This is a genomic window from Nonomuraea sp. NPDC049607, from assembly GCF_040675375.1.
Classification (GTDB): domain Bacteria; phylum Actinomycetota; class Actinomycetes; order Streptosporangiales; family Streptosporangiaceae; genus Nonomuraea.
Genome location: NZ_JBFAOV010000055.1, coordinates 1 through 40,941, shown reverse-complemented (window position 1 = coordinate 40,941; position 40,941 = coordinate 1). Strand labels below are relative to the sequence as shown.

40 protein-coding genes and 1 pseudogene are annotated in these 40,941 nt (G+C 72.3%); 17 read left to right on the top strand and 24 right to left on the bottom strand.

Annotated elements, in window-relative coordinates; genetic code table 11:
• The 4 genes from AB0J97_RS48135 to AB0J97_RS48120 form a co-directional block, all read left to right on the top strand.
• Window positions 1-1,051 (top strand): AI-2E family transporter (locus AB0J97_RS48135; protein ID WP_364103092.1); only part of this gene is annotated, 1,051 nt, incomplete at its 5' end.
• 101 nt (window positions 1,052-1,152) lie between these two features.
• The gene (locus AB0J97_RS48130; RefSeq protein WP_357707881.1) at window positions 1,153-1,626 is read left to right on the top strand and encodes a hemerythrin domain-containing protein; all 474 of its coding nucleotides are present in this window, start codon (window positions 1,153-1,155) and stop codon (window positions 1,624-1,626) included.
• Window positions 1,627-1,698: 72 nt separating this feature from the next.
• Window positions 1,699-1,986, top strand: coding sequence for a hypothetical protein (locus tag AB0J97_RS48125; RefSeq protein ID WP_357707882.1), 288 nt, complete (start codon window positions 1,699-1,701; stop codon window positions 1,984-1,986).
• Window positions 1,987-2,110: 124 nt separating this feature from the next.
• Window positions 2,111-4,306 (top strand): SulP family inorganic anion transporter, encoded by a 2,196-nt coding sequence (locus tag AB0J97_RS48120; protein ID WP_364103088.1) that lies wholly within the window; start codon window positions 2,111-2,113, stop codon window positions 4,304-4,306.
• A gap of 39 nt (window positions 4,307-4,345) precedes the next feature.
• On the opposite strand, the gene AB0J97_RS48115 is transcribed toward AB0J97_RS48120, so the two are convergent.
• Complete coding sequence (locus AB0J97_RS48115) at window positions 4,346-5,305, bottom strand: DUF523 and DUF1722 domain-containing protein (RefSeq protein ID WP_364103101.1); 960 nt, start codon at window positions 5,303-5,305, stop codon at window positions 4,346-4,348.
• Window positions 5,306-5,378: 73 nt separating this feature from the next.
• Between AB0J97_RS48115 and AB0J97_RS48110 the strand changes: the two genes are divergently transcribed.
• Window positions 5,379-5,900 (top strand): hypothetical protein, encoded by a 522-nt coding sequence (locus AB0J97_RS48110; protein WP_357707884.1) that lies wholly within the window; start codon window positions 5,379-5,381, stop codon window positions 5,898-5,900.
• Between the two features lie 51 nt (window positions 5,901-5,951).
• On the opposite strand, the gene AB0J97_RS48105 is transcribed toward AB0J97_RS48110, so the two are convergent.
• From AB0J97_RS48105 to AB0J97_RS48080, 6 genes and pseudogenes are all read right to left on the bottom strand, one after another.
• The gene (locus AB0J97_RS48105) at window positions 5,952-6,152 is read right to left on the bottom strand and encodes a DUF6069 family protein (protein WP_364103098.1); all 201 of its coding nucleotides are present in this window, start codon (window positions 6,150-6,152) and stop codon (window positions 5,952-5,954) included.
• Window positions 6,149-6,643, bottom strand: a complete 495-nt coding sequence (locus tag AB0J97_RS48100; protein WP_364103104.1) for a hypothetical protein — start codon at window positions 6,641-6,643, stop codon at window positions 6,149-6,151. Before AB0J97_RS48100 ends, AB0J97_RS48105 begins: the two co-directional genes overlap by 4 nt.
• A pseudogene (locus AB0J97_RS48095) lies at window positions 6,633-6,740 on the bottom strand (sigma factor); the annotation flags it as partial. The gene AB0J97_RS48100 and the pseudogene AB0J97_RS48095, both read right to left, overlap by 11 nt.
• 50 nt (window positions 6,741-6,790) lie before the next feature.
• Window positions 6,791-8,320 carry a hypothetical protein gene (locus AB0J97_RS48090; protein WP_364103085.1) on the bottom strand — a complete coding sequence of 510 codons (1,530 nt, stop codon included), beginning with the start codon at window positions 8,318-8,320 and terminating at the stop codon, window positions 6,791-6,793.
• A 115-nt stretch (window positions 8,321-8,435) separates the two neighbouring features.
• The gene (locus tag AB0J97_RS48085) at window positions 8,436-8,954 is read right to left on the bottom strand and encodes a GNAT family N-acetyltransferase (protein WP_364103082.1); all 519 of its coding nucleotides are present in this window, start codon (window positions 8,952-8,954) and stop codon (window positions 8,436-8,438) included.
• Window positions 8,955-9,005: 51 nt separating this feature from the next.
• Window positions 9,006-9,752, bottom strand: a complete 747-nt coding sequence (locus AB0J97_RS48080; protein WP_364103079.1) for an SDR family NAD(P)-dependent oxidoreductase — start codon at window positions 9,750-9,752, stop codon at window positions 9,006-9,008.
• A gap of 113 nt (window positions 9,753-9,865) precedes the next feature.
• On the opposite strand from AB0J97_RS48080, the gene AB0J97_RS48075 reads away from it, so the two are divergent.
• A complete protein-coding gene (locus AB0J97_RS48075) occupies window positions 9,866-10,717 on the top strand; it encodes a helix-turn-helix transcriptional regulator (protein ID WP_364103076.1) in 852 nt (283 codons plus the stop codon).
• A gap of 226 nt (window positions 10,718-10,943) precedes the next feature.
• Here AB0J97_RS48075 and AB0J97_RS48070 read toward each other — a convergent pair whose 3' ends face one another.
• Genes AB0J97_RS48070 through AB0J97_RS48060 form a run of 3 tightly spaced genes read right to left on the bottom strand, consistent with a single transcriptional unit; the run spans window position 10,944 to window position 13,098 of the window.
• Window positions 10,944-11,942 carry a TIGR04500 family putative peptide maturation system protein gene (locus tag AB0J97_RS48070; protein WP_364103073.1) on the bottom strand — a complete coding sequence of 333 codons (999 nt, stop codon included), beginning with the start codon at window positions 11,940-11,942 and terminating at the stop codon, window positions 10,944-10,946.
• Window positions 11,939-12,898: an MvdC/MvdD family ATP grasp protein gene (locus AB0J97_RS48065; RefSeq protein WP_364103070.1), complete on the bottom strand. Its 960-nt coding sequence runs from the start codon at window positions 12,896-12,898 to the stop codon at window positions 11,939-11,941. The genes AB0J97_RS48070 and AB0J97_RS48065 overlap by 4 nt, the downstream gene beginning before the upstream one ends.
• Window positions 12,899-12,948: 50 nt before the next feature.
• A complete protein-coding gene (locus tag AB0J97_RS48060; RefSeq protein ID WP_357707891.1) occupies window positions 12,949-13,098 on the bottom strand; it encodes a hypothetical protein in 150 nt (49 codons plus the stop codon).
• Window positions 13,099-13,291: 193 nt separating this feature from the next.
• Here AB0J97_RS48060 and AB0J97_RS48055 point away from each other — a divergent pair, with 193 nt between their 5' ends.
• Window positions 13,292-14,107 (top strand): alpha/beta hydrolase, encoded by an 816-nt coding sequence (locus AB0J97_RS48055; protein WP_364103067.1) that lies wholly within the window; start codon window positions 13,292-13,294, stop codon window positions 14,105-14,107.
• A 7-nt stretch (window positions 14,108-14,114) separates the two neighbouring features.
• Here the strand turns inward: AB0J97_RS48055 and AB0J97_RS48050 are convergent, their stop codons facing one another.
• The 3 genes from AB0J97_RS48050 to AB0J97_RS48040 are packed head-to-tail and all read right to left on the bottom strand — an operon-like array spanning window position 14,115 to window position 17,460.
• A complete protein-coding gene (locus tag AB0J97_RS48050) occupies window positions 14,115-15,548 on the bottom strand; it encodes a serine hydrolase domain-containing protein (protein WP_364103064.1) in 1,434 nt (477 codons plus the stop codon).
• Between the two features lie 35 nt (window positions 15,549-15,583).
• Complete coding sequence (locus tag AB0J97_RS48045) at window positions 15,584-16,288, bottom strand: response regulator transcription factor (protein ID WP_364103061.1); 705 nt, start codon at window positions 16,286-16,288, stop codon at window positions 15,584-15,586.
• On the bottom strand, window positions 16,285-17,460 hold the full coding sequence (locus AB0J97_RS48040) for a histidine kinase (protein ID WP_364103058.1): 1,176 nt from the start codon (window positions 17,458-17,460) through the stop codon (window positions 16,285-16,287). Before AB0J97_RS48040 ends, AB0J97_RS48045 begins: the two co-directional genes overlap by 4 nt.
• A gap of 292 nt (window positions 17,461-17,752) precedes the next feature.
• Here AB0J97_RS48040 and AB0J97_RS48035 point away from each other — a divergent pair, with 292 nt between their 5' ends.
• Window positions 17,753-18,070: a hypothetical protein gene (locus tag AB0J97_RS48035; protein WP_357707899.1), complete on the top strand. Its 318-nt coding sequence runs from the start codon at window positions 17,753-17,755 to the stop codon at window positions 18,068-18,070.
• Here AB0J97_RS48035 and AB0J97_RS48030 read toward each other — a convergent pair.
• Together AB0J97_RS48030 and AB0J97_RS48025 are read right to left on the bottom strand one after the other, a co-directional pair.
• Window positions 17,969-19,147: an aldo/keto reductase gene (locus AB0J97_RS48030; protein WP_364103055.1), complete on the bottom strand. Its 1,179-nt coding sequence runs from the start codon at window positions 19,145-19,147 to the stop codon at window positions 17,969-17,971. The genes AB0J97_RS48035 and AB0J97_RS48030 overlap by 102 nt on opposite strands.
• Before the next feature lie 84 nt (window positions 19,148-19,231).
• A complete protein-coding gene (locus tag AB0J97_RS48025) occupies window positions 19,232-19,693 on the bottom strand; it encodes a VOC family protein (RefSeq protein WP_357707903.1) in 462 nt (153 codons plus the stop codon).
• Window positions 19,694-20,085: 392 nt separating this feature from the next.
• Here AB0J97_RS48025 and AB0J97_RS48020 point away from each other — a divergent pair, with 392 nt between their 5' ends.
• Complete coding sequence (locus tag AB0J97_RS48020; protein ID WP_364103052.1) at window positions 20,086-21,081, top strand: YafY family protein; 996 nt, start codon at window positions 20,086-20,088, stop codon at window positions 21,079-21,081.
• 100 nt (window positions 21,082-21,181) lie between these two features.
• Here the strand turns inward: AB0J97_RS48020 and AB0J97_RS48015 are convergent, their stop codons facing one another.
• The 6 genes from AB0J97_RS48015 to AB0J97_RS47990 are packed head-to-tail and all read right to left on the bottom strand — an operon-like array spanning window position 21,182 to window position 26,478.
• The gene (locus tag AB0J97_RS48015) at window positions 21,182-21,676 is read right to left on the bottom strand and encodes a hypothetical protein (RefSeq protein WP_364103049.1); all 495 of its coding nucleotides are present in this window, start codon (window positions 21,674-21,676) and stop codon (window positions 21,182-21,184) included.
• Window positions 21,673-22,683: a HAMP domain-containing sensor histidine kinase gene (locus AB0J97_RS48010; RefSeq protein WP_364103046.1), complete on the bottom strand. Its 1,011-nt coding sequence runs from the start codon at window positions 22,681-22,683 to the stop codon at window positions 21,673-21,675. Before AB0J97_RS48010 ends, AB0J97_RS48015 begins: the two co-directional genes overlap by 4 nt.
• A gap of 18 nt (window positions 22,684-22,701) precedes the next feature.
• Window positions 22,702-23,100, bottom strand: a complete 399-nt coding sequence (locus AB0J97_RS48005; protein WP_364103043.1) for a hypothetical protein — start codon at window positions 23,098-23,100, stop codon at window positions 22,702-22,704.
• Window positions 23,101-23,111: 11 nt separating this feature from the next.
• Complete coding sequence (locus AB0J97_RS48000; RefSeq protein WP_364103040.1) at window positions 23,112-23,801, bottom strand: response regulator transcription factor; 690 nt, start codon at window positions 23,799-23,801, stop codon at window positions 23,112-23,114.
• A gap of 23 nt (window positions 23,802-23,824) precedes the next feature.
• The gene (locus AB0J97_RS47995) at window positions 23,825-25,624 is read right to left on the bottom strand and encodes an acyltransferase family protein (protein WP_364103037.1); all 1,800 of its coding nucleotides are present in this window, start codon (window positions 25,622-25,624) and stop codon (window positions 23,825-23,827) included.
• Window positions 25,625-25,650: 26 nt separating this feature from the next.
• Window positions 25,651-26,478, bottom strand: coding sequence for an SGNH/GDSL hydrolase family protein (locus AB0J97_RS47990; RefSeq protein ID WP_364103034.1), 828 nt, complete (start codon window positions 26,476-26,478; stop codon window positions 25,651-25,653).
• Between the two features lie 403 nt (window positions 26,479-26,881).
• Between AB0J97_RS47990 and AB0J97_RS47985 the strand changes: the two genes are divergently transcribed.
• From AB0J97_RS47985 to AB0J97_RS47960, 6 genes are all read left to right on the top strand, one after another.
• A complete protein-coding gene (locus AB0J97_RS47985; RefSeq protein ID WP_364103031.1) occupies window positions 26,882-28,960 on the top strand; it encodes a hydantoinase/oxoprolinase family protein in 2,079 nt (692 codons plus the stop codon).
• Entirely contained in the window at window positions 28,957-30,672 is a 1,716-nt protein-coding gene (locus AB0J97_RS47980; protein ID WP_364103028.1) for a hydantoinase B/oxoprolinase family protein, read from the top strand. The genes AB0J97_RS47985 and AB0J97_RS47980 overlap by 4 nt, the downstream gene beginning before the upstream one ends.
• 39 nt (window positions 30,673-30,711) lie before the next feature.
• Complete coding sequence (locus AB0J97_RS47975) at window positions 30,712-32,040, top strand: MFS transporter (RefSeq protein ID WP_364103025.1); 1,329 nt, start codon at window positions 30,712-30,714, stop codon at window positions 32,038-32,040.
• Window positions 32,037-33,221 carry a glycine C-acetyltransferase gene (locus AB0J97_RS47970; protein WP_364103022.1) on the top strand — a complete coding sequence of 395 codons (1,185 nt, stop codon included), beginning with the start codon at window positions 32,037-32,039 and terminating at the stop codon, window positions 33,219-33,221. Before AB0J97_RS47975 ends, AB0J97_RS47970 begins: the two co-directional genes overlap by 4 nt.
• Window positions 33,218-34,009 carry an SDR family NAD(P)-dependent oxidoreductase gene (locus tag AB0J97_RS47965; RefSeq protein WP_364103019.1) on the top strand — a complete coding sequence of 264 codons (792 nt, stop codon included), beginning with the start codon at window positions 33,218-33,220 and terminating at the stop codon, window positions 34,007-34,009. Before AB0J97_RS47970 ends, AB0J97_RS47965 begins: the two co-directional genes overlap by 4 nt.
• Before the next feature lie 75 nt (window positions 34,010-34,084).
• Entirely contained in the window at window positions 34,085-35,578 is a 1,494-nt protein-coding gene (locus tag AB0J97_RS47960) for a CoA-acylating methylmalonate-semialdehyde dehydrogenase (RefSeq protein WP_364103095.1), read from the top strand.
• Between the two features lie 43 nt (window positions 35,579-35,621).
• On the opposite strand, the gene AB0J97_RS47955 is transcribed toward AB0J97_RS47960, so the two are convergent.
• Window positions 35,622-36,392, bottom strand: coding sequence for a GntR family transcriptional regulator (locus AB0J97_RS47955; RefSeq protein ID WP_364103016.1), 771 nt, complete (start codon window positions 36,390-36,392; stop codon window positions 35,622-35,624).
• 107 nt (window positions 36,393-36,499) lie between these two features.
• On the opposite strand from AB0J97_RS47955, the gene AB0J97_RS47950 reads away from it, so the two are divergent.
• Window positions 36,500-37,672, top strand: a complete 1,173-nt coding sequence (locus AB0J97_RS47950; protein ID WP_357707917.1) for a pyridoxal phosphate-dependent aminotransferase — start codon at window positions 36,500-36,502, stop codon at window positions 37,670-37,672.
• Between the two features lie 5 nt (window positions 37,673-37,677).
• Here the strand turns inward: AB0J97_RS47950 and AB0J97_RS47945 are convergent, their stop codons facing one another.
• Entirely contained in the window at window positions 37,678-38,097 is a 420-nt protein-coding gene (locus tag AB0J97_RS47945) for an ATP-binding protein (protein ID WP_364103013.1), read from the bottom strand.
• 313 nt (window positions 38,098-38,410) lie between these two features.
• Between AB0J97_RS47945 and AB0J97_RS47940 the strand changes: the two genes are divergently transcribed.
• Window positions 38,411-40,366: an endo-1,3-alpha-glucanase family glycosylhydrolase gene (locus AB0J97_RS47940; RefSeq protein WP_364103010.1), complete on the top strand. Its 1,956-nt coding sequence runs from the start codon at window positions 38,411-38,413 to the stop codon at window positions 40,364-40,366.
• Here the strand turns inward: AB0J97_RS47940 and AB0J97_RS47935 are convergent.
• The gene (locus AB0J97_RS47935; protein WP_364103007.1) at window positions 40,339-40,527 is read right to left on the bottom strand and encodes a hypothetical protein; all 189 of its coding nucleotides are present in this window, start codon (window positions 40,525-40,527) and stop codon (window positions 40,339-40,341) included. The two genes, AB0J97_RS47940 and AB0J97_RS47935, sit on opposite strands and share 28 nt — an antisense overlap.
• Window positions 40,528-40,941: the final 414 nt, after the last annotated feature.

The window sequence follows — 40,941 nt, the reverse complement described above, 5'->3', positions numbered from 1 at the left end:
CCTGCCCTTCGGCAGGCCCGGACGGCCGTTCGGCAGCACGCCCTTCGTCTTCGGGTTCACCGCCGCGCTCGGTGTGCTGACCGCCTGGCTGCTGGTCCAGGCGCTCACCGCCAGCGCCTCGATGCTCATGCTGATCGTCGTGTCGTTGTTCCTGGCCGTCGGCCTGGACCCCGCCGTGCGGTGGCTGGAGGAGCACGGCCTGCCCCGCTGGGCCGCGATCACCGCGGTGTTCGCGGCGGTGATCGTGCTGTTCGCCGGGTTCGCCATGGCGGTCATCCCGGCGCTGTCGGAGCAGGCGGGCCAGTTCGCCGACCAGTTGCCCACCTACATCCAGCAGTTGCAGAACAACCCCCAGATCCGCGACCTGGACCAGCGCTACCAGCTCCTGGAACGGCTGCAGGCGTACCTGACCAGCGGCGACCTCGGCCGGCAGGTGTTCGGCGGGCTGCTCGGCATCGCCTCGATCGTGGTCAGCGCCGTGTTCTCCACGCTGACCGTGCTCATCCTCACCCTGTACTTCCTGGGCGCGCTGCGCTCGATCACGCGCACCGGCTACCGGCTGATCCCGCGCAGCCGCAGGGACCGGGCCCGGCTGCTCGGCGACGAGATCCTCGCCCGGGTCGGCGGCTACGTGGCCGGCAACCTGATCATCTCCCTGATCGCGGGCGTCACCACGTTCGTCTTCCTGTCGATCGCGGGCGTGCCGTACGCGCTCGCGCTGGCGATCATCGTGGCCCTCACCGACCTCATCCCGCTCATCGGCGCGTTCATCGGCGCGGGCATCGCCACGCTGGTCGCGCTGTTCGCCTCGCTCCCGGTGGCCATCGCCACGCTCATCTTCTTCATCGTCTACCAGCAGATCGAGAACTACCTGATCGCGCCCAAGGTGATGAAGTCGTCCGTGGACGTGCCGGCCGCCGCCACCATCGTGGCCGCCCTCATCGGCGGCGCCCTGCTCGGCGTGGTGGGGGCCCTGCTGGCCATCCCGGTCGCCGCCGCCGTCCAGGTGATCGTCAACCACGTGGTGCTGCCCCGTCAGGAACGTCACTGAGGACGCGGGTGTGAGCGCCTGACCTCGGGGTACCTGGGCCGGACCCGACGCCCGGCAATCTTCGTCCCCCGCCGGGCGCCCCGACCCCAGGGAGGCCGTCCATGGACGCGATCGTGCTGCTCAAAGAGGACCACAAGACAGTGGAGAAGCTGTTCAAGGAGTTCGAGAAGGCGGGCTCCGGCGCCCACAAGACCAAGCAGAAGATCGTCGCGCAGGTCATCGAGGAGCTGACCGCGCACACCTACATCGAGGAGACGATCTTCTACCCGGCCGCCCGCGCGGACACCCCGGACACCACCGACCACATCCTGGAGAGCGTCGAGGAACACCACGTCGTCGTCTGGATGCTGGCGGAGCTGAAGGACCTCGACCCGGCCGACGAGCGCTACGACGCCAAGATGACGGTGCTCATGGAGAACGTCCGCCACCACGTCGAGGAGGAGGAGAAGGAGTGGTTCCCGCAGGTGCGCGAGTCCATGGGCCGCAACCGGCTGCGGGAGCTGGGTGAGGAGATGGACAAGGCGAAGGCCGAGGCCCCCCGCGACCCCCTGAAGATCCCCAGCGCCTCCTCCTAGGCACGGCGGGATGGAACGGCTTGGAACGCCCCAACAGGTGCAGGCCGATCCATCCCGATCCAGGAGGGGACCATGACGTACCTGAGGAGAAAGGTGCCGGCGGCGGTACTGGCCGGCGCCGCCCTCGCGGCGGTCGTCGCGACGCCCGCCGCCGCGCGGACGGGCACGCTGTTCGACGGCTTCGGCCGGAACCTCGCCGAGAACGTCGCGCTCGCCGACGCCGAGTCCGACGCCCGCTCGAACGCGCTGCGTCACGGGTTCACGACGTGCCAGGTGTTCGAGTCGGTGACCTCCCAGGACGCGCGTACGCACGTGTTCTCCGCCCTGGTCACGGTGAGTTGCGAGGACGCCGCCCTGTAGGGCGTCACGGTGGGCGCGGCGCGCCGGGCAACCGGACAAGTCCGGCGCGTTTTACCGTCGTCCGACGTGGGGTTGATCTGGCACTAAGGTGTGCCGCATGAATATAACTACGGAGAGTAGCGTCATGCGTACTCTCAGACACGATGTGCCGGCATCGCTGGTGGTGTTCCTCGTCGCGGTGCCCCTCTCGCTCGGCGTGGCCCTGGCCGCGGGGGCGCCGCTGGCCGCCGGGCTCGTCGCCGCCGCCGTGGGCGGCATCGTCGCCGGGCGCCTGGGCGGCTCGGTGGTGCAGGTCAGCGGCCCGACCGCGAGCCTGACGGTGGTGATCGCCGGTCTGGTGCAGACCTACGGCTGGCGCGCCACCTGCCTGATCACGATCGTGGCCGGCGCCCTTCAGGTGGTGCTCGGCGCGTTCAAGGCGGCCCGGGCCGCGCTCGCGGTCTCGCCCGCGGTCGTGCACGGCATGCTCGCCGGGGTCGGCATCATCATCGCGCTCGCCCAGCTGCACGTCGTCCTCGGCGGCAGCCCCGAGCAGTCGCCGTGGGCCAACCTGGCCGAGCTGCCCAGCCAGATCATGGACCTGCACGGCCACAAGGTGATGGTCGGCATCCTCACCATCACGGTCCTGCTGGCCTGGAGCCGGATGCCCAAGCCCGTCCGGGCGATCCCCGCGCCGCTGGCCGCGCTGCTCGCCGCCGCCGTCACCGCCGCGGTGTTCGGCTGGAACGTCACCCGCATCGACCTGTCCGGCGCGATCACCGCGTGGGCGCCTCCGGTGCTGCCGGCCGGCGACTGGCAGCACATCGCCATGGGCGTGCTGCTGGTGGCGCTGGTGGCCGGGGCGGAGTCGCTGCTGTGCTGCGTGGCCACCGACAGCATGCACACCGGCCCCCGCTCCGACCTCGACCGCGAGCTGACCGGCCAGGGTGTGGCCAACATGGTGAGCGGCTTCCTCGGCGGGCTCCCGGTCGCCGGCGTGATCGTGCGCAGCACCACCAACATCCAGGCGGGCGCCCGCACCCGCTGGGCGGCGATCCTGCACGGCGTCTGGGTCCTGCTGTTCGCCCTCTGCCTGGGCTGGACGATCAAGCTGATCCCGATGGAGGCGCTGGCCGCGCTGCTGGTCTTCATCGGCATCAAGACCATCAGCCTCGGCCACCTCAGGAAGGTCCACGGCCACAACGAGGTGCCCGTCTACGTCATGACCATGTCGGGCGTGATCCTGGTCGGGCTCGCCGAGGGCGTCCTGGCCGGGCTGGCGCTGGCCGCGCTGCTGGCGTTGCGGCGGCTGACCCGGGTGACGGTGGACAAGCGGCAGGAACCCGGCGGGGTCATGCACGCGACGGTCTCCGGCTCGCTCACCTTCCTGGGCGTGCCCCGGCTGACCCAGGAGCTGCGCGCCATCCCGCCCGGCGTCGCCGTCGACCTCGACCTGAACATCGACTTCATGGACAACGCCGCCTTCGACGCGATCCACTCCTGGCGGCTCGACCACGAACGCCTGGGCGGAACGGTCACCATCGACGAGCTGCACGACGAGTGGTACACGATGGCGGCCAGCGGCGGACGCATGTTCCCGGCCAAGAGCCCGCCCAAGGCGCCCGGCCGCTGGTGGCTGCCGTGGACCCACCGCGGTCGTCCGCTGTCGGCCACGGCGGCGATCGAGTGCCGGCTCGCCCAGGGCGCGGACGAGTTCCACAAGCGCACGGCCCCGCTGCTGCGGCCCATCTTCACCCAGCTCGCCACCCAGCAGCGGCCCTCCCACCTGTTCATCACCTGCGCCGACTCCCGGGTCGTGCCCAGCCTGATCACCTCCAGCGGGCCCGGCGACCTGTTCACGGTCCGCAACATCGGCAACCTGGTGCCGTGCGCCGGCTCCGAGCCGCACGACGACTCGGTGGCCGCCGCCATCGAGTACGCCACCGGCGTCCTGAACGTGCACACCATCACCGTCTGCGGCCACTCCGGCTGCGGCGCGATGGCGGCGCTGCTGAAGGGCCCGGCGACCATCGAGGGCCTGCCGCAGCTCAGCCGCTGGCTCCGGCACGGCCGTCCCAGCATCGACCGGCTCGGCGAGGACGGCCACGACACCTCCGCCGAGGACGCCTCGCTCGACGCGCTGTGCCGGCTCAACATCCAGCAGCAGCTGGAGAACCTGCGGACCTACCGCAAGGTCGACGAGCAGGTCAGAGCGGGGCAGCTGACGCTGGTCGGCCTGTACTTCGAGATCGGTTCGGCGCGGGTGCACCACGTGCCGCCGCGCACCCCCGAAACCCCGGAGTCCGGCGGCCAGCTGCCGACCGAGCCCACCCCCCTGTAGGCGCGTGCCCGCCGCGCCGGTCCGCCCGGCGCGGCGGGGTCACACGACGTGGTTGCGCAGGCCCAGCTCCTCCGGATAGGGCGAGAAGTACGTCTGGTCCTGGACGTACGTGGCCGCCTCGCCCCTGGCATGGTGGCGCAGCAACGTGAGCGGCACGCTCAGCGCCACCCGGTGCGCCGCGTACGAGCCGATGACCTCGACGAGGTCGGCGCGGCGCACCGGGTCCAGCTCGTCCCCGACCATGCCGAGGCAGTGTTGCAGCACGTTGACGTTGCGCCCGATCGACGCCTTGACCGCCATCGCCTCCCGGAACGCCCTGCCGTACTCCTCGGCGAGCTCCTCGCGCGGCCGGACGCCCGCGGCGGCCACCAGGCGGCCGGTCTCGCGGTAGCCGTCGGGGGAGTGGGCCAGCAGTTGCATCTTGTGCCGGGCCTGGAAGGCGACCAGGTCGCGCGGCCGCCAGTCGCCCTCCAGCAGCTCGCGCAGCCGCGCGTGGGCGAAGATGCGCTCGACGAACGCCTCTCGCAGGACCGCGTCGTTGAGCCGGCCCTCGTCCTCGACGGGCAGCAGCGGGTGGCCCTCGATCACCGCGTCGGCGAACAGGCCCCGGTTGTTCCTGGTCACCGCGTTGTCCCCGGCGTAGAGCGGGATGCCGTGGATGCCGCAGCTCGGGCTCTTGGCCTTGAACACGTAACCGTCGGCCGCCAGGCGCGGGGAGCGTTCGGCGGCCAGGTCGTCCATGGCGGCGGTGAGGTCGCGGCGGCTCTGCCGGGTCATCAGGCGGGGGCCGGCGGGGGAACGTTCCAGACGCAGCGTCTCGCGGGGCGCGCCGAGGCCGATCTCCATCTCGGGGCAGATCGGCACCCAGTCCACGAACGGCGCCAGCTCCTGCGTCAGGAATCGGGCGCGGCTGTGCCCGCCGTTGTGCCGTACGGGCTCGCCGAGCAGGCAGCTCGACACCGCCACCCGCGGCCTGCCCCAACCGTGCGCCTCCACCATGTCCTGACAGATGCCCACCACAGGCGTCCGCACGCCACGAAGATTTGTCGCAACCAGGGCGTAGCGTTCAGGCATGACGAATGCGCACATTCCGCTTGATGGCGAGCAGTGGCAGCCCGGGGATCTCGTCGTCGACGCCGACGGCGGCCTGTTCACGCGCGCGAGTGCGCAGGACCAGGCGGACGGTGTGCCGTGGGGGCGTCCCCGGCACACCGCCCGGCACGCCGACGGGAGCACCCACGTGCCGGCGGGCGAGGCGGGGGAGCAGGTGCCCGCTCGCCCGCTGACGCTGCTGCTCCGCGACGGGCGGCCGGCGCTGCCGGTCGTACCGGCGGACGCGGCGACCGTGCTCGGCACGCAGGCCCGGCAGACCGCGGCGCTGGCCGGGGTCGGCGGCCTGTTCCTGGCCGCCACCGCCTTCGACCCGGACGGCGCCGGCGACCCGAGGGCGGCCCGGCTGCGCGCGGACCTGCTGGATCACGTGGTGGTGGTGGACGACGCGGAGGAACTGACGGCGATGTTCGGCGGCGCGGCCGACGGGCTGCTCGTCGAGCTGGCGGAATGGCACCAGCGCATCGTCGGCGAGACCGCCTGACCGGCCCCCGGCCTTCGCCGGCGAGCGCGACGGACACCCGTAGCGGGACCGTCAGCCGGTCCTGGCGCGCCGGCTGCGCGCCAGGACGGGGATCACCACCGTCGCCGGGACGAGGTGGAGCCCGAGGAGGGCGGTGACGGTGGCGGTGTCCGCCCCGGACAGGAGGGGACCAGCGAGATCGCGGTCAGCGACCCCGCCGTCCACCGGAACCGCCCGGCCTGCGACGCCTTCGGTGTCGTTCCCGGTGTTCATGGCGTTCCTCCGTCGTTCGATGACGTGCCGTCCGCGGGCAGGCGCTCCGGCAGGCCGAGCCGCGGGAACTGGTCGTCGTGGAAGATGACGACCTCGGTGATCGCTCCGCCGGTGACGCGCAGGACGTCGATCGTCAGCGGCAGGTACGCGCCCTCCGCCTGCCGCCAGAGGTGGAAGGCGACGGCGGGTTGCCGGTTCACGGCCGTGGGGACGGCGCGCAGGCCCCTCAGGTCCACGAAACCGCTCTCGACCCAGTCGCTCACCACCATGTCGCGGCCGACGCACAGACCCGGCGTGGGCGGCATCGAGCAGCGGACGTCGTCCCGCAGCAGCGCGGTGAGCCCGCGGGCGCGGCGCGAGGTGCTGGACCGCGACCAGGTAGGCCAGCTCGATCGTCTCCGCGCGACCGCGACGGTCTCGGGCTCGTCCGCGTCGCCCGCGGGCAGCCGGTCCGGGTAGGGCTGCAACCACAGCACCTCGCCGCCGGGCACGCAGGAACGTCTCCTGGACGGTGTCCTCGGCGTCCTCGAACGACCCGAGCATGCGGTAGCAGTGCACGTGCAGCTCCCGCCGGTGCCGCTCCGCCATCCCCGAGAACGAGAGCTCGTCGACCCCGTCCAGCCGCGTGTCCGTACTCATCACCGGGGCGGCGCCGGGGGCAACTGGGACACCGGGTGCAGTACGGGCCTCAGTTTGCGCCGCACCAGCCGGCGGATGGTCCACACATGCCTCAGTCGCGGCACGGTCGGCGGGAACGGGGTGAACCGCGGACGCCACGCGTGGTCGAAGGACAGGATTCCCTGGAGCGGGAAGTCCCAGCGGAGGCCCTTGGCGTGCGGGTCGGGCGGCGGGATGTCCGGCAGCAGCGGTAGGGGAGGCCAGTCGACGTCCGGCTCGGCGGACGACCTCGTCGCGTACTCCTGGGCGGCGCTCTCCCGGAAGGCGTGGTAGATCTCGTCGTCATAGACGAGCAGCAGCAGCCGGGCGGGCGTGGTGGTGCGGAGCGCCTCGGTGAACTCCCACATCGTCCCGGGACCGGGGGCCGCTGTCATGATCACCGCGTGCGCGCCCCGGATCAGCCCGCTCACCGTGCGCTGCCAGTCGTCGACCGGCAGATATCCGCGTTCGGCCCCCAGCTCCGGCAGGCGTTCGCCGGGTTGCCCGATCGCGACGACGCGACCCAGCCCGCGGAACTGACGCACCAGGAACTCCTCCTGCGTCCCGGGCAGCTCGAAGGGCGAACGGGTGGTCCAGCCCGGAGCCTGGTCCGGGGGCAGGGCCATCGCGGGGTCGACGGCGAAGGGGCGCAGATAGAGCAGATACCGCTTCCCGGCGAGCTCCTCGAACGACGGGATGATCCGGTGGCGGTGCCGCCTTCCCCGTTTCAGGAGATCGACGCTGACACCGTAGAGCAGCATCGGAGGCACCACGATCGCGACCGCGATCAGCGGCGGCGCCCACAAGGGAAGATCCGCGTTGGACACCAGCTCCTTGTACAGCGAGCTGCCGACGAGGGGCACCGACAATGCCAGGGCGCCCAGTGTCCATCCCAGAACGGTCAACACCCGTCCTCGGGCGGGGCTTTGAACGGCCCGGCCGTCAATGTGGCCGCCGTCGTCACGTGGTCGTCTGAGGGGGCCGATGGCGGTCGCCAGAAGGTTGTTGACGGTGGCGATGACGATGATCAGCCAGGGAATGTGAAAGTCATGGGAAATGCTGAACTTGGTGGCGATGACCGACACGCCGGCTGCCGTGATCGTGACCAGCGTCGCGACATGGACAAACGTCTCGGGCCTGCTCGGGCGTTCGGTGAGCAGAATGTTGATGGCCGCGCCGAGTACCCCCGCCGCCAGAATGGGAAAGAGCATCTCGGCGACCACGTCGCCGACGAAGAGCGCCAATTGAATGAACGGGGTGTCCAGGTCGTCGCGGATCGCGATGTAGGAAAGTGTGGCGAACTGCCGGCGTTCCTGCGCGTAGCTCACCATTGCCACCCACACGGCCGCGAACACCGTGGCGACCAGGCACATCCTGATCACCAGGGTGTTCGCCGCGGCCATGGGTGAGTCGGAATTCCGGCCGTGACGAACGTCATGCATTGTTGCGACCGCCTGGATGAGCGCGGCGGCAACGGCGGTCCACGTGACGGCACCGGAAACGGGGGACACCCGCCCATGGTCGCACAGCAAGAATGTCGCCGGCCTGAACTTGAGAATGGCGCAGACCCGCATACTCGAATGGAGACTGCCGCCGGCCTGGAATGGCGCAGTACGCCGTCCCCGGTCAGGACGCGGGCCGGGCGAGCGCATAACCGAGCATCGGCCACACCTCGCCCTTGACCTCCTGCGTCTCGTCCCGCCGTGGATCACGACGGAACCCCGTGCGCGATGCCACCAGCCGCGAGGCGACGTTGTCGCGATGAGCACGCAGCCACAGCTCGCCCAGGCCGACGTTCCGGAAGGCCCAGGCGCTGAACAGGGCCACGGCCCTGGTCGCCACCCCGCGCCCGCGCGCCTCGGCGGCCACCCAGTAGGAGATCTCACCGAACCGGCCGTCATGCCGCAGCGCGATGTTGCCCAGCCGCCGCCCGGTGACCGAGTCGCAGACGAGGAAGCCCTCGCCGGCCTCTGACTCGCGCAGCCGGACGATCGCGGCCAGCACCTGCGCGGCGTCCAGGGTCGGCGAGTCGGTCGTGAACCGCTGGATGAGCGGGTCGCGCACGCTCTCGGCGTACCAGCCGGCGTCCTCGTCGGTCCACGCGCGGAGCCGTACCACCCCGTCGTCCAGTTCGTGATCGTGCATGGCCGAACCCTGCCAGAGGAGCTCGCGTCCGGCGAGGCAGGGGACGTCGCGCTAGGCGTTCAGGGTGGCCACGACCTGGTCGTAGTCGCCGCGCGCCTCGCCGTACCGCAGGAACTTCACCCGCTCGACCTGGATCTCCTTCGCGTCCGGCCGGGTCTCCAGCAGCTCCATGACCTCTGCCACGAACTCCTCCAGAGGCATCGCGTGCTCGACGAACTCCTCGCCGGGCAGCAGCGCGGTGCGCACGGCCGGCGGTTCGAGCTCCACGATCTTCACCGACGTGTCGGCCAGTTGCAGCCGGATCGACTCGCTGAGCATGTGGACGGCCGCCTTCGAGGCGTTGTAGCTCGGCGTGATCCTCAGCGGCGCGAACGCCAGCCCCGAGGAGACGGTGACGATCGTCGCGTCCGGCCGGGACCGCAGGTGCTCGATGAACGCGGCGATGAGCCGGATCGGGCCCAGCACGTTGGTCGTCACGGTCTCCTCGGCCGTGGCGAGGAACGTCGCGGGGTCGTGCCAGTCCTCGACGCGCATGATCCCCGCCATCGTGACCAGCACGTTGAGATCGGGGTGCCTGGCCAGGACCTCCTTCGCGGCCGACTCGACGCTCGCGGCGTCCGCGGTGTCGATCCGCACGGTGTCGAGGCCCGGGTGCTCGGCCGCGATCCGCTCCAGCAGGTCGGCGCGCCGCCCGCCGACGATGACGGTGTTCCCCCTGGCATGCAGCGCGAGGGCGAGGGCGAGCCCGATCCCGCTCGTGGAACCGGGGATGAAGACGGTGTTGCCTGAGATGTTCATGCCGTCCAGGTTCCCCCTCCGGGCGCAGCGGGTGCAGAGAGCGCTCATCGGGGGATCGGCGATCCCTGGCTGACGGTCATCAGCCCTGGTGAGGCGGCACGATACTGGGAGGCATGGACCGCGCATCGCTCGCCGACTTCCTCCGACGCCGCCGCGAGTCGCTGCAGCCCGAGGACGTCGGACTGCCCACGGGTGCCCGCCGCCGCGCCCCGGGGCTGCGGCGCGAGGAGGTCGCCGCCCTCGCCATGATGTCGACCGACTACTACACCCGGCTCGAACAGCGGCGCGGCCCGCAGCCCAGCCTCCAGATGCTCGCCGCGCTGGCCCGCGCGCTGCGGCTGACCACCGACGAGCGCGACTACCTGTTCCGGGTGGCGGGCCAGAACGCCCCGGCCGCCGTCACGGCGGCCACGCACGTCGCCCCCGCGCTGCTGCGCGTCCTCGACCGGCTCAGCGACACCCCCGCGCTCATCATGTCCAACCTGTGCGAGACGCTCGTGCAGAACCGCATGGCCGAGGCGCTGTTCGGCGACAGGTCCGCCCACACCGGGCTTGCCAGGAGCGACATCTACCGCTGGTTCACCGACCCCGGCGAGCGGCTCGTCTACCCCGAGGACGACCGCGACCGGCAGAGCCGCGCCCTGGTCGCGAACCTGCGGGCCGCGTACGGCACGATGGGGCCGCGCTCGCGGGCCGGCGAGCTCGTGCGGACGCTGTGCAAGGCGAGCACGGAGTTCGTCGCGCTGTGGGACCGGCACGAGGTCGCCGCCCGCTTCGCGGACCACAAGATCATCGTCCATCCCCGGCTCGGGCCGATCGAGCTCGACTGCCAGGCACTGTTCACCGAGGATCAGTCACAGGCGCTCCTGGTGCTCACCGCTCCGCCGCGCACCGAGGCCCGCGAGAAGCTGGAACTCCTCGCGGTGCTGGGCTACGAACGTTTCCCCACCGACGTGCCGGGCTGACCGCTGCCGACCCTGGCGGACGATGCCGTACTTGCCGTTGCAGGGCCACGTGCCGGACTTGGCGATCCTCTCGCGCTGTGCTCGCCTGAGCCGTGCCGGCCTGGATACGCGCGGCGGGGGGCGGCCGTCAGCAGGGCCAGGCCGGCGGCGGTGGTGGCCAGGGCGAGGGCGGCCGCCGGGGCACCCCGATGGGGACGAACCGCCTTTCCCTGGTACGGAAGCGGCGTCACCTGCCCGACGTCCGTTCCGCGACCCCCCAGAACCACTCGATCTTGGCCGCGTGCCTGCGCTCCTCGATCCATTCGCCGAAGATCCGGCGCTCGACGAGGTCGCGGACCGTCCCGTCGAGCACGGCCGGCTCCACCGCCAGGACCTTGACCAGCAGGTGCCCGCCCTCCACGGGGAACGGCCCGGCGACCGTCCCGGGAGGCGCCCCGAAGATCCGCTCGGCCGTCTCCGCGTCGAGGTCGCCCCGGCGGAGGGTGGCGAACACCTCGCCCGGCCGGGCGCTGCCGTCGGCGAAGGCCCGCTCGACCATCTGGAGGAACGCGGCCGCGTCGGGCACGGCCGGTACGTCGGCGAACACCACGCGCGCGACCCGGACGACGTCGAACTCCCCGCCGTGTTCGGCGAACCAGTCCTCCACCCGTCCCGCGGCCACCCGCGAGCGCAGCGCGGCGACGGCGGCCTCGACCGCGACCAGCTCCTCCAGCTCCCGGTGGGAGATGCGGTTGCGGTCCATCCAGGCCCGGGTCGCCGCCCCGGTCAGCAGGCCGCGTGCGCGGCGGAAGGCGTCCATCGCCTGCTGCAGCGCGGCGTCGCTCAGCGGTTCCCGCGCCTCCGCCAGCTCCTCGCGTACGAGGCTGTCGGCGATGAGCCGGTCGGCCAGCGCGGACTCGTCCCAGATGAAGTCCAGGCAGGCGATCGCCCTGGCCACGGGGGTCTCGATGCCGTTGACCCGGAGCAGCAGGTGCTCGCCCGCGCGGTGCACGCCGCGCAACGGCCACGGCAGGGCCCGGTCGGAGCACCAGGACAGCGAGATCGTGGCGCCGTCGCCGTCCTTGATGAGCAGGGCGTGGTGCAGTGACCCGTCGAACTCCTCGCGCTGGGCGACCAGTCGCGTCCGGGTGTGCGGGTACGCCGCGCGGAACCCCTCCAGGCCGCCCTCGGGCGCGCCCGAGCTGAGCAGGCCCACCGCGTCGGCGAGCATCGGCCCGTACGTCATCGCCGCACTCCGTTCTTGAGCAGTTCGCCGATCGCCGTGCTGATCGGCAGCCCGGTCGCGTCCTCGATCCACAGGAACTGGCCGTTCGGGTTGATCTCCAGGAAGACGTGGCGGCCGTCCGGCGTGAGGATCAGGTCGATCGCGCCGTACGTCAGGCCGAGCCGCTCGACCAGCTCCAGGCAGCGTCCGGCGACGTCGCCGGACAGGTCGTGCGGCAGGACGGGGGTGGCCCCGGGGTCGTAGTGCCGCCAGTCGTAGCGGGTGTGGTTGCTGACCTGGGAGTGGATCTCCGCGGCGAAGAGCTCGCCGCCCACCACCGTCACCCGCACCTCGACCCGCTTGGGAACGTACGCCTGGACGATGACCGGGCACAGGCGCAGGGCGTCGGCGTGACCGAGGTCGGCCGGGGTCACGGGCGCCGCGAACCGCCCGAACCGCTCACCGCCCGCCTCCGGCTGATTGCCGTGCACGGGCTTGGTGATCACCCGGCCCTCGTGCCGGTCGTAGAAGTCGAGGAAGCAGTCGGGATCGTTGGTGATCAGCGTCGCGGGCAGGTCGAAGCCCAGCCGCCTGGCCACCTCCAGCTGGTACGGCTTGCGCCCCGCACGGTCGATGACCGGCCTGGAGGCCGGGACCTTGAGGCACCCCAGGCCGTCCCACAGGCTCTCGGCCAGGACGCGGCACTCCTCCTCGACGTGGTCGCGGGCGACGGTCCGAGGATGGGCCACCGGGTTGCCCGGGCGGCGGTACCAGATCGCGGTCAGCTCGTCGAGGACGAGACGTCGTCCGTCCTGGACGAGGGCGCGGACGGTCGAGCCGTCTCCCGGATGGCCGATCTGCAAGGTGGCGTCGGCGGGGAAGCGCGCGGGGTCGAAGACGGTGACGTCCGCCGCGGCGAGCGTGCCCACGACGCGCTCGGCGTGCTCGTCTCCGTCGCAGGTCAGTACGAGGATCATCAGCGTGGTTCCGGTCGGGGGCGCGACCCGGGCCGCGCCCCCGCGGCGTACTAGTTGCTGTCGCCGGAGGTGTGCGAGTGGCCGCCGTGGATCACGATGACCTGGCTCTTGGCGCCGCCGCTCACCTGGAGCAGCTGGCCCTCGTCGAGCTCAGCGCCGTACGCGGCGATGTCGTCGATGCTGGTACGCGTCTTCCCCATGATCATTCCCGCCCTTTTGTCTGCATGGGGAGCCGAATGCGCCCCATCGCGTGGAACACGGTAGGGAGGCGGCGTCCGGGGCGTCGTCCGCCGGATGGATGATCAGCCGTCATCCTGCGGGCGGAGCACTGTCCGCGGTCTGCCATGATCATCTTTTGGACGGGTCGGGCCCGTCCGGGGGAGGAGCGGGTCGATGGCGTTCACGACGCAGAGGTACGCGACCGTCCGCGGGCTGCGTCTGGCCTGGCTGGACGCGGGTGAGGGGCGGCCCTCGGGGGACGGGGTGGTGCTGGCGCTGCACGGGCATTTCGGGCGGGCGCGCATGTTCGCGTCCCTGGCCGGCGCGCTGGCCCCGCGCTACCGCGTGATCGCCCTGGAACAGCGCGGGCACGGGCACTCCGCCCGCGGCGACGGCGATTTCGAGCCGGACGCGTACGTGGCCGACGCCGCCGCGTTCCTGCGCGGTCTCGGCCTGGGGCCGGTGGTCGTGCTGGGCCACTCCATGGGCGGCGTGGTCGCGTTCCGGCTGGCCGCCCGGCACCCGGAGCTGGTCCGGGCGCTGGTCGTGGAGGAGGGCGGGGCGGACAACCGTCCGCCGGAGGTGCCGCATCCCGTGCTGGACGTGAGCGGGTGGCCCCGCCGCGCCGCCACCCTGGACGAGCTGCGCCGCGCCATCGAGGCGCGCGGCATTCCCGACGCCGGCTACTTCCTGGACAGCGCCGTCGAGCGCGGCGACGGGTGGGAGCTGCTGTTCGACCACGACGACATGATGGCCTCGCAGCGGGCGCTGGTGGGCGACTGGTGGGCCGACTGGCTCGGCTCGGACTGCCCGGCGCTGCTCGTCCACGGGCTGGACAGCTTCGTCCTGCCCACGGCCCTGGCCAGGCGGATGGCCGCGCGTCGGCCCGGCACCGTGCTGCGCGAGTTCGCGGGTTGCGGTCACTGGGTGCACGACGACGATCCCGTGGGGTTCACCGAGGTCGTCCGCGAGTTCCTGGACGGCCTGTGAGACGCGTTCAGGCAGACTCCTTCGCCATGCGGCGCAAGCACCGCAGCCGACGGCCGAACGCGACCGCCCCGAGCGCGCAGCAGACGAGGGAGAAGATCGCCAGCAGCGGCAGCAGCCAGACGGTGACGATCCAGTACTGGATGTCGAACGGCCCCCAGACCAGCGCCGGCAACAGCGCGCCCAGCACCGTCACCACGGCGAGGGGCAGCAGCCGCGGAACCAGCCGCGGCCGGCGCGCCGCACGGCGTCGCGCGGCCCAGCGGCGCGCCCGGACGGTCGCGGTGACCAGCAGCGCGGTCATCCCCACAGTGAGCCCGAGCAGGACCGCGTTCACGACGGTGAGCGGGTTGCTCATCGGCGTCGCCGGCGCCCCGAGCCGCTCGGCGAGGAGGTTGGCCGAGAGCAGGCCGGGGTCGCCGCCGCTGTTGGTCAGGACGAGCGCGGCCACGCCGGTCCCGGGCGAGAAGACCATGTCCCCGGTCCACGTCGCCAGCGTCCCGCCGTGGCCGACCAGCGACGGCGGACCGCCCGCCGTGACGGGACGGGACCGCCAGCCCAGGGCGTAGCCGCCGGCCTTCGGCCGGCCGGTGTGCAGCTCGGCCAGCGAGCCGGCACTCAGCAGGCCCGCCCCGAAGGTCCCCTGGTTGAACCGCAGCCACCGCACCATGTCGTCCAGCGTCGAGACCACCCCGCCGTTGCCGAAGCACATCCCCGGCATCTCCGGCGCCGCGACGGCGACCCCGAGAACGACCTCGTACCCGGACGGCAGGCCCTCGGCGCGATCGGAACAGCCCGGCGTCGAGCTGGTGGCGGTCATGCCCAGCGGCGTGAACAGCTCGGCGCGGAGGAAGGCGTCGAAGGACGTCCCCGACAGCAGTTCGACGATCCTCGCCGCGATCGAGTAGTTGGTGTTGTGGTACTCCCAGCGGGTGCCCGGATCGGCGGCCAGGGCCTTGTCGGCCAGCCCGGCCACGATCTCCCGCGCGTCGCGCGCGGGCGGGAACACGTACTCGTCGTCGGTGCTGTTCGACAGGCCCGAGGTGTGGCTGAGGGCCTGGCGCACGGTGATCCGGGTGAAGCGCGGGTCGGCCATCCTGAAGCCGGGCAGGACCTTGACGACCGGGTCGTCCAGGGAGAGGCGGCCGCGGTCGACCAGCAGCATGACCGCCGCCGCCGTCATCGACTTGCTCATCGACGCGATCCGGAACCGGGTCCGCGACGTCACCGCCTCGCCGTCCCCGTCCCGGCCGCGGACGATCGTCTCGACCGACGACCCGTCGATCACGGCCGCCGCGACGCCCGGCGTGCCGTAGACGGAACGGTAGTCGTCGACGAGCCGATCGCCGGCGGCGTGCGCCGGTGCCGTCCAGCCGAGCAGGACGGCGGTGAGAACGAGGAGGGAGGCCACCCGGGACAGGCGCGGCAGACGTGGAAAAAGCACGACGTCGAACCTAGGCCGGGCGTCCTCGGGCGACATCACACCAAAGGGTGAGGCGGCGCCACTCGATGGGATGGAATCCGGCCGGCCAGGTCGTCGCGCGCCACGAGCCCGTTCTCGTAGGCGTGGATCACCACGTGCACGCGGTCGCGCAGGCCCAGCTTCTGCAGGATGGCCCGGACGTGCGACTTCACCGTGTTCTCGCTCAGCACCAGCTCCGCGCGGATCTCGGCGTTGGACCTGCCGCGGGCGAGCAGGCCGAAGACCTCGACCTCGCGCGGGGTGAGGCCGTCCAGGGCCGCCGTCCGCCGCGTCGGCACCTGACGGACGAGATCGAGGATCGTCGCGGCCACGCCCGGAGCCAGCGCCGACGTGCCGGCGGCGACGTCGCACACGGCCTGGGCCAGCGCGGCGGGCCGGACGTCCTTGGTCAGGTAGCCGCTCGCACCCGCCCGGATGGCGGCCACGACCAGTTCGTCGTCGTCGAACGTCGTCAGCATGAGCACCCGGGTCGCCGGCGCGATCCGGACGATCTCCGCCGTGGCGGCGACCCCGTCCATGCGCGGCATGCGGATGTCCATCAGCACCACGTCGAGGCGGTGCCGCCGGACGACCTCGACGGCGTCGCCGCCGTCGCCGACGTCGTGGGTGACCTCGATGCGCTCGTCGGCCGACAACACCGTGCGGAGCGAGGCCCGCAGCAGCTCCTGATCGTCGACGAGCATGACGTGGATGCCGGTCACGCGCCCTCCTTCGTGGGGAGCCGCGCCCGCAGCACCCATCCGTCGTCCCCGTCGTCGATCGACAGGGTGCCGCCCGCCGTACGCACCCGTTCCTCGATCCCCATCAGGCCGGTTCCCGTGCTGCCGGCGTCGCGCGGCGCCTTGCCGCCGTCGTCGCGCACCTCCACGACCACCTCGGACGGGCTCCAGCACAGGCGGGCGGCCACCTCGACGGGGGGTTCGAGGTGGCGCAGCGCGTTGGTGATGCCCTCCTGCACGGTCCGGACCACCGCGACCTCGGCGCTCAGGCTCAGCGGCCGCCGCTCGCCCACCTCGGCGTACGTCACCGCGTGGAGCGGGCTCGCCGCCGACGCCACGAGGCCGGGGAGGGCGTCGAGCGAGATCGGGACCGCCGCGGGCCGGGAGGCGGCGCGCGGCGCCGCGGTGGCCGGGCCCAGGGTGGCCAGCATCGCGCGCAGACCTTGGTGGGCGTCCCGGCCGGCCTCGGCGATGTCGCCGAGTTCGCGGCGGGTCGCCGGATCCGCCGTCGTCACCGCCGCTGCCTCGATCCGGGCCACCATGACGGTGACCGTGTGGGCGATCACGTCGTGCAGGTCGCGGCGGATGCCGGCCCGTTCGGTCGCGACCGCCGCGGCCAGCCGTTCGCCCTCGGCTCGCCGGTCGGCCTCGTGCCTGCGATGTACCAGCAGGGCGGCGAGCCACACCCCACCGACCACGAGCATCAGCAGCCCGCCTTCGACCAGGCGGGTCCACACAGGGGTGTCAGGCGGCAGCCGGGCCCACGCCACCACCTCCGTGAGGACGATCCCGAGCACGGCGACGGCCAGCGCGACCACCGACGACCTGACCGGGACCAGGCCGGTCAGCCGCCACAACGCGAAGGGGAAGCAGACGGCCGAGGGCAGCAGGCTCGGCGACCAGCTCAGGGCGGGCGTCAGCACCAGGACGAGCATCGCCAGCGCGCCGATCGTGTACCCCGGCCACGGCCGTCGACGGACCACCGCCGCTCCCGCGTGGAGCAGGACGACCGCGCCCGCCGCGGCGGCGACCTGCCACAAATCCGCCCCGAGGTGCCGCACAGCCGCCAGGACGAGCACCGTCAGCAGGGCCAGGACCGCGTGCGCCGCCACCGTCGTCGCCGGCCACGTGCTCCGGCGCGGGGAGGCTGTCACGGTCGTCGCCTTCCGGTGGGGGCTCGTGGCGGGGAGCCGTACCCGGCTCGACGTGCCACAGAATAACCAGCAACATCCGCCCCCACCGACTCCGGCACCCCCGCGGCTCCTCGGCCACGGACCCCTGGTTCGTGGCCGGATTGGGGGAGTTCTTCGGATCGGGGCGGTCCTGCTACCCTGATCGCCGTTCGGGCCGGAAGGCGGGGCCGGGACGAGCGTGTGGCCTGGGAGGAACCCCGGCCGCCGTGAGCCGCTCGACCCACGCCGCCATGGAGTCGGGGGGCGACTGAGGATGAGCGCGGAAGAGGACTTCAAGCAGGTCGGCGCCGAGCTGGCCGACCTGGGCGTGCTGATCTCCAGGATGATGGGCAGGCCCGCCCTCAAGGACCAGGCGGGCAAGGTGTTCGCGAGCCTGCAGCGTGACGGCGCGATGGTGTTCCGGCTGGTCAGGGACACCCCCGAGCACGCGTCCGCGCTTGAGCTGCCCGGCGCGTGCCTGTTCGACCCCTCAGGACAGGGCAGAGTGGTCAAGGACTGGGTCGTCGTGCCCCACTCCTCGGCCGAGCAGTGGACGGACCTGGCCGAGGCCGCCCTCAGCCGCCCCCGCTGACCCTCCGCCCCGCTGACCACCCTTCCCGCCGGTCGGCGGGCGCGAGCACGCCTGCTCCCCGGTGCGGCGGCGGCGCAGGTCGGCTTGCTCGAGTGCGGGTGGTACGTAGGCGATGTCGAGCGTGCCCGGGTTCACCCCGGGCGGGACCACCTTGTCGATCTGGTCGAGGGTGTCGTCGTCGAGGGTGGTGCCGGCGCCGGCGAGCAGGTCGCCGAGCTGCGCCATGGTGCGGGGCCCGATGATCGCCGAGGTGACCGCGGGATGGCTGATGACGAAGGCCAGGGCCAGATGGGTGAGCGACAGACCGGCCTGCTCGGCGATCGGGACGAGTTCTGCGACGGCATCGTGGTTGCGCTTGTCGGTCATGTGCTTGGGCACCCAGTGCATGCGGGCGCTCGAGACTTGTTCGTTGCCGCCCTTGCGGTAGCGGCCGGTGAGCAGACCCGAAGCCAGCGGGCTCCAGACCAGCGTGCCCAGCCCGTAACGCTCGCAGACCGGGAGGACGTCGCGCTCGATACCGCGGTTCAGGATCGAGTACGGCGGCTGTTCGGTGCGGAAGCGGGCCAGCCCGCGCCGTTCGGAAACCCATTGGGCCTCGACGATCTCCGCGGCCGGCAGGCTGGAATGGCCGATCGCGCGTACCTTGCCCGCCTGCATCAGGTCGGTCAGGGCGGCGAGGGTTTCCTCGATATCGGTGCCGGGCTCGGGGTGGTGGACCTGGTAGAGGTCGATGTGGTCGACGCCGAGACGCCGCAGCGAGTTCTCGACCGCGGTGACGATCCAGCGGCGGGAGCTGCCGCGATGGTTGGGGTCGGTGCCCATGGGGCCGTTGACCTTGGTGGCGAGCACCACGTCGTCGCGTCGGCCGCGCAGCGCCCTGCCCACGATCCGTTCGGTTTCGCCGTCACCGCCGTAGACGTCGGCGGTGTCGATGAAGTTGATGCCGGCGTCGAGGGCCCGGTGGATGATGGCGACGCAGTCGTCGGGGTCGGGGTTGCCGAACGGGCCGAACATCATGGTGCCGAGGCAGTAGGGACTGACCTGGATGCCGGTACGGCCCAGGGGGCGAGTGCGCATGATCTGTTCCTTCCAAAGGCGGCGGTCCGGGTGGTCCGAGGCGGCCGGGGCGGGCCGCCTCGGACCGGATGAGTGCGTCGGTGGTCAGCCGGCGTGCGGGGCGGCGACGTCGAGGATCCAGGTGACGCCGAAGCGGTCGGTCAGCATCCCGAAGCCCGGGGCCCACTGCGACGGGCCGTACTTCTCGATGATGTCGGCGCCGTCGGTGAGCTTGTCCCACAGCGCCCCGACTTCCTCGGTGGTTTCGCCGCGGACGGACACGAAGAACCGCTCGCCGGTCAGCGTCATGCCGTGCTCGCGAGTGGTGGCGGCGGGCGCGGCGGCGGCCGGTGCCTGGCTGGGCACGTCGTAGGCCATGATGCTGAAGCCGTTGTCGGCCGTGACCTGGCCGAAGACGATCTTGTCGGCGTCTGGCAGTTCCTTCGGCATGCCGAAGTCGCCGTACGCGATGGTGGTGAGGTGGCCGCCGAACACGGTCTGGTAGAACTCCAGCGCTGCGCGAGCGTCGCCGCGGAAGTTCAGGTGGGTGGTGGTGGAGATGGCCATGCCGGTGACTCCTTATTGATTCTCCGGGCGCGGTACGCCCGATATCGGCTGGTAAGTCTCGTTGGCGTCGGGCGACCGAATCGGCGAGTCCCCACGGTGCTGCTGGTCTCAGATGGCCGGCGGAATGGCGCTGACGATCAGGCTGCCGACGATGAGGCCGAGCAGCGGCGCATCGCCGTAGGTGGCGGCGAACCAGACGCCGCCGAGCAGGCTCAAGGCGATGAAGCGAGCAGGATCCCGAACCCGTTCAGGTCGCCCAGAACATCGGACATGGTGCTGACTCCGTCAGTGTTGAAGGGGGCCGTCCGGGGCGCGGGGCTGACCGGCTCGATACGAAGGTTCGCAGGGGTGGGTGACAGGATGTGGCACCTACTCCCGGCAGAATGAGGTTCATGCAGAAAACTTCTGCCCGCCTGCTGGCTCTGCTGTCGCTGCTGCAGACCCGCCGGGACTGGCCCGGCACGGTGCTGGCCGATCGCCTGGACATCAGCCTGCGCACTGTGCGCCGCGATGTCGACCGGCTCCGCGAGCTCGGCTACCCCATCGCAGCCGTCAAAGGCCCTGACGGCGGCTACCGGCTCAGCGCCGGCACCGAACTACCCCCGCTGCTGTTCGACGACGAGCAGGCCGTCGCCCTCACCATCGCCTTGCAGATCGTCGCCACCAACCCCGGCAACGGCCTCGCCGAACCCGCCGAACGGGCACTGAACACCATCCGGCAGATCATGCCCTCCCGACTCCGGCACCGCATCGACGCGCTGCGCGTCACCGCCGTTGAACGACCTGTCACCCGGCCGGCCACCCCGGTCGACGGCGACGTGCTCCTGACCATCAGCGCCGCCGTCCACGCCCACGAGATCCTGCGCTTCGACTACGGCGCCGAGGTCACGGACAAACCCCCGCGCCGCGTCGAACCCCACCACGTCATCACCTGGGACGGGCGCTGGTACCTCATCGCCTGGGACCTCGACCGCGACGACTGGCGCACCTTCCGCGCCGACCGGATCACTCCGCGCACCCCCAACGGGCCCCGGTTCACTCCACGCGTACTGCCCGGAGGAGACGCCGCCACCTTCGTCACCAGCACGTTCCGCGGCTCTGGCGACGCCTCGGGCGACTGGCCCTGCCAAGGCACGGTGATCCTCGACCTGCCCGCCGCCACCGTGGCCCTCTACACCCGCGAGGGAATCGTCGAGGAGACCAGCCCCCACCGCTGCCGGCTCACCCTCGGATCCTGGTCCTGGCCCAGCCTCGCCGCCGCCATCGCCCGCTTCGACGCCGACATCGACGTCATCGGCCCCGACGAACTCACCGACGCCTTCGAACACCTGGCCCGCCGATTCACCAGAACCGCAACCGGCCACGGCATCGCATCACCGACATCGTGAGTTGCCACGCCTACGAAAGACCTCGCCGAAATCGCCGATGTTCCGCGAACTGCTCACCTACGCGCGGCCGCGCGACACCGTGCACATCTCCGAGATGCGGTCATGGCGTGCAGGTGCGGATGCCGGTCGAGCCGTCGACCCGATGGATCTTGACCCGGACGGAGCCCAGGGCGGCGCGCGCCGTCGTGCTGACCGTGTCGGCCACCGTGCACACCAGTTGCCGTTCGGCGGTACGGTCGATGCCCCAGCCGAAGGACAGCCGGACGTCCACCGGCCCGCGCGGGCCGATGCGGACGGGCGGGAGCGGAGCGCCCGGTGGGACGAAGCTCACCAGGCCACGCGCGCGTTCGGCCGCGTCCGGGCCCTGCACCAGCGCTTCGAGCGCGGCGTGCAGCGTGTCGGTGCCCCGGTGGAGGCGTGACACCCGTTCCAGTCCGAGCGCGGAGGAGAAGTACACGTGCACGGTGGCAGACCGGCTGGTCGCGCCCTCCAGCGCGGTGGCCGCGGGACCGGCGGGCGTCGGACCGGTGTCAGTGATCGCGCAGGCCGCCGTCAGCGTCACTGCCAGCAGAACCGGTGCCAGGAGGCGGCTCACGGCCCGTTCCAGGGCAGGGTGAGGGTGAAGACCGCTCCGCCGTCCGGGGCGTTGGCGGCGCTCAGCGTGCCGCCGTGCAGGCGGGCGTTCTCGTAGGCGATGGCCAGGCCGAGACCGCTGCCCTCGCTGCGGGTACGAGCGGCGTCGCCCTTGGTGAACCGGTCGAAGACGTAGGGCAGCAGGCCGGCGGCGATGCCCGGTCCGTCGTCGGTCACGGTGAGGGCGACGCCGCCGGGGACCGCCCGGGCCCGCAGCCGTACCGTGGCCGCAGGTCCGCCGTGGCGCAGTGCGTTGCCGACGAGGTTGGCCAGGATCACGTCCATGCGGCGGGGGTCGAGCCGCACGCGCAGCCCCTCCGGGACGTCCACGGGGACGCGGGCCTGCCAGTGCCGCAGCGCGAGCGTCTTGCGCACCAGCTGTGCCAGGTCGACCTCGTCGAGGGTGAGGACGGCGGCCCCGGCGTCGAACCGCGACACCTCCATCAGGTCGTCCACGAGCCGGGCGAGCCTGCGCGTCTCGTCGGCGACCAGCCCCACGGCCTCGGCGGTCTCGGGCGGCATCCGGCCCGCCGCGACGTCCTCGTCCAGCAGGCCGGTCACGGCGGTCATCGCGGCCAGCGGCGTGCGCAGCTCGTGGGAGACGTCGGCGGCGAACCGGCGGGCACGGGACTCCATGTCGCGCAGGACGGCCGTGTCGCGTTGCAGGGTCGCGGCCATGGTGTTGAAGGTGCGGCCGAGATCGGCCAGTTCGTCGTCGCCGGTGACGGTGATCCGGGTGTCCAGTTCGCCCGCCGCCATGCTCTCGGTGGCCGAGCGCAGCCGCCGCACCGGGCGCAGCACGCTGCCCGCCGCCAGCAGCGCGGGCAGGATCGCGGCCAGGACGACCGGCAGCGCTCCGGCGCGCGCGGCGGTGACCAGCGAGTCCACGTCACGTTGCTGGGCGGCCAGCGAGAAGGAGGCGAACACCACCAGTGGCGGCCGGGCCGCGGGCCGCGCGGCGTCCTGCACCGGGACGGCGATCGCCAGCTAGGGGCGGCCGTCCCGTTGGAAGCGCTGGACCAGGGACGTCGTCGCCGCGGCCGCCGCGCTCTTCAGCTGAGAGGGCAGCGCTGGAGCGGTCGAGGCGGCGACGACCAGCGGCCCGTCCTGGAACGACGCGGCGGTGCGCCAGTCGCGGGAGCCGCCCGCGCGATCCAACTGGAGGGTCAGGGCGCGCAGGTCGGCAGGGGCCGGATCGGACGGCAGGTCCGGTGCCAGCGAGTCGATCTGCGTGCGCAGGTCGTGCACCGCGCCGCTCTGGACGCGTTCCAGGATCGCCGAGCGGGCCTGGTGGAAGGTCAGCGCGGCGGTGGTGAGCGCGCCGAGCGCGGTGACCAGCACGAACCCGACCACCAGCCGGGTACGCAGCCCGCGCGGCACTTTCACCCGCGGAACTCTCACAGCGGTCCGAACCGGTAGCCGAAGCCGCGTACGGTCTGGACGTAGCGGGGACGGCGCGGATCGTCCTCGATCTTGGCCCGCAGCCGCATCACCCCGGCGTCGACCAGCCGGTGGTCACCGTGGAAGGTGTGCTCCCACACCTGCTCCAGGAGCTGCTGACGGCTGTAGGTGCGTTCGGGGGAGGCCGACAGGAACAGCAGCAGCTTGCGTTCGGAGGGTGCGAGGGCGACCTCCGTGCCGTGCTTGAGCACGCGCAGCGCCGCCCGGTCGATCTCCAGGTCGCCGAAGGAGGCGCGGTCGTCGGCGGCCTCCGGCTGCGCGAGCGCGACGCGGCGCAGCACCGCGCGCATCCGGGCCTCGATGACCTCGGCGCTGGCCGGCTTGACGACGTAGTCGTCGGCGCCCGACTCCAGGCCCACCACGACGTCCACGTCGTCGCCGCGCGCCGACAGGATCACGATCGGGAGGACCTGGCTGAACGCGCGGATCCGGCGGCAGACCTCCAGCCCGCTCATGCCCGGCAACATCAGGTCCAGCAGCACCAGGTCGGGAAGCGACGCCGAGACCTCCGCCAGCCCCTGCTCGCCGGTGCCGACCGCCACGGTCTCGTGCCCGCGCCTGCGCAGCCCCAGCGAGACACCCCGGCGAACGGCCTCGTCGTCCTCGATCAACAGAACCCGCGTCATGATCCCTCCATCGACCGTCCCCGTCACCGGGACGGGGTGGCAACGTCGAGCGGAACGGCCGAGCCGGTCTCGTCGCAGGTGACCGGCCAGGCCGGGCCCGCGATCCCCGACTCGAAGACCCGCACGACCACGTCGGCCTGCGCGCGTCCGCCCGGCACGCCCGGCGCCGCGGCGGCGGTGCACACCAGCTGGCTCACCGCCGTGTGGTCGAGCTCGGACACCACCCACGGCAGGTACAGGTCCACCGCGCCGCGCGCGGCCCGCGCCCGGACCTGCCGCGACCCGCCCGGAAGGGCGGTGGTCAGGCCGCGCGCCCGTTCGGCGGCGGTGGGCCCGGCCAGCAGCGCGTCCAGCGCCTGCTGCGGCCCGGCGCCGGGCCTGGCCGGACGGGCGGCCGGCCAGGAGCCGTACGGCGTGCGGAAGTACACCCGTAGCTGACGTGACCGGTCGGTGGTCAGACCGCCCGTGGCGGGCGCACCGGCCGCCATCGGCCCGGTCGCCCTCACCTCGGTCCCGCAGGCCGCGACCGCCAGGACGGCAGCCAGCATCGCGACCAGCCGGATCAGCTGCGTGCCTCCCACTCTCCTCCTGCCCGCGCGTGTCGTCATGGTGAGCCCAGCCGGCTCACGTCGACGGTGCCCGCTCCCGGACTCGGCTGAGGAATCGCCACCCAGGTGCCCACGGCCACGGTGATCGCGACGGCCAGCGCGGCCAGCCCCGGGCGGCCGGTCGCCCATCGGGCCCGCGACCGTACCGGGTCCTCCACCAGCAGCTTCGACAGTATCGCAGCCAGCAGCGACAGCCCGATCGCCAGAGCGTCGCGCCCCCAACCCCCCCACCCCGAGCACCTTCTGGGGCAACAGCAGAAATATCGGCCAATGCCACAGGTACAGGCTGTAGGAGACCTCGCCCAGCCGGCGCGGCAGGACGGCGCCGACGGCCCGCCCCACGAGCCCGCCGGGCACGGCGGCCAGCAGCGCGATCAGCACGGCCGAGGCCAGCGAATGCGCGAACATCCCGCCCTGGAACAGGCCGGGGGCCTTCTCGCCCGCGGTCAGCGTCCAGGAGAGCACCAGGCCGCCCAGCAGGACCGCGCACACCGCGTCCGCAGCCGCCCTGGGCACGCGTCCGGCCAGGTCCCGCGCGGGTGCGGTCGCCGCGACCGCGCCCAGCAGCAGCGAGAACGCACGTGTGTCGGTGCCCTCGTAGGCGCGGGTGGTGTCCACGGCGTCGCCGTACCTGACCATCAGGACGAGCGAGACCAGCGCCCCGACCGCTGCGACGGCGGCGACCTGCCGATGCCCGCCGGCGCCCCCGCGCCCCGCGGCCAGCACGACCAGCGGCCAGAGCAGGTAGAACTGCCACTCGACGCCGATGCTCCACAGGTGCGCGAACAGGCGGGTACCGGCGGCGTCCCAGTAGCCGATCTGCTCGGCGATGTAGTGCCAGTTGGCGGCCTGGGCCGCCGCCCACGGCGCGTCCTGCAACACCGCCCGCAGCATCGGTGGCGTGGCGAACGCCCAGGCCAGCAGCAGCGTCGCCACGCCCACGAAGGCCAGGGCGGGCAGCAGCCGCCGCGCCCGGCGCGCCCAGAATCCGGCCAGGTCCAGGCGGCCGCTCCGGTCGAGCTCGGCCAGCAGCAGCCCGGTGATCAGGAAGCCGGACAGCACGAAGAACAGGTCCACACCGAGGAACCCGCCGGACAGGTACCCGGCGTGGAACAGCAGTACTGCCGCGACGGCCAGGCCGCGCAGCCCGTCCAGCGGCCCGATGTGCGCACGCCCCGGGCTCTGCCGCCGATGGGTCCCGGCGAAAGAAAGCATGTCAACGACTCCCGTCCGGGTGGGGATCAGGCGCAGCCCAGCTTGGAGAAGCGCTCGTCGCCGACCCACGAGCCGTTGGCCCACGCCTCGGGCGCGGCAGGGGTGAAGCCGAGCTGCTCGCCCAGCTTGCCGGTGAACCATTTGGCGAACGCGGCCGAGCCCTGCTGGCAGGAGTGGATGCCGTCCTTGGAGCGCTGCGCCTTGGACGCCGACGCGTCGGTGCCCCACAGCTCGGAGGCGTCCAGGAACTGCGCTTTGCCGTCCTGGGCGGCCTGCCGGGCGGTCTCGGGGGCGCTCTTGATCGCCGAGGCGTACTGCTTGTAGAAGTCGTCCAGCTTGAACGGCGGCGCCGAGACGATCACCAGCTCCCCACCCGCCTTCTGGACGGTGGCCGCGAGTTTCCGGTAGGCGGCGAGTTGCTGCTGCCGGGTTCCCCAGTCGTAGGTGGTGATCTGGTAGGCGACGACGTCGGGCTTGAACTCGGCGAGGTTCTTGCCCAGTTGCTGCCAGGTGTCCTTGGCGCCCATCTTCGTCACCGGGTGCTCACCGGCGACGACATTGCCGCCACCGCTGGAGGTGGCGTTCTTGAACGCCACGCCGCCGGCCTTCAACGCCGCGCCCAGCGCAGGGGCCTCGGCTCCGGCGATGGAGTCGCCGAGCCACAGAACCTTCTTCCCGGTCGATTCGGACGTGCCGGAGGTCGCCGCCGTGGTCCTGGCATCGTTGCCGCCGCCGACACCGTCGCCGCCACCGTCGCCGCAGGCGGCGAGGGTGGCGCTCAGGCTTACCGCGGTCAGGGCCAGTGCGGTTCTCTTGATCGGACGGCGTCGCGCAGGAAGGCTGTTGTTGTGCATGACTTCACCCAACCAGCGGAAAACTCCTGGTCAGTGTGGTCGTCATCAAACCATCACACAATGGTGGAACTCCGGTCATCAACCGGTTGGCGTCGCCCCCGAAGATCTCCAGCGACGATGTGCTTCTCGGGGGCTCACGAGCGCAGGCCCGCGACGAGCAGCCCGACCAGGCGGCGGGCGTCGTAGCGGGGGTCGGCCTCGGCCTCGATGCACAGGTTGCGCACGCCGCGTATGAGCTCGAAGGCGTCCAGATCGGGACGGACTGTGGCTGCGCGAGCCGTCCGAGCGGGTCCACGAGGCGTAGTCATATCACCTGACTTGATAAAAATGACAACGGACCATTGCTGATATCTTAGCTCGCTCGTACTGTGATCCCAGTCGCTCGTTGAACGAAGGAGATCCAGTGCCCCCCAGTCACGATCCTCGACCGGCCGGCTGGCGAGTCGGCGCCGACATCGGTGGCACCTTCACCGATGTCATCGCGCTGGGCCCGGGCGGCGAGGTCGTACCGATGAAGGTCCTCTCCACCCCGCCCGACTACGGCGCCGGCGTGGTGGCGGCGACCACCGGCGTGCTCTCCCTGGCCGGGGCCCGCCCGGCGGACGTGGTCGCCATGCTGCACGGCACGACCGTGGCCACCAACGCGATTCTGTCGATGAGCGGCGTCCGCACGGCGGTGGTCACCACCCGCGGCTTCCGCGACGTGCTGGAGATCGGGCGGCTGCGCCGGCCGGTGCTCTACGACCTGTCCTGGTCCAAGCCCCAGCCCCTGGCCCGCCGCCGGCACCGGTACGAACTCGACCAGCGGATCACCGCCGACGCACGCCTCGACCCGCCCGCCGCCGAGGACGAGGTCCGCACGCTGGCCGCACGCCTGCGCGCCGACGGGATCGAAGCGGTGGCCGTGTGCCTGCTCAACTCCTACGTCCGTCCCGACGAGGAGCGGCGGGTCGCCGACCTGCTGCGGGCCGAACTGCCCGGCGTGTACGTCACGGCCTCGGTCGACGTCTCGCCGCAGCCGCACGAGTTCGAGCGCATGAGCACCGCGACGGTCAACGCCTACGTCGGCCCCACCGTGCACGGCTACCTCACCCGCCTGGAGGCGGGGTTGCAGGCCGAGCAGGTGAGCGCGCCCCTGCTGGTCATGCAGTCAAGCGGCGGGCTGCTCGACGCGGCCTCCGTCGCGCGGCGGCCGGTGCAGATCATCGAGTCCGGCCCCGCGGCCGGCGTCACCGCCGTGCAGAAGCTCGCCCAGCTGATCGGCCTGTCCACGGTGGTGGCGTTCGACATGGGAGGGACCACGGCGAAGGCGTCCCTGATCGAGCACGGCGAACCGTTCGTCTCGGCCGACTACGAGGTCGGCGGCGGCATGAACGTCGCCCGCGGCCTCAGTTCCGGCGCCGGGTACCCGGTGCGGGCGCCGTCGATCGACATCGCCGAGGTCGGCTCCGGGGGCGGCAGCATCATCTCCGTCGACGCGGCGGGCGCGCTCCACGTGGGGCCCGTCAGCGCGGGCTCGCGTCCCGGCCCCGCCTGCTACGGCCAGGGCGGCGAGCTGCCGACCCTGACCGACGCCAACGTGACGCTCGGCTACCTCAGCCCGGACGCGCTCGCCGGCGGCCGCGTGGCGATCCACCCGCAGCTCGCCGTGAAGGCCCTGTCGCCGGTGGCCGAGCGGCTCGGCGACGACGTGGCGGGCGCCGCGCGCGGCGCGTACCAGGTGGCGGTGTCGAGCATGACGACCGCGGTCAAGGCGGTGACCAGCGAACGGGGCCGTGACCCGCGCGAGGCCACCATGGTCGCCTTCGGCGGCGCGGGCCCGCTCTACGCCGCCGCCCTGGCCCGCGAGCTGGGCATCTCGACCGTCATCGTGCCCGTGCATCCGGGCCTGTTCAGCAGTCTGGGCCTGCTCGTGGCCGACACCGAACGCCAGGAGCTCACCCCGTACCGGCCCGGGTTCGCAGACGTGGGCGCGCTCGCCGACGAGTTCGCCCGGCTGTCCGCCCAGGTGCGCGCGGAGCTGGGCGCGGACGCCGTCGTGGACCGGCTCCTGGACATGCGCTACCGCGGCCAGCGGTTCGAGCTGCGCATCCGGGTGCCCGACGGCGAGTTCACCGAGGACCTGCTCGCCGAGACGCGGGCCCGCTTCCACGCCGAGCACCGGCGCACCTACGGCCGGGCCGGCACGGACGAGCTGGTGGAGCTGGTCAACCTCCGGGTACGCGGCCGGCTCCCCACCCCGGTGTCCATCGCCGACGTGCTGAGCCTCCCGCTCGCCGCCGCAGACGAGCCCACCACCCGCGAGTGCCGGTTCGCCGAGACCGTGACGACGCTCGTCGTGGGACGGTCCGACCTCGGCCCCGACCCGGTCGAGGGACCGATGGTCATCGAGGACATGGACGCCACCACCCTCGTCCCGCCGGGCGCGCTGGTGCACCGCGACCGGCTCAACAACATCGTCATCACCTGGAGCGCCTCATGATCCGCGACGCCGTGACCTTCGAGGTCTTCCGCAACGCCGTCACCGGGATCGCCGACGAGATGGCGATCACGATCCTGCGCACCGCGCACTCGCAGCTCGTCGCGTCCAGCATGGACTTCTCCGCCGCTCTGTGCGACGCCCGCGGCCGGGTGATCGCCCAGGCCAACACCCTGCCGGTGCACCTGGGCTCCATCCCGGACGCGATGGAGGCGATCCTCGACGAGTTCGGCGACCGGATCCGCCCGGGAGACGTCTACCTGCTCAACGACCCGTCCCTGGGCGGCATGCACCTGCCCGACATCTTCGCGGTCGCCCCGGTGTTCACCGGGGACACCCTCCTGGGCTTCGCGGTCACGGTCGTCAACCACACCGACGTCGGCGGCTGGGCGGCCGGGTCGATGGCCGTGCAGTCGACGAGCATCTTCGCCGAAGGGGTGCAGATCCCGCCGTCCTGCCTGGTCGAGGCCGGGACCGTGAACGAGACGTTCCTACGGCTGATCCTGCGCAACGTCCGCGAACCCGAGCTGCTGCGCGGCGACCTGGAATCCCAGCTCGCGGCCTGCCACACGGGGGCCGAAGGGCTGCGCGCCCTCGCGGCGCGGCACGGCGTCGAACGGCTCGCCACCCTCGTCGACGAGCTGCTCGACTACTCCGAGACCCTGCTGCGCGCCGCGCTCGCCGAGGCCGTCCCCGGCGCCTACGAGTTCCTCGACCACATCGACGACGACGGCCTCGGCTCCGGGCCGATCCCGATCCGCGTGAAGGTCACGCTGTCCGGGGCCGGGATCGAGCTCGACTTCACCGGCTCCTCGCCGCAGGTCGGCTCCGCGCTCAACGCGACGGCCTCCTTCACCCGTTCCGCCGCCTACGCCGCCCTGCAGGGGGTGCTCGCCTCCGACATCCCGGCCAACAGCGGCTTCTACCGGCCGTTCACCTTCGTCATCCCGCGGGCCTCCATCCTCGACGGGCAGCGGCCGTCCGCGCGCGGCGCCCGCGGGCTGGTCGGCTTCCGGATCATCGACGCGGTGCTCGGGGCGCTCGCCCCGGTGTTCCCCACCCAGGTTCCGGCCGCCGGGGAAGGCGGGCCGGACGGGATCGCGATCGGCCTCGTCGGCCCGGACGGGGAGTCCATGGTGCTGTGGGACCCCCTGGCCGGGGCGTGGGGCGCCCGTCCCGACCGCGACGGCGTGGACGGCATCAGCTCCCTGGGCGCGAACCTGACCAACACGCCGGTCGAGGAGCTGGAACGCTCCGGCCACATCCGCATCGACGGTTACGGCTACCTGCCCGACAGCGGCGGCGCGGGCCGCTGGCGCGGCGGCCTGGCGACCTTCCGCGACATGACGCTCCTGGCGCCCGAGGCCAGGGTGCAGATCAGGTCCGACCGGCGCACGTTCCTGCCGTACGGGCTGGCCGGCGGCGCGCAGGGCACCCCCTCGCTGAACGTGCTCGACCCCGGCGGGCCCGAGGAACGCCTGCTGGAGTCCAAGCCGCACTTCGTGATGACCGCCGGAACCCGCCACCGGCACGTGACCGCCGGCGGCGGCGGGCACGGCCACCCCTTCGAACGCCTCCCGGACCTGGTCCTCGAAGACGTCCTCGACGGCAAGGTCACCCGCGAGGGAGCCGAACGCGACTACGGCGTCGTGATCTCCGCGGACGGCGTGATCGACGCGGACGCCACAGCCGGCCTGCGACGCCACGCGCGCTGAAGGCCGCCTCCCCACCCCCCGGATCGATTGGAACCCCCCATGAGCACGAACGTCGCACCCCCTGCGAGCACCGTCCCACCCCGCACCTGGCGCAAGGTGGGCATCCGGATCATGCCGCTGGTCGGCCTCGCCTACGTGGCGAGCTACATCGACCGCGCCAACGTCGGCTACATCGCCGCCCCCATGTCCCGCGACATGGGCCTCGACAGCAGCCAGATCGGCCTCGCCGCCGGGCTGTTCTTCATCGGCTACGTGCTGTTCGAGGTGCCGAGCAACATGATGCTCAGCCGGTTCGGCGCGCGGAAATGGATCGCCCGGATCATGATCACGTGGGGTCTGGTCACGGCGGCGACCTCGGCCGTGAGCTCCCCGGCCGCGCTGTTCGTCGCGCGGCTCCTGCTCGGGTTCGCCGAAGCGGGCCTGGCCGCCGGGATCCTGCTCTACCTGACGTTCTGGTTCCCGCGCCGCCAGCGTTCCTGGGCGTTGTCGACGTTCATCCTGATGATCCCGCTGTCCTCGATCATCGGCTCTCCGCTGGCCGCCGCGCTGCTGGAGTGGGGGCAGGGCGTGTTCGGCATCGCGGGCTGGCGGGCGCTGTTCCTCGTCGAGGGCGTCCTGACGGTCGTCGTCAGCGTGCTGATCTTCGTCTTCCTGCCCGACCGGCCGGCCGACGCGCGCTGGCTCGACGACGAGGAGAAGGCCGCCATCGGCCACATCCTGGCCGCCGAGGCCGCCGAACAGCGTGCCCACGGAGCGCTCACCGGGCTGCGCCAGGCGCTGACCAGCGGCCGGGTCTGGGCGATGGCCGTGACGTGGTTCGCGATCGCGTTCGGGCTCTATCCGCTGCAGTTCTTCCTGCCCACGATGATCAAGTCCATCACGCGGAGCGTCGGTCAGTCCGCCGACGTCAGCAGCGTGCTGCTGTCCGCGATCCCCTACGTGGTGGCCGCGCTCGCCCTCCTCGTCTGGGCCCGCGTCGCCGCCCGCCTGACGGCGGTGACGGCCACGGCCGTGCCGATGGCCCTCGGCGCGGTGGGGCTGGTCCTGGCGACCTTCACCAGCAGCGGCACGCTGTTCGTGCTCGCCGTCTGCCTGAGCGTCGCCGGGATCATCACCGCGATGCCGCAGTTCTGGCGCATCCCGGCGATCGGCCTGACCGAGGCGGCCGCCGCCTCCGGCATCGCGCTGATCAACTCGGTCAGCAACGTCAGCGGATTCGTCGGTCCCTACTTCACCGGGTCCATCGCGTCGGCGACGGGCAGCTTCACGTACGCGCTGCTGGCCATCGCGATCATCATGGCCGCCGGGCTGGCCGTCCTGCTCACCGTGGGACGCCGGATGGAGCGGCTGGACGGGGGCCTGTCGTGAACGCCGCGCTGCTGGAGCGCCTCCGGACCGAGCTGGACGAACGCCGGGCGACCACCGGGCTGCGCCGCGACCTCGTGGTCTCCGGCGCCCAGGGCCCGACGCTCGACGTGGGCGGCGAGCGGCTGGTGAACCTCGCCTCCAACGACTACCTCGGCCTCGCCGGCGACCCGGAGGTCCTCGACGCGGCCCGGCGGGCGCTGCGCGAGACGGGCCTCGGGGTGGCGGCGGGACGGGTGCTCTGCGGCACCCGGGCGGTCCACGGCGAGCTGGAGGCGCGCATCGCCGAGCTGGTCGGCGCCGAGGACGCGGTGCTCCACCACTCGTGCTTCGACGCGAACCTCGGCCTCTTCGACGCCCTGGTCGGCCCGCAGGACGTCGTCCTCAGCGACGCGCTCAACCACGCCAGTCTGATCGACGGCATCCGCCTCACCCGCGCCCGCCGGCACGTCTACCCCCACGCCGACCTCGACGAACTCGAACGCCTCCTCACCGCGTCCGCCGACGCGCGCCACCGGCTCATCGTCACCGACGGCGTCTTCAGCATGGACGGCGACCTCGCCGCGCTGCCCCGGCTCGCCGAACTGGCCGAGCGCCACGACGCGGTGCTCGTGGTCGACGACTCGCACGCCACGGGCGTCCTGGGCGCGACCGGCGCCGGCACCGCCGAGCACTTCGGCCTGCGGGGCCGCGTCGACGTGGTGACGGGGACGCTCGGCAAGGCGCTGGGCGGCGGGGCGGGAGGCTTCGTCGCCGGCGACCGCGCGGTGGTCGAGACGTTGCGCCAGCTCTCGCGGCCCTACATCTTCACCAATGCCATGGCCCCCGCGCTGGCCGTGGCCGCGCTGACGGCGATCCGCGTCGCACGAAGGCGTCCCGACCTGCGGGCACGCCTGGCCGCCAACACCGCCTGGCTGCGCGGGACGTTGCGCGATCTCGGCTACGAGGTGCCGCCGGGGGAGCACGCCATCATCCCCGTGATGCTGCGCGGCGGCACGCTCGCCGCCGACGTGGCGGCGGCGCTGCGCCGCGACGGCGTCCTGGTCTTCGCGCTCTCCCATCCGGTCGTCCCGGCGGGCGAGGAGCGCATCCGGGTGCAGGTGTCGGCCTCGCACACGGCCGGCCAGCTCGAACGGGCGGCCGCCGCGTTCGGCCGCGCGCGTGCCGTCCTGGCGGGGTCATGAGCGCCGCGGGGTTGCGGGCGCCGACCAGCGCCGACGGCCGCGAACTGGCGGGCCGGGTCGCGGTCGTGACCGGCGGGGCGAGCGGCATGGGCCTCGCGGCGGCGCACGCGCTGGCCCGCCGCGGCGCGACCGTCGCGGTGTTCGACCTCGCCGCGCCCGCCCCCGGCGAGCTGGCGTCGACGCTGGAGGTGCCGGCCGACCGCGTCCGGTCGGCCGCCGTGGACGTCACGGACGACGACCAGGTCCGGCGTGCGTTCGCCGCGCTGCTGGCGGAGCGGTCGCGGCTGGACATCCTGGTCAACGCCGCGGGCGTCGCGCCGGCGACCGCGTTCGAGGACATCACCCCGGCCGAGTGGGAACGGGTGCTCGCGGTCAACGTGCTCGGGACGTTCCTGTGCTGCCGGCAGGCGCTGCCCGCGATGCGGGGCCGAGGCTGGGGCCGGATCGTCACCTTCTCCTCCACCGCCGGCAAGACCGTGAGCACCGCGGGCGGCGCGCACTACACGACGGCCAAGCACGGCGTCCTCGGGCTCACCCGGCACCTGGCGAAGGACTACGGCGGAGACGGGATCACCGTGAACGCCGTCTGCCCCGGGCTCATCGACACCCCGATGGCACGCGCCCTGCTGCCCGAAGGGGCGCTCGAACAGGCCACCCGGTCCTTCCCGGTGCCCCGCGTCGGGCAGCCCTGGGAGGTCGCCGAGCTCGTCGCGTTCCTCGCCTCGGACCGCGCGGCGTACATCACCGGGGCGGCCATCGACATCAACGGCGGCGACCTGATCGTCTGACGCGGCGCCGCCGACCACCCGCAACCCGCACTTCCACGAGAAGGTGAACTTTCTGTGAGCACAGGGACAGTCAGGATGATCCAGCACCGGATCGGCGGCCGAGAGACCGCCGGAGAGTCGGTCCGCACCGCCCCGGTGTGGAACCCCGCGACCGGCGAGCGTCAGGCCGACGTGCTGCTGGCCGAGCCCGCCGACGTCGATGCCGCGGTGCGGGCGGCGCGGGCCGCCCTGCCGGGCTGGGCCGACACCTCCGTCATGCGGCGGTCGCGGTTGATGTTCGCCTTCCGCAACCTGGTCGAGAAGCACCTCGACGACCTCGCGCGGCTGGTCTCGGCCGAGCACGGCAAGGTCCTCGACGACGCCAGGGGCGAGCTCGTCCGCGGCCTGGAGGTGATCGACTTCGCCTGCGGGATCCCGCAGCTGCTCAAGGGGGAGTACTCCGACCAGGTCTCGACCGACGTCGACCTCTTCTCGTTCCGGCAGCCGCTCGGCGTCTGCGCCGGGATCACGCCGTTCAACTTCCCCGCGATGGTCCCGCTGTGGATGCATCCGATCGCGATCGCGACCGGCAACACGTTCGTGCTCAAGCCCTCCGAACGCGACCCGTCGACCGCCAACCTCGTCGCCGACCTCTACGCCGAGGCCGGTCTGCCCGACGGGGTCTTCAACGTCGTCCACGGCGACAAGGTGGCGGTCGACGCGATCCTCGACCACCCGGACGTCGCCGCGGTGTCGTTCGTCGGCTCGACGCCGGTCGCGCGGTACGTCCACGAGCGCGCGACCGCCGGCGGCAAGCGCGTGCAGGCGCTCGGCGGCGCCAAGAACCACGCCGTCGTGCTGCCGGACGCCGACCTCGACCACGCCGCCGACCATCTGGTCGCGGCCGCGTACGGCTCGGCGGGCCAGCGCTGCATGGCCGTCTCGGTCGCCGTCGCGGTGGGCGACGTGGCCCAGCCGCTCGTCGAGCTGCTACGCGAGAAGGCGCAGGCGATCAAGGTGGGGCCGGGACTGGACGCCGGGTCCGAGATGGGCCCGGTCGTGTCGGCGGAGGCGCTCGAACGGATCAGGGGCTACATCGGCTCCGGCGTCGCCGCGGGCGCCGACCTCGTGCTCGACGGGCGCGCGCTCGACATCGGCGGCGACGGCTTCTTCGTCGGCCCGACGCTGTTCGACCACGTCACACCCGACATGGACGTCTACCGCGACGAGATCTTCGGCCCTGTGCTCGTCGTCGTGCGCGTCGGCTCGCTCGCGGAGGCGATCGACCTGATCAACACCGGCAACCTGGCCAACGGCACGGCGATCTTCACCACGGGCGGCCACGCGGCCCGCCTGTTCCAGCGATCCGTGCAGGTCGGGATGATCGGCGTCAACGTGCCGATCCCGGTGCCCATGGCGTTCCACTCGTTCGGCGGCTGGAAGCAGTCGCTGTTCGGCGCCCATCACATGCACGGCCCGGAGGGCGTCGCGTTCTACACGCGGGCCAAGGCCGTCACCACCCGCTGGCCGGAGGACAGGGAGGACGGCCCGCGCACCCGCGGCGACCTCTCCTTCCCCACGGCGGTCTGACCTGGCGATACGGGCCCCCGACCAGCCCGGGGGCCCGTACGGGCTAGGCCGGTGGGCGCGCGGCGGGCAGCTCGATGTGCGCCCTGCTCACGGACGTGCTCTTCGCCAGAACCTGGAGCAGGTCCCGGCGCACGCGTTCGCACCGGGCGCGCATCGCCTCACGGGCGGTGTCCGCGTCGCGCGCGCGCAGCCCCTCGAAGACGGCCGCCAGCTCTCCGGGCGGGCTGGCGATGCCGGGATCGATCAACGCGGCCATCCGCAGCACCCGTTCCAGCTCGTCGAGCACGTCGACGATCGACTTGCCGAGACGGGGGTTGCCGCTGAAGTTGGCGATGATGCCCTCGAACTCGATGCCGGCCTGGAGCGACTCCTCCTGCTCCACCTCGCCCGCCGCGAGCGCCATGGGCACCTGCGACAGCGCTTCGAGCCGTTCGAGCGCGGGCGCCGTGACGCCGAGACGCGCCGCGGAGGCGGCCGCCTCGCCGGACAGCAGCGTGCGCAGGGCGCACAGGGCGTCGGTGTCCTGGAGCGTGATCGGGCTGACGACGTAGCCCGCGCGCGGGAGCGCGGTCACGAGCCCGTCGCGCCTCAACCGGGCGAGTGCCTCGCGCACCGGGGTCTTGCTGATGCGCCACTGCTCGGCGAGCGACGTCTCGGTGAAGCTGCTGCCGGGCGGGAGCGTCAGGTCGATGATCTGGCGTCTGATCGCCCGATAGGCCTGGCCTGTGCGGTCGAGGCCGGTCTCGTCCCTGCCGACCAGCAGCAGAGCGGGGATGTGCGGCGTTCCGCTGACCACGCCATGGATGTCGGACATCACGTCAGGATATCAACTCGGAGTGTTGATACAGCAGCTCGTCCGACATGTCATGAGAAGAGATATTAATTCTTGTTGCTGATATCTCAATATGTCATGCTTTGTCCATGCAGCGACGCAGCTCGAATCCCTGGGTCCTTCCCGCCACGAGCGACTTCCCGGCGTTGGGTGCGATGAGCACGCGCGCCCGCGCGGACCGGCGCGCCCGCGACGGCGTGCGGATGCTCCCGCTCGCAGGCGCCCCGATCCTGCCCATGCCCGAGCACGTACGGCGTGCGGTCGCCGGAGCGATGGACCGGCCCGACCCGCGCGACACCCGCGGCCTGCCGGAACTGCGCGCCGCGATCGCCGCCGAACTGGAGCGCGAGCACGGCCTGCGCGTCGATCCCGAGCGTCGCCTGCTGATCACCCACGGGGCTATGCAGGGGCTCTCCCTCGTGCTGCGCACGGTGCTCGCCCCCGGCGACGAGGTGATCGTGCCGACCCCCACCTACTTCTTCGACGGCGCGGTCCGCGAGGCCGGCGCGACCCCCGTCCGCGTCCCGTCCCGGGAGAGCGACGGCTGGGCGCTCGACCTGGCCGGGCTGGAGGCCGCCGTCACCAGCCGCAGCCGGGCCGTGCTGCTGTGCAACCCGACCAACCCGACGGGCTACCTCCCCGACGCCGCGACCCTGGCGGCCGTGGTCGACCTGGCCGCGCGCCACGGGCTCCTGGTCGTCTCCGACGACTCGTGGCAGCACTTCGCCTACGACGGCCGCCGGTACCACCCGGTGGAGGCGTTCGCCGACCGCTGGCCGCATCTGGTGACCGTCACCAGCCTCAGCAAGTACTACGCGCTGGCGAGCTGGCGGCTCGGCTACGTCCTGGCGCCGCCGCGGATCGTCGACGCGCTCAACCGCCGCTTCGAGTGGGAGGCGGTCTGTTGCGGAGTGGTTCCGCAGCGGGCCGCGGTGGCCGCCCTCACCGGCCCGCGCGACTGGCTCGACGAGGCGCTCTCCACCTACCAGGCCAAGCGCGACCTCGTCTGCGACGGCATCGCCGCCAGCGGCCTGCCCCGGCCCGTACGGCCCACGGGCGGCGCCTTCCTGCTCGCCGACTGCTCGCGCCTGGGCGACAGCCCGGCGGCCATCGACCGCGTGCTCCTGCGCAACGGCGTCGCGACGGTGCGCGGCGCCGACATGCACGCCCCCGACACCCACGTCCGCATCACGTTCGGCGCGGACGAGCGCACGCTCGGCGAGCTGGTCCACGCCCTCGGACGGGCCCGCCGGGAGTCCTGACGCGGTCAGGGCGTGGGAGCCCGGCCGGTGACGCGGGCGCGCTTCATGCGCAGGCGGACCTGGGAGGAGGCGCGCGTCTGGGTGATGACGAACTCGTCGCAGAGCCGGCGCATCACCCACAGGCCGTAACCGCCCGGCCCCACCTGGGGACGGACGTCGGGGCAGGCGTCGGGCCGGAGGCGGCCCGCCTGGTCGTCGACGTCGACGGTGAGGAAGTCGTCGTCGGTCCAGATGCGCACCCACCCGGCCCCGCCCGCGTGGTCGAGGACGTTGGTGACGGCCTCGTTGACGGCGAGCGCGAGGTCTTCGCCGCACTGGGAGGCGAGCCCGGCCTGGAGCGCGTGAAGGCGGACGAGCTCACGCAACTCCGCGAGGTCGCGGCTGATCGGCCAGCTCGCCGCAGCATCAGGGGAAGGCTCGGACATCGGTCGCTCCTACCCGAGAACACACGCCGTGTGCCCATGATGACACCGACCCGGTCGTGCGTGCAGGCCGAGCGGAGACAGACAGGGCCGGTCCATCCTGCCCGAGTCGCGGCTTCCGCGCCATGCCCGGCCGGGGAAGTGCCCCGGAACCGGCCATCGGCCTTAATCCCGGGGCGAGGGACCCGAAAATTGGCAACGTTCCAAATGGGGGATTTATCCGAAAACCCGGTCCGGTTGCCCGAGCGTGCTCCATCGTTGGCGATGCAACGCGGCTCCGCTGCGGCGGAGGCGCACCGAGAGCCAAGGGAGTTCCATGCTCAACCGATATCGGGCCCTGCCGGCCGCGGTGGCGATGCTCGCCGTGCTGGCGGGCGCGGCCGTCGCCGCACCCGCGCAGGCGTCCGCCGTCGCACCCCTCACCGTGACGTTCGCCGCCACGGAGGACGTGTTCATCAGCCAGGCCGAGCCGGCGAAGAGCTTCGCGTCCGCGACCTGGGTGAGCGTCTGCGGCGCCGCGTGCGGCAGCGCCGCCGCGGGCCAGCGGGTCGGCCTGGCCCGCTTCAAGGTCACCGGCATCCCGGAGGACGCCGAGGACGTCAAGGTCACGCTGGACGTCGTCTCCGCCAGGACGACGGACACCACCGTGTCGGCCCGCCCCGTCACGGGCTCCTGGACCGAGGCCGCCACGACCTGGAACACCCGTCCCGAGTTCGGCGCCGCGGCCGTGGCCTCGCACACCGGCTTCGCCGCCGGGACGACGGCCAAGCTGGACGTCTCCGCCGCGGTCAAGGGCGACGGCACGTACGCCTTCGCGCTCACCGGCACCGACTCCACCGCGACCGTGCTGATGTCCTCGCGCGAGACCGGGAACCGCGGCCCCAAGCTCACGGTCACCTACACCGAGGGAAGCGGCCGGCAGACCGACGGGCCCCTGCCGTTCGTCCTGCCGGGGACGGCGGCCCTGCGCGGCTCGGCCAAGAAGGTGTTCGCGCACTACTTCACCCCGTACCCGGTGTCGCTGGACAACCAGGCCCCGGCGAGTGACTACTACGCCAGGAACTACCTCAAGCCGGACGGCGAGAGCGGCAAGCACGCCGCCTACGGCGGACTGCTGCGCGACCGCCCGCTCGGACGCGACCCGATCGGCGGCGACTACGCGGTGGCCGACTTCAAGACCGAGGTCAAGCAGGCCGTCGCGGCCGGCCTGGACGGGTTCACCGTCGACATCCTGTCGATCACCAGCGCCCACTGGACGCGGGTGCAGAACCTGATCAAGGCGGCCGAGGCCGTGGACCCCGGGTTCAAGATCGTGCTGATGCCGGACACGAACGGCCTGGCCTCGGTGGACAGCGCCGCGTTCGCCACGGCGATGGCCAAGCTGGCCGCCTCGAAGTCGGTCTACCGGCTCGCCGACGACCGGCTGGTGGTGGCGCCGTTCAAGGCCGAGGGGCGTACCCCCGCCTGGTGGGCGGCCTGGATGAAGACGATGGAGACCGAGCACGGCGTCAAGGTGGCCCTGGTGCCCTGCTTCCTCGACTTCGGCAAGTACCGGGACGCGTTCGCCTCGATCAGCTACGGCTTCTCCAACTGGGGCAACCGCAACCCCGCCGCCAACGCCGCCCTGGGCGGCAACATCGACCGCGCGCACGGCATGGGCAAGATCTGGATGCAGCCGGTGTCGGTCCAGGACGAACGCCCCAACCAGGGCGTCTTCGACGAGGCGGGCAACACCGAGAACCTGCGGGCGACGTGGAAGGGCGCGATCGACGGCAAGGCCGACTGGGTCCAGCTCACGACCTGGAACGACTACTCGGAGAACACGCAGTTCGCGCCGTCCAGGAACGCGGGCTGGACGTACCTGGACATCAACGCCTACTACCTGACCTGCCACAAGCTCGGCTGCCCGAAGATCACGAACGACGCGGCGTACCTGACCCACCGGGTCCAGCCGGTGGCGGCCCAGCCGTCCTTCGCGCAGACCAAGCTGATGAAGCTGCGCGGCGGCAGCACGGCCGCGCGTGACACGGTCGAGGTGCTCACCATGCTGACGGCGCCGGGCAAGGTGTCGGTGACCGTCGGCGGCACGACGCAGAGCTACGACGCGCCCGCCGGCGTGTCGGCCAGGACGTTCCCGCTCAAGGCGGGGACCGCGTCGGCGACCGTCACCAGGGAGTCGGCGACGGCGGCCAAGGTGGTCTCGCCGTACCCGATCACCGCGACGCCGTACGTGCAGGACCTGCACTACCGCGCGGCCTCCAGCGAACGCTGACCGCGCCTCCGGGCCCGCGCCGACCGCGCGGGCCCGCACCCCGCTCGTCCGTCAGTCGCCGGGTCCAGCAGGGCGGCGACGGGTGCGTAGTCCGCCCTGCCGTGACCGCCCGCGGCCACGTACGCCGCCTCGGCCGCGTAGAACCTCTCCATGACGACCACGCGTCGGACGTCCTCGTCATGTTCATGTGGCGAGCATCCCGCGCGTCCACCGTGGGTCGCCGGCGCCGATCGGACGTCTCAGGCGGGAATCCGGCTCGGGGAGTTGACGAGCCGACCCTGCTGTGAAAAGCTGAAGGCGGCACCGAGGTTGACACTTATAGTAAGTGTGGACATTCGTTTCTCAGTTGGGTTATGCTGCTTCCTCGCGCTGCCTTTCGACGCCCCGGATTTCGATCCGGGCGTTTGGCGTGCGCGCAGTTCGATCCCGTCCGTGCCCTCCGGAAGGACAACTGTTGGCAGCCTCGCGTAGTGTTCCCGCCGCCTCCGCCGTACCCGCTGGTCCCCGTCGCGTCTCTTTCGCGCGTATCCAGGAGCCCCTCGAAGTTCCTGACCTTCTCGCCCTCCAGACCGAGT

Coding starts and splice junctions, on each gene's coding strand:
- AB0J97_RS48130 (WP_357707881.1), top strand. CDS start 1,153: ATGGACGCGATCGTGCTGCTCAAAGAGGACCACAAGACAGTGGAGAAG.
- AB0J97_RS48125 (WP_357707882.1), top strand. CDS start 1,699: ATGACGTACCTGAGGAGAAAGGTGCCGGCGGCGGTACTGGCCGGCGCC.
- AB0J97_RS48120 (WP_364103088.1), top strand. CDS start 2,111: ATGCGTACTCTCAGACACGATGTGCCGGCATCGCTGGTGGTGTTCCTC.
- AB0J97_RS48115 (WP_364103101.1), bottom strand. CDS start 5,305: ATGGTGGAGGCGCACGGTTGGGGCAGGCCGCGGGTGGCGGTGTCGAGC.
- AB0J97_RS48110 (WP_357707884.1), top strand. CDS start 5,379: ATGACGAATGCGCACATTCCGCTTGATGGCGAGCAGTGGCAGCCCGGG.
- AB0J97_RS48105 (WP_364103098.1), bottom strand. CDS start 6,152: ATGAACACCGGGAACGACACCGAAGGCGTCGCAGGCCGGGCGGTTCCG.
- AB0J97_RS48085 (WP_364103082.1), bottom strand. CDS start 8,954: ATGCACGATCACGAACTGGACGACGGGGTGGTACGGCTCCGCGCGTGG.
- AB0J97_RS48080 (WP_364103079.1), bottom strand. CDS start 9,752: ATGAACATCTCAGGCAACACCGTCTTCATCCCCGGTTCCACGAGCGGG.
- AB0J97_RS48075 (WP_364103076.1), top strand. CDS start 9,866: ATGGACCGCGCATCGCTCGCCGACTTCCTCCGACGCCGCCGCGAGTCG.
- AB0J97_RS48070 (WP_364103073.1), bottom strand. CDS start 11,942: ATGACGTACGGGCCGATGCTCGCCGACGCGGTGGGCCTGCTCAGCTCG.
- AB0J97_RS48065 (WP_364103070.1), bottom strand. CDS start 12,898: ATGATCCTCGTACTGACCTGCGACGGAGACGAGCACGCCGAGCGCGTC.
- AB0J97_RS48060 (WP_357707891.1), bottom strand. CDS start 13,098: ATGGGGAAGACGCGTACCAGCATCGACGACATCGCCGCGTACGGCGCT.
- AB0J97_RS48055 (WP_364103067.1), top strand. CDS start 13,292: ATGGCGTTCACGACGCAGAGGTACGCGACCGTCCGCGGGCTGCGTCTG.
- AB0J97_RS48035 (WP_357707899.1), top strand. CDS start 17,753: ATGAGCGCGGAAGAGGACTTCAAGCAGGTCGGCGCCGAGCTGGCCGAC.
- AB0J97_RS48030 (WP_364103055.1), bottom strand. CDS start 19,147: ATGCGCACTCGCCCCCTGGGCCGTACCGGCATCCAGGTCAGTCCCTAC.
- AB0J97_RS48025 (WP_357707903.1), bottom strand. CDS start 19,693: ATGGCCATCTCCACCACCACCCACCTGAACTTCCGCGGCGACGCTCGC.
- AB0J97_RS48020 (WP_364103052.1), top strand. CDS start 20,086: ATGCAGAAAACTTCTGCCCGCCTGCTGGCTCTGCTGTCGCTGCTGCAG.
- AB0J97_RS48000 (WP_364103040.1), bottom strand. CDS start 23,801: ATGACGCGGGTTCTGTTGATCGAGGACGACGAGGCCGTTCGCCGGGGT.
- AB0J97_RS47995 (WP_364103037.1), bottom strand. CDS start 25,624: ATGCTTTCTTTCGCCGGGACCCATCGGCGGCAGAGCCCGGGGCGTGCG.
- AB0J97_RS47990 (WP_364103034.1), bottom strand. CDS start 26,478: ATGCACAACAACAGCCTTCCTGCGCGACGCCGTCCGATCAAGAGAACC.
- AB0J97_RS47980 (WP_364103028.1), top strand. CDS start 28,957: ATGATCCGCGACGCCGTGACCTTCGAGGTCTTCCGCAACGCCGTCACC.
- AB0J97_RS47975 (WP_364103025.1), top strand. CDS start 30,712: ATGAGCACGAACGTCGCACCCCCTGCGAGCACCGTCCCACCCCGCACC.
- AB0J97_RS47965 (WP_364103019.1), top strand. CDS start 33,218: ATGAGCGCCGCGGGGTTGCGGGCGCCGACCAGCGCCGACGGCCGCGAA.
- AB0J97_RS47960 (WP_364103095.1), top strand. CDS start 34,085: ATGATCCAGCACCGGATCGGCGGCCGAGAGACCGCCGGAGAGTCGGTC.
- AB0J97_RS47955 (WP_364103016.1), bottom strand. CDS start 36,392: ATGTCCGACATCCATGGCGTGGTCAGCGGAACGCCGCACATCCCCGCT.
- AB0J97_RS47950 (WP_357707917.1), top strand. CDS start 36,500: ATGCAGCGACGCAGCTCGAATCCCTGGGTCCTTCCCGCCACGAGCGAC.
- AB0J97_RS47945 (WP_364103013.1), bottom strand. CDS start 38,097: ATGTCCGAGCCTTCCCCTGATGCTGCGGCGAGCTGGCCGATCAGCCGC.
- AB0J97_RS47940 (WP_364103010.1), top strand. CDS start 38,411: ATGCTCAACCGATATCGGGCCCTGCCGGCCGCGGTGGCGATGCTCGCC.